52 protein-coding genes (1 of these 52 running past the window's edge) are annotated in these 57,671 nt (G+C 48.3%); 26 read left to right on the top strand and 26 right to left on the bottom strand.

What is annotated here, in order from left to right; genetic code table 11:
- Nucleotides 1-592: 592 nt before the first annotated feature.
- The 3 genes from NH568_RS06330 to NH568_RS06340 form a co-directional block, all read right to left on the bottom strand.
- Complete coding sequence (locus tag NH568_RS06330; RefSeq protein WP_253045773.1) at nt 593-2,224, bottom strand: methyl-accepting chemotaxis protein; 1,632 nt, start codon at nt 2,222-2,224, stop codon at nt 593-595.
- A 126-nt stretch (nt 2,225-2,350) separates the two neighbouring features.
- Nucleotides 2,351-3,061, bottom strand: a complete 711-nt coding sequence (locus tag NH568_RS06335; RefSeq protein WP_253045776.1) for a pseudouridine synthase — start codon at nt 3,059-3,061, stop codon at nt 2,351-2,353.
- A gap of 81 nt (nt 3,062-3,142) precedes the next feature.
- Entirely contained in the window at nt 3,143-3,475 is a 333-nt protein-coding gene (locus tag NH568_RS06340) for a 5-carboxymethyl-2-hydroxymuconate Delta-isomerase (protein WP_253045779.1), read from the bottom strand.
- A 139-nt stretch (nt 3,476-3,614) separates the two neighbouring features.
- On the opposite strand from NH568_RS06340, the gene NH568_RS06345 reads away from it, so the two are divergent.
- From NH568_RS06345 to NH568_RS06365, 5 genes are all read left to right on the top strand, one after another.
- Nucleotides 3,615-4,412, top strand: coding sequence for a hypothetical protein (locus NH568_RS06345; protein ID WP_253045781.1), 798 nt, complete (start codon nt 3,615-3,617; stop codon nt 4,410-4,412).
- Nucleotides 4,393-5,016 carry a LysE family transporter gene (locus NH568_RS06350; protein WP_253045783.1) on the top strand — a complete coding sequence of 208 codons (624 nt, stop codon included), beginning with the start codon at nt 4,393-4,395 and terminating at the stop codon, nt 5,014-5,016. Before NH568_RS06345 ends, NH568_RS06350 begins: the two co-directional genes overlap by 20 nt.
- Before the next feature lie 14 nt (nt 5,017-5,030).
- Nucleotides 5,031-5,531, top strand: a complete 501-nt coding sequence (locus NH568_RS06355) for a gamma-glutamylcyclotransferase family protein (protein WP_253045785.1) — start codon at nt 5,031-5,033, stop codon at nt 5,529-5,531.
- A gap of 66 nt (nt 5,532-5,597) precedes the next feature.
- Nucleotides 5,598-7,127 carry a serine hydrolase gene (locus tag NH568_RS06360; protein WP_253046171.1) on the top strand — a complete coding sequence of 510 codons (1,530 nt, stop codon included), beginning with the start codon at nt 5,598-5,600 and terminating at the stop codon, nt 7,125-7,127.
- 87 nt (nt 7,128-7,214) lie between these two features.
- Entirely contained in the window at nt 7,215-8,132 is a 918-nt protein-coding gene (locus NH568_RS06365; protein ID WP_253045788.1) for a histone deacetylase family protein, read from the top strand.
- An 11-nt stretch (nt 8,133-8,143) separates the two neighbouring features.
- Here the strand turns inward: NH568_RS06365 and NH568_RS06370 are convergent, their stop codons facing one another.
- On the bottom strand, nt 8,144-8,437 hold the full coding sequence (locus NH568_RS06370) for a DUF4144 domain-containing protein (protein WP_253045791.1): 294 nt from the start codon (nt 8,435-8,437) through the stop codon (nt 8,144-8,146).
- 76 nt (nt 8,438-8,513) lie between these two features.
- Between NH568_RS06370 and NH568_RS06375 the strand changes: the two genes are divergently transcribed.
- The gene (locus NH568_RS06375) at nt 8,514-11,066 is read left to right on the top strand and encodes an EAL domain-containing protein (RefSeq protein WP_253045794.1); all 2,553 of its coding nucleotides are present in this window, start codon (nt 8,514-8,516) and stop codon (nt 11,064-11,066) included.
- Nucleotides 11,067-11,081: 15 nt separating this feature from the next.
- On the opposite strand, the gene NH568_RS06380 is transcribed toward NH568_RS06375, so the two are convergent.
- The 12 genes from NH568_RS06380 to rsmD all read right to left on the bottom strand — a co-directional run bounded on the left by NH568_RS06380 (nt 11,082) and on the right by rsmD (nt 23,828).
- Nucleotides 11,082-11,909: a DUF2797 domain-containing protein gene (locus NH568_RS06380; RefSeq protein WP_253045798.1), complete on the bottom strand. Its 828-nt coding sequence runs from the start codon at nt 11,907-11,909 to the stop codon at nt 11,082-11,084.
- 114 nt (nt 11,910-12,023) lie between these two features.
- Nucleotides 12,024-13,307 (bottom strand): phosphoribosylamine--glycine ligase, encoded by a 1,284-nt coding sequence (gene purD, locus NH568_RS06385; RefSeq protein ID WP_253045801.1) that lies wholly within the window; start codon nt 13,305-13,307, stop codon nt 12,024-12,026.
- A gap of 15 nt (nt 13,308-13,322) precedes the next feature.
- A complete protein-coding gene (locus NH568_RS06390; RefSeq protein ID WP_253045805.1) occupies nt 13,323-14,147 on the bottom strand; it encodes a methyltransferase in 825 nt (274 codons plus the stop codon).
- A 103-nt stretch (nt 14,148-14,250) separates the two neighbouring features.
- Nucleotides 14,251-15,837 carry a bifunctional phosphoribosylaminoimidazolecarboxamide formyltransferase/IMP cyclohydrolase gene (gene purH / locus NH568_RS06395; RefSeq protein WP_253045810.1) on the bottom strand — a complete coding sequence of 529 codons (1,587 nt, stop codon included), beginning with the start codon at nt 15,835-15,837 and terminating at the stop codon, nt 14,251-14,253.
- 239 nt (nt 15,838-16,076) lie between these two features.
- Complete coding sequence (gene fis, locus NH568_RS06400; protein ID WP_010374122.1) at nt 16,077-16,367, bottom strand: DNA-binding transcriptional regulator Fis; 291 nt, start codon at nt 16,365-16,367, stop codon at nt 16,077-16,079.
- A gap of 15 nt (nt 16,368-16,382) precedes the next feature.
- Entirely contained in the window at nt 16,383-17,354 is a 972-nt protein-coding gene (gene dusB, locus NH568_RS06405) for a tRNA dihydrouridine synthase DusB (RefSeq protein ID WP_138544549.1), read from the bottom strand.
- Nucleotides 17,355-17,596: 242 nt separating this feature from the next.
- The gene (prmA, locus tag NH568_RS06410; protein ID WP_253045813.1) at nt 17,597-18,469 is read right to left on the bottom strand and encodes a 50S ribosomal protein L11 methyltransferase; all 873 of its coding nucleotides are present in this window, start codon (nt 18,467-18,469) and stop codon (nt 17,597-17,599) included.
- Nucleotides 18,470-18,559: 90 nt separating this feature from the next.
- Nucleotides 18,560-20,404, bottom strand: coding sequence for an RNA polymerase sigma factor RpoD (gene rpoD / locus NH568_RS06415; RefSeq protein WP_253045815.1), 1,845 nt, complete (start codon nt 20,402-20,404; stop codon nt 18,560-18,562).
- A gap of 106 nt (nt 20,405-20,510) precedes the next feature.
- Entirely contained in the window at nt 20,511-22,265 is a 1,755-nt protein-coding gene (gene dnaG, locus NH568_RS06420; protein ID WP_253045819.1) for a DNA primase, read from the bottom strand.
- A gap of 73 nt (nt 22,266-22,338) precedes the next feature.
- Entirely contained in the window at nt 22,339-22,785 is a 447-nt protein-coding gene (locus NH568_RS06425) for a GatB/YqeY domain-containing protein (protein WP_046004287.1), read from the bottom strand.
- Between the two features lie 18 nt (nt 22,786-22,803).
- Complete coding sequence (rpsU, locus tag NH568_RS06430; protein ID WP_010362466.1) at nt 22,804-23,019, bottom strand: 30S ribosomal protein S21; 216 nt, start codon at nt 23,017-23,019, stop codon at nt 22,804-22,806.
- A gap of 230 nt (nt 23,020-23,249) precedes the next feature.
- Nucleotides 23,250-23,828: a 16S rRNA (guanine(966)-N(2))-methyltransferase RsmD gene (gene rsmD, locus NH568_RS06435; protein WP_253045823.1), complete on the bottom strand. Its 579-nt coding sequence runs from the start codon at nt 23,826-23,828 to the stop codon at nt 23,250-23,252.
- A gap of 285 nt (nt 23,829-24,113) precedes the next feature.
- On the opposite strand from rsmD, the gene ftsY reads away from it, so the two are divergent.
- The 7 genes from ftsY (at nt 24,114) to NH568_RS06470 (ending at nt 31,767) form a co-directional block, all read left to right on the top strand.
- Nucleotides 24,114-26,249, top strand: coding sequence for a signal recognition particle-docking protein FtsY (gene ftsY / locus NH568_RS06440; RefSeq protein WP_253045827.1), 2,136 nt, complete (start codon nt 24,114-24,116; stop codon nt 26,247-26,249).
- 75 nt (nt 26,250-26,324) lie between these two features.
- Nucleotides 26,325-27,017, top strand: coding sequence for a cell division ATP-binding protein FtsE (ftsE, locus tag NH568_RS06445; RefSeq protein WP_253045831.1), 693 nt, complete (start codon nt 26,325-26,327; stop codon nt 27,015-27,017).
- Nucleotides 27,014-28,000 carry a permease-like cell division protein FtsX gene (gene ftsX, locus NH568_RS06450; RefSeq protein WP_253045834.1) on the top strand — a complete coding sequence of 329 codons (987 nt, stop codon included), beginning with the start codon at nt 27,014-27,016 and terminating at the stop codon, nt 27,998-28,000. The genes ftsE and ftsX overlap by 4 nt, the downstream gene beginning before the upstream one ends.
- Before the next feature lie 316 nt (nt 28,001-28,316).
- Nucleotides 28,317-29,180 (top strand): RNA polymerase sigma factor RpoH, encoded by an 864-nt coding sequence (rpoH, locus tag NH568_RS06455; RefSeq protein ID WP_054014420.1) that lies wholly within the window; start codon nt 28,317-28,319, stop codon nt 29,178-29,180.
- Between the two features lie 135 nt (nt 29,181-29,315).
- Nucleotides 29,316-30,053, top strand: coding sequence for a 1-acylglycerol-3-phosphate O-acyltransferase (locus NH568_RS06460; RefSeq protein WP_253045838.1), 738 nt, complete (start codon nt 29,316-29,318; stop codon nt 30,051-30,053).
- On the top strand, nt 30,028-30,363 hold the full coding sequence (gene rraB, locus NH568_RS06465) for a ribonuclease E inhibitor RraB (RefSeq protein WP_253045841.1): 336 nt from the start codon (nt 30,028-30,030) through the stop codon (nt 30,361-30,363). Before NH568_RS06460 ends, rraB begins: the two co-directional genes overlap by 26 nt.
- Before the next feature lie 165 nt (nt 30,364-30,528).
- Nucleotides 30,529-31,767, top strand: coding sequence for an HD-GYP domain-containing protein (locus NH568_RS06470; protein ID WP_253045844.1), 1,239 nt, complete (start codon nt 30,529-30,531; stop codon nt 31,765-31,767).
- Here NH568_RS06470 and NH568_RS06475 read toward each other — a convergent pair.
- Nucleotides 31,727-32,038, bottom strand: a complete 312-nt coding sequence (locus NH568_RS06475) for a hypothetical protein (protein WP_253045848.1) — start codon at nt 32,036-32,038, stop codon at nt 31,727-31,729. The genes NH568_RS06470 and NH568_RS06475 overlap by 41 nt on opposite strands.
- 295 nt (nt 32,039-32,333) lie before the next feature.
- Between NH568_RS06475 and NH568_RS06480 the strand changes: the two genes are divergently transcribed.
- Nucleotides 32,334-33,590 carry an outer membrane protein transport protein gene (locus NH568_RS06480; RefSeq protein WP_253045864.1) on the top strand — a complete coding sequence of 419 codons (1,257 nt, stop codon included), beginning with the start codon at nt 32,334-32,336 and terminating at the stop codon, nt 33,588-33,590.
- Between the two features lie 46 nt (nt 33,591-33,636).
- Here the strand turns inward: NH568_RS06480 and mutS are convergent, their stop codons facing one another.
- Nucleotides 33,637-36,222: a DNA mismatch repair protein MutS gene (gene mutS / locus NH568_RS06485; RefSeq protein ID WP_253045882.1), complete on the bottom strand. Its 2,586-nt coding sequence runs from the start codon at nt 36,220-36,222 to the stop codon at nt 33,637-33,639.
- Nucleotides 36,223-36,246: 24 nt separating this feature from the next.
- Between mutS and NH568_RS06490 the strand changes: the two genes are divergently transcribed.
- Nucleotides 36,247-36,738 (top strand): nicotinamide-nucleotide amidohydrolase family protein, encoded by a 492-nt coding sequence (locus NH568_RS06490; RefSeq protein ID WP_253045895.1) that lies wholly within the window; start codon nt 36,247-36,249, stop codon nt 36,736-36,738.
- A 65-nt stretch (nt 36,739-36,803) separates the two neighbouring features.
- Nucleotides 36,804-37,856, top strand: coding sequence for a recombinase RecA (gene recA / locus NH568_RS06495; RefSeq protein WP_138551513.1), 1,053 nt, complete (start codon nt 36,804-36,806; stop codon nt 37,854-37,856).
- Between the two features lie 1,303 nt (nt 37,857-39,159).
- Here recA and NH568_RS06500 read toward each other — a convergent pair.
- Both NH568_RS06500 and NH568_RS06505 read right to left on the bottom strand, forming a co-directional pair.
- Nucleotides 39,160-41,109 (bottom strand): hypothetical protein, encoded by a 1,950-nt coding sequence (locus NH568_RS06500; protein WP_253045897.1) that lies wholly within the window; start codon nt 41,107-41,109, stop codon nt 39,160-39,162.
- Between the two features lie 243 nt (nt 41,110-41,352).
- Nucleotides 41,353-42,009, bottom strand: coding sequence for a cyclic nucleotide-binding domain-containing protein (locus NH568_RS06505; RefSeq protein WP_054014430.1), 657 nt, complete (start codon nt 42,007-42,009; stop codon nt 41,353-41,355).
- A 316-nt stretch (nt 42,010-42,325) separates the two neighbouring features.
- On the opposite strand from NH568_RS06505, the gene NH568_RS06510 reads away from it, so the two are divergent.
- A complete protein-coding gene (locus tag NH568_RS06510; RefSeq protein WP_253045899.1) occupies nt 42,326-42,556 on the top strand; it encodes a YgjV family protein in 231 nt (76 codons plus the stop codon).
- Nucleotides 42,557-42,605: 49 nt separating this feature from the next.
- Here NH568_RS06510 and NH568_RS06515 read toward each other — a convergent pair whose 3' ends face one another.
- On the bottom strand, nt 42,606-44,249 hold the full coding sequence (locus NH568_RS06515; RefSeq protein ID WP_253045902.1) for an amidohydrolase: 1,644 nt from the start codon (nt 44,247-44,249) through the stop codon (nt 42,606-42,608).
- 135 nt (nt 44,250-44,384) lie between these two features.
- On the opposite strand from NH568_RS06515, the gene NH568_RS06520 reads away from it, so the two are divergent.
- Nucleotides 44,385-44,885 (top strand): DUF1543 domain-containing protein, encoded by a 501-nt coding sequence (locus tag NH568_RS06520; protein ID WP_253045904.1) that lies wholly within the window; start codon nt 44,385-44,387, stop codon nt 44,883-44,885.
- An 18-nt stretch (nt 44,886-44,903) separates the two neighbouring features.
- On the opposite strand, the gene NH568_RS06525 is transcribed toward NH568_RS06520, so the two are convergent.
- On the bottom strand, nt 44,904-45,107 hold the full coding sequence (locus NH568_RS06525) for a hypothetical protein (protein ID WP_253045907.1): 204 nt from the start codon (nt 45,105-45,107) through the stop codon (nt 44,904-44,906).
- Between the two features lie 180 nt (nt 45,108-45,287).
- Between NH568_RS06525 and proB the strand changes: the two genes are divergently transcribed.
- The 4 genes from proB (at nt 45,288) to gltX (ending at nt 49,512) form a co-directional block, all read left to right on the top strand.
- Nucleotides 45,288-46,412, top strand: coding sequence for a glutamate 5-kinase (proB, locus tag NH568_RS06530; RefSeq protein WP_253045909.1), 1,125 nt, complete (start codon nt 45,288-45,290; stop codon nt 46,410-46,412).
- A 123-nt stretch (nt 46,413-46,535) separates the two neighbouring features.
- A complete protein-coding gene (locus NH568_RS24180; protein ID WP_253045912.1) occupies nt 46,536-47,489 on the top strand; it encodes a GGDEF domain-containing protein in 954 nt (317 codons plus the stop codon).
- A gap of 69 nt (nt 47,490-47,558) precedes the next feature.
- On the top strand, nt 47,559-47,924 hold the full coding sequence (locus NH568_RS06540; protein WP_138551505.1) for a glutaredoxin domain-containing protein: 366 nt from the start codon (nt 47,559-47,561) through the stop codon (nt 47,922-47,924).
- A 100-nt stretch (nt 47,925-48,024) separates the two neighbouring features.
- Entirely contained in the window at nt 48,025-49,512 is a 1,488-nt protein-coding gene (gltX, locus tag NH568_RS06545; protein WP_253045914.1) for a glutamate--tRNA ligase, read from the top strand.
- 92 nt (nt 49,513-49,604) lie between these two features.
- Here the strand turns inward: gltX and NH568_RS06550 are convergent, their stop codons facing one another.
- From NH568_RS06550 to NH568_RS06560, 3 genes are all read right to left on the bottom strand, one after another.
- On the bottom strand, nt 49,605-50,048 hold the full coding sequence (locus tag NH568_RS06550) for a MarR family transcriptional regulator (RefSeq protein ID WP_253045916.1): 444 nt from the start codon (nt 50,046-50,048) through the stop codon (nt 49,605-49,607).
- A gap of 1 nt (nt 50,049) precedes the next feature.
- Complete coding sequence (locus NH568_RS06555) at nt 50,050-50,532, bottom strand: glutathione peroxidase (RefSeq protein WP_253045919.1); 483 nt, start codon at nt 50,530-50,532, stop codon at nt 50,050-50,052.
- Between the two features lie 84 nt (nt 50,533-50,616).
- A complete protein-coding gene (locus tag NH568_RS06560) occupies nt 50,617-51,492 on the bottom strand; it encodes a LysR family transcriptional regulator (RefSeq protein WP_253045921.1) in 876 nt (291 codons plus the stop codon).
- Nucleotides 51,493-51,644: 152 nt separating this feature from the next.
- Here NH568_RS06560 and NH568_RS06565 point away from each other — a divergent pair, with 152 nt between their 5' ends.
- The 3 genes from NH568_RS06565 to NH568_RS06575 all read left to right on the top strand — a co-directional run bounded on the left by NH568_RS06565 (nt 51,645) and on the right by NH568_RS06575 (nt 54,385).
- A complete protein-coding gene (locus NH568_RS06565) occupies nt 51,645-52,799 on the top strand; it encodes an iron-containing alcohol dehydrogenase (protein WP_253045924.1) in 1,155 nt (384 codons plus the stop codon).
- Nucleotides 52,800-52,912: 113 nt separating this feature from the next.
- A complete protein-coding gene (locus NH568_RS06570) occupies nt 52,913-53,557 on the top strand; it encodes a cytochrome b/b6 domain-containing protein (RefSeq protein ID WP_253045926.1) in 645 nt (214 codons plus the stop codon).
- A gap of 135 nt (nt 53,558-53,692) precedes the next feature.
- A complete protein-coding gene (locus tag NH568_RS06575) occupies nt 53,693-54,385 on the top strand; it encodes a DUF3581 family protein (protein WP_253045928.1) in 693 nt (230 codons plus the stop codon).
- A gap of 238 nt (nt 54,386-54,623) precedes the next feature.
- Here NH568_RS06575 and NH568_RS06580 read toward each other — a convergent pair whose 3' ends face one another.
- Nucleotides 54,624-55,802, bottom strand: a complete 1,179-nt coding sequence (locus NH568_RS06580) for a DcaP family trimeric outer membrane transporter (protein ID WP_253045930.1) — start codon at nt 55,800-55,802, stop codon at nt 54,624-54,626.
- A gap of 324 nt (nt 55,803-56,126) precedes the next feature.
- On the opposite strand from NH568_RS06580, the gene acs reads away from it, so the two are divergent.
- Nucleotides 56,127-57,671, top strand: the 5' portion of a protein-coding gene (acs, locus tag NH568_RS06585) for an acetate--CoA ligase (RefSeq protein ID WP_253045932.1). It continues 393 nt past the right edge of the window; the window shows 1,545 of its 1,938 coding nt (coding positions 1-1,545); the start codon lies at nt 56,127-56,129; the stop codon falls past the right edge of the window.

A 57,671-nucleotide genomic window follows, 5' to 3' on the forward strand; every position in this document is an offset into this window, starting at 1 on the left:
AAAAAACCAGAGAGATGATCGCAATACAAGAGAGGATGAACACATAGGTGGCATCCTGCATAATAAAAATGACTACTACCATCACAACGTATGGTAGTAGTAGGTCTTTAATCGATAAATCCTTTGTCATGTCGAAGTACGTGTAGTTTCAGATTTGAGAGTATATTGTTGGGCATCGGGTCTAACAGGGTGTAACACACTGGAACCGGCAGCGACTTTTTGGCAATCAGTAAATGAAAGAGTTTTCATATTGATGTTCCTTATGTCATTGTTGTTTGCCTAACCAAAACGACTACAATAACTGGCTAGTCAGCTTATTGAGTATAGGCACAGCTTCCGCCTTTGCTCATTCATCGGGAAATTACGTGTTGGCTTGGCAAACGTAATTCAGATGAACAGGGTGTGCTTTAAGACCTATCATATATGATTTATTTCATATAGCACAACATAAGGTCTATTAAGCTCTGGTTAATAAATTTACCACCTAGTCCAGAAAAGTGAAATGAAATTTTTCATATAAGTTTAATTATTTGTTAATTGAATTGTTTGTTTCACTTTTTCTTCTTGAAAATCTGAACATTAACTAGCCTAACTACACTTTGAATTTTGCCATTTCTTTTTCCAGCTGGTGCGTCAATGCCGTAATACTGTCGGTTGCCTGGTGTGCGTGATGAGACACCTGGGCTGTCTGGCTGGCAGTGTCAGATATGGTGACGACTCGGTGAGCTGTGTCTTCTCCAGCTGCAAGTTGCTCTTTGGCTGCCTGTGCAATCTGAAAGCTCATCTGGGATATTGCGCTGAGCGATTCGGCAACGCGTTTCAGTGCCTCACTTGCTTCGCCAGACATAGTGACGGTTTTTTCACTGGTGGCAATACTGAGCGTGACCGACGCCTTTGCTTCTTGTGTCGCTGACTGAAGGTTGCCGATCATGGTATGAATTTCTTCTGTACTGCTTTGTGTCCTTTGAGCCAGTTGTCTCACTTCGTCAGCAACGACTGCGAAGCCGCGACCTTGCTCACCTGCACGCGCCGCTTCAATGGCCGCATTGAGTGCCAGTAAGTTGGTTTGCTCGGCAATGCTTTGGATCACACTCAGTACATTCGCAATGTTTTTCACTTCTTCATCGAGCACCTGGATGTTATTACCAGCACTATCAATCTGTTGTTCCAGCAGTGCAATGGCCTCTGATGCTTTGGTGGTCAGTTTATCAGCACTTTGCCCCTGACTTTCTGCCTGTTGCACAGAATCAGCTGCTTGTTCAGCATGCTCAACAACAGTTTGTGCTGAAGCAGTAAGCTCAGTAATAGCTGACGCGACCATTTGGGTCTCTTCACTCAGGCTGCGGGTCAGGGACTCTAATTCGGTAGAGCGTTTTTCGCCGTTGTGGCTTTGCTCATTCAGGGAATCACTGACCGATTTAAGTCCGCCGACCACGCCTTTCAGACCTTCCTGCATGTATTCCATCCCGGCCAGAATACTGTCAGGTTTGGCGTTATCGCTGTGGATCTCTGAAGTCAGGTTACCACGAGAAACTTCCTGAACAATGTCGAGTACATCGTCCAGTTCGGCACCCAATTTATTAGACAGTGACAGACCAAACCGGGTTAAAGCAAAAGTGAGTGCAACGGCTATCAAAAGCGACAATGAGGCAAGCCAGCTGGCGGTATCCCAGTATCGCTCATCGACTTCCTGATAGCTGATCCCGGTGCCAACATACCAACCAAACAAAGGCGTTTTTTGCACTACTGAGGTCATGGCAGCAATGGTGCCGTTGCGCTCAGATGTCCAATTATAGGTAATGATACGATTGGTTTGTGATCCAACCAGACGTTCCACCATGCGACCAATACTGTTGCCTTTGGCATCTTTGAAATCGTTAAAGCTGGTGTCGTGTAAATGTGGATCGTGTGGGGCGGCGATAAAATTAAGCTTATTATCTACCACATAGACATATTCAGAATCGTGGTATTTATTTTCCCGCAGGATTTGCGATGCCAGCGTTTTGGCTTGCTCTTCTGACAATGCGCCGCTGCGTACAAACCCTTCGAACTGTTGCACAATGTTTGCGGTGCTTTTCATCAGCTGGTTGATGCGCGCAATATTATCCATTTCGCTCGCATGCCTGAGGGATTGCAGCCCTACGATTGCCACTAAGATGAGCGCAACAAAGATTGAGGCTGCAAATAAAATGATTTTTGTTCTTAACGTAAGTGATGAAAACACGTGATGCCCCTGTAGCAGAACCTGAGTTTATGATTTAACACGAATTCCGTATTGTGGAAAGCTGAAAAACGTCAAAGTTCGCTGGTTTTTAGATGATTTTTCCTCATTGTGGGGCATGACAGCGGTTTACTTTGCATTAATTATGTTAATCTCGATATCGCTGAGTAAGCGGTATTCTCCGGGGGCAAGTTGTGCATCCAGTTCGATACCAGCAACATTTTCCCGGTGCAGCTCAACAACCTTGTTACCCACCGCCGCCAGCATGCGTTTTACCTGATGATATTTCCCCTCGCAGATGGATAAACGTAGCGCATACTTATCCAGCTGCTCCGCTATGGCGGGCTGGGTGAGGTTTTTTTCGTTGTGCAGTGCGACGCCCTGGCGCAATTGTTCGAGTGCATCTTCTGTGAGTTGCTCTTGTGTCTCAACCAGGTAAGTTTTGTACTTTTGCTTTTTGGGTGAGGTGATTTGATGTGACCAGTCGCCGTCATTGGTGATTAAAACGAGCCCTGTGGTATCCAGGTCCAGTCTGCCTGCAACATGAAAATCTTTTAAGTTGGGCTCGTCTAAAAGCTCAAAAACGGTGGGGTGCAGGTCGTCCTGATTAGCACATACGTAACCGGTCGGTTTGTTCAGCATATAGTAACGTTTACCCAGGTAAACCAGCTTTTCACCCTCCCACTCGACTGTATCACTTTGCTGGATTGTATGGTCGGCTTTGCTGACTTTTTCGCCGTTGACAACGGCCAGACCTTTTTTGATCCCAATTTTGACTTTACTGCGTGGCAGCTCACAGGTGTGACTGACAAACTTATCTAAACGGCAGGGGAATTTCATAGTAGTTGCTCTGTTAATTGGATACGACCCGCCAGTTGCTGCGGGAGAGCTGAGATCAGCTCTGGAACGCTCTATTATATGCTAGTTCTTGCGATAGATCTCGGGTTCCAAATCATAGGGATGCACGCTGAGATTGAGTGGTTCCTCACCGCATACACTGTACAGCGCATGCAAAATTGTTTCGCTCAGCAGTTGTTTCTGTGCCAGGCTTCGCCCCGCAATGATATGCGCCTGAACATGAATAAAGCCCTGATGTGCCCCACCCAACTGGTAATTGGCGTAGGCAATGGCCCGGGTTTTGATAGTTGCAGGGTCAAACAGCTGCGTGCGCTCTGCGCCCTGATGGACAGCCTGAACGAGTTGAGCAATCGGTATATTCAGGTTCTCTGAATGTTCAATGATGAGATGAGGCATGGTATCACATGATAATTATCGCTAATATGGCGATATGATATGAATCTTTTCTTGCACTGCCAAGTGATTAGTCAGGCAATCAGGCATTCCTGACAGGCGCCTTGGGTATGGCAGGCAGTTATACGGATAACAGGATAATATGCTGGCGATATTTAAATCTAAACCGCTATTGGATGAGGCTCAGGCTCAGCAGTTAATCGCATTGTTTGGCTGGGCGGTGGAACACTTTGATGTGGATTTCTTTCTCAAACACACACGCATTGTTGAGCCTACTGTGCAGGATTTCCCGGATCAGGTTAGCAGCGTTGAGCAAATGGCCCAGACCGTTTTTGCTCGGGTGTGTGATTATGCCGGGTTGCAGCATTGGCCAATTGCACTGTTGCCACCTCAGCAAATGCCGATGCAGCAGAGTTTTCCCAGTTTCACCCTAAGTGGGGGATTACGCGGCGATCAGGTATCTGTGTTACAGCAGCCGGCATTGCCTATTGCGTTGTCGTATAACCCCAATCAGATTAATCAGCCACAGGATATGGTTGCGAGTTTAGCGGGATCTCTGGCAATGATATTAATTCACCAGGTGGGTAAGTTACCACCGGGTGGTCAGGAACACTTGCCTGTTGCCGCTGATGTTCTGGCGGTGTTCATGGGTTTTGGTGTGATGTTAAGCAACAGCGCTTATCATTTCAGGGGCGGGTGTGGTTCTTGTTACAACGCCTATGCGAATCGTCAGGCTGCGCTCAGTGAAGCTGAAACCATATTTGTGCACGCGCTCGTGTGCTACTTTAAACCAGAATATAATGGGGCTAGACACCTGAAGCCGCATTTAAGAAGTCTGTATAAGAAGGCCCGGAAACAGTTAAAGGGGATCATAAAATCGTCCCCAGATCCGGTTTTACTGGCATTAGAGGAGCGCAGTCGTGTCGCCCTATCTGGATGAGTTTGTTCTGATTGCGCTGGCCCATTTTTTTGCGGTGGCCAGTCCCGGGCCGGATTTTGCAATAGTGTTGAAACAGAGCATTAGTTTTGGTCGGCGTAATGCGTTGATGACCAGTGCGGGTGTTGGCCTGGGGATTCTGGTGCATGTCACCTATTGCTTGCTGGGCGTTGCGCTGTTGCTCTCTCAGTCTCCCGAGTTATTTAATGCCTTCAAATATGTGGCAGGCGCTTATCTGGCATATATGGGAGTTCAGGCATTACGAGCAACTGCTGCACCGGCTTCGCAGCAAAGTCATGCAGCGAAGCCGGTGCAGGAAAGCGCGTTTTCGGCGCTTCGTCGCGGATTTTTGGTTAACGCCTTGAATCCCAAAGCCACCTTATTCTTTCTCTCCTTGTTTACCCTGGTGATAGATCCTGACACGCCGCAGTCCGTACAACTTTTCTACGGATTATATATGGCTGTCGCGACCTGGTTATGGTTTTCATCGCTGTCGCTGGTGTTGAGTAAAGCCAAAGTTCGTGGTTTTTTTCAGCGTGCCGGACACTGGTTTGATCGCGCAATAGGGGTGGTTTTACTTTTGCTGGCACTTAGATTGGTTATTTAACGCCGGGAGTTCATATGGCAGCAAGAGAAATACTGAATTTTGCTTTTGGTTCAAATTTAACACCTGCGCGCCTGCACGCGCGCTTGCCTCAAGCCAGGTTACTCGGTACAGCCTGGTTACCTGATTATACCCTGGGTTTTCGTCATCGGGGTCAGGACGGCTCTGCAAAGTGCTCCATTGAACCAGATCACAGCGGTGACGCTTGTGTCCATGGTGTGCTGTATGCGTTGACCGAACAAGAAGTGACGCTGCTTGACCGCATAGAAGGAGAGGGGTATGCGCGCCAGTGTGTTGATGTGGTCCGTCAATGTGGCACTCAGACCACCGCGCACTGCTACCTTACTCAACAATTTCACAACGACCTGTTGCCGTTTTCCTGGTATCTGGAACATGTGCTTCGGGGTGTTCAATATCATCAGTTTCCCGCATCATATCAGCAGCTGTTATCCAGACAGCCTTGTATCCTGGATTTGGACTATCACAGGGCCCGGCGGGAGTTGTCTATTTATCAATAAGGAAGAAAAATAAAAATGAAGTACCAATTTGGCAAAGGTCTTATCGCCGCAGCGCTGTTGACTGTTATGCATACCCCGGTATTGGCCGGACAGGTCACACCTAAAGTCAATGTCGCAGAAGTGGAACGAGCGGTCGTCGAAGCGATGGAGACATTTAATATTCCGGGTATCGCACTGGCAGTAGTAGAGCGCTCAGAAGTGGTACTGGCTAAGGGATTTGGGGTGCGCCATGTTGCACATCGGGATAAGGTAGACGCGGATACCTTGTTCGGCATTGCCTCGAACAGTAAGGCTTTTACTGCTGCGGCTTTGGCTATGCTGGTGGATGAGGGCAAGCTGAACTGGGATGACAGAGTTATTAATCATATCCCGGAATTTCGTCTGGCTGACCCCTATGCAACGCGTGAGATGACCATCCGCGATTTACTGAGTCATCGCAGCGGGTTGGGGAAAGGATCCGGCGATTTGATGATTTGGCCGGACACAGACAAATCCATGTCAGATCTGCTTAATGGTATTGCGCATTTACCGACAAGTAGCAGTTTTCGCAGTGAATATGCCTACAATAACCTGATGTTTGTCGTAGCGGGTGAGGTTGTGCATCGGGTAAGCGGCCAGGATTGGCGTACATTTGTTGAACAGCGACTGTTTAAGCCTTTGGGCATGAATACCTCTAAAGCCGGATTTTCACGGATACCGGCACAAAACACCAACTGGGCCACGGGCAGCATTTACTGGGATAACCAACTTACGCCATTCTTCATCGATTATCTGGAAGATTTCCGTGGTGCAGGCGCCATTGCCTCCAGCGCAAATGACATGAGCCGCTGGCTACTGACCCAATTATCACAAGGACAAACACCTGAAGGTAAACGCTTGTTCAGTAGTGAACAGCAAACCCAGATGTGGTTGCCTCATATTATGCGTAAGCCCAGTAAAGAGGGTAAAAAATACTACCAGCAACAATTCAGAGGCTATGGCCTGGGCTGGGCCATTGAAGATTATTTTGGCCATAAGAAAGTGGGTCATGGCGGCGGGATCCTGGGCATGGTTTCCCAGGTAGCGATGATACCGGGCAAAGAGCTGGGTGTGGTGGTGTTATCAAATCAGCAGGTTTACCCGGCCCTGACCGCCATCATCAATGAGGTATTTGAAGACGCACTCGGCTTGCCAGACAGAGACTGGGTGAAAGAAACCGCAGAGCGTTATTACGCAAAGCGCGAGGAAGCTTATAGTGAGGCGGGTGCAGTAAAAGTTGACAACCCTCAACCGGCACTGGCCAATCAGGTGTATACAGGCACCCTGAGCAGTCCCTGGTATGGTGATGTCATTGTTGAAGAGCTGGATGGTCAGTTGTATATCGATTTTACCCACACTGCGATGCTCAAAGGAAAGTTGGTCCATCATACGGGGAATACCTTTGTTGTTAGGTGGCAACAACCTATGCTGGAGGCAGATGCCTATATTCACTTTACCTTGTCCCCATCGCAACAGGTTGAGGCGGCAAGTATGTCCTGGGTAAACCCGGATATCACTGATTTCAGTTTTGATTTCCATAATTTGCGGCTTACAGCTAAATCGTTACCAGAACAGTAAGTAGGCAGGTTACACCAAAGTATCAGGGTCCGCCCCAGTCGGCTCTGATACACTTAGTCTATTATTTCACGAAGGACCGGCTTTGCTATGCGTACGGCGTTGATCACTCACCCACTTTGCCGCAAACATAAAATGATTGTGGACCATCCGGAATGTCCGGAGCGTCTGGATGCCATCTCTGATCGTATTCTGGCCTCCGGGTTGGATGTCGCCATTGAATATAAAACAGCACCCAGGGCGACATTAGAAGATATTGCACGAGTGCATGACCAGAAACATATCACTCGGGTATATGAGGCATTACCAGAGTCAGGTCTTGCAGAGCTCGATGGCGATACCTGGTTATGTCCGGATTCAATGAAAGCCATCGAGCGGGCTGTGGGCGCGGGGATCCTGGCCGTCGATGAGGTCTTAGCGGGTAAGCTGGATGCGGCTTTTTGTGCTGTTCGACCACCTGGCCATCATGCCAACCAACATAGTTCTTCGGGGTTCTGTGTATTCAATAATCTGGCCATTGCGGTGGCTTATGCAAAGCAACAAGGAGTAGAGCGCATTGCGGTGCTGGACATCGATGTGCACCATGGCAATGGCACGCAGGATATTGTCCGCGATGATCCTCAGGTGCTGTTCTGCTCTTTGTTTCAATACCCCTTCTATCCGAATACAGCGATTGAAAATACTGACTCAGTGTTAAATTCGCCGCTGCCAGCTGGCAGCGATGGGCGTGACTTTCGGGCTCTGGTTGAGCAACAATGGCTGCCCAGACTCAAGACGTTTTCCCCTCAGCTGATTTTCATCAGTGCCGGGTTTGATGGCCACCTTGAGGACGATATGGGGGGCCTGAGCTTTGTCGAGCAGGACTATATTTGGTTTACCGAACAAGTGATTGCCTTTGCCAAAGCTCAGTCATGTCTGGGGATCATTTCCTACCTTGAAGGTGGCTATGATCTGTCATCGCTGGGACGCAGTGTCGAGTGCCATATTCGGGCACTGGCAGAAGCCTGAGATTTATCCTGTTAACGAATATTCTCTAACAGTTTAAAGGCATCTTCGACGCTGCATTCACTGAGTTTAGAGACGCAACACTGGCCTTCCTGTACTAAGGTTTGTTGCACTAATCGGGTGAGTGCATCGGCCGACAGAGGCGCTATCGCCTCCCCGAAACGAGTCATATACTGGCCATCACGATAGATACAGATCCCCTCGTCAGGGCCCGAATAATGGCACATTTCCGTCAATTCACTCTCATTGCTGACATAAGCTAGACTTTGGTCTAACCATAATAGGAACGGGTAAGACTTTATTGTCATTATTTGTTCTTGGTCAAGGTTGTTTAAATTATCTCCATTATACTCGATTAGATTGGCTGAAAGCGAGGCTGTGCTTATGATGGGCGATACACGTCAACTGCAAATTAAAGATGTTTACTCAAATAACCTGCTGTGTTGTGACTACACCACGTGTCTGTATGATGCGCTGAGCCTGATGCGAGAGCGGCGGGTCAGTTCGATATTCATTACGCAGGACGATAAAATCGTCGGGATTTGGACGGAGTCAGACTGTGTCAGTCTGGACTTCGAACACCGTGGTCTGGCACAGATCGCCATAGGCAATATAATGAACTCTCCGGTTCATGATATCCTGATCAGTCAAACGCTAAGTGAAGCGACCATCAAGTTCCATCAACTGGGTATTCGCCATTTACTGGTGAAGGATGCACACAACCGGCCGTTGGGCGTGGTTTCTCTGTCTGACATTGTACGCAATCAGGGACTAGACCACTATCTGCACTTTCGCCCCATAGAAGATCATTTTGAGTCACAGATCAGCACCTTGGATGCACAAGCGTGTATTTCTGAAGCCATTCATACGATGCGCCGAGACAAGACCACGGCCGTTTTAGTCTATCATCAGACCCTGGCAGAATATGGCATTATCACGCAACGGGATGTGGCCTATGTGATCCTCAATCAGGACTGGCGAATGCCCTGCTGGGAGCTGGCCAGTTACCCCATGGAGTCTATGACACCCAAAGATAGCTTGTTTGATGCTTATCGTTTGATGACAGCACGTTCTATTCGTCATCTGGTGATCCGTGAGCCAGAGTCTAACCAGGTGATGGGCTTACTGGCACTGAAAAATGTGCTCACAGAAATAGAAACGGCTTACTGCAGTGAATTGGAAAAAGTGCTGGCTCAGCGTGACTTGGCACTGCAAAAGTCGGAGAAAAACCTCTATCTGGCCAATCGCATTATCGATGCATCGCTCGATGGTATTATGATCACCCGGGCCAATGGTGAGATCATCCAGATAAATCCGGCGTTTAGCGCGTTAACCGGGTATCAGGATTACGAAGTGCTGGGTAAAAACCCCAGTATTCTCAGCTCCGGAGTACATGGTCAGGATTACTATGAACGGATGTGGAAGGAGTTGCGAAATAAGGGCGTCTGGCAGGGAGAGATCTGCAATAAACGTAAAAGTGGTGAAGTCTACGTTGAGTGGCTGACTATTATTGAGATCAATGAACCCTACAGTGATGATGTCCTTTATGCGGCCATTTTCAGTGACATTACTGAACGTAAAAATGCTGAGGAAAAAATTGCCCGGCTGGCTTATTTTGACGAATTAACCGGATTACCTAACCGGCGCTTATTTTACGATAGACTGTCGATGGCTCTGGCCTCAGCACAGCGCGATAAACATAAACTCAGCGTCATGTTCATCGATCTGGATCGCTTTAAAGAAGTCAATGACACGCTAGGCCACAGCGCCGGAGATAAGCTGCTCAGCCAGGTGAGTGAACGGATCAAAGCCATCCTGAAACAAGGGGATACACTTGCCCGTCTCGGTGGCGATGAGTTCGTGGTGTTACTCACGGAAGTAGAGCACATGGAAGATGTCGTTAATTTTGCTGATCAGATCCTAAGTGAGCTCAGTGTGCCCTTTGCACTTGGAGAACTTAACGTCACTGCTACGGCCTCTTTAGGTGCGGCAATCTATCCCGAAGACGGCCAGGACAGCGAGAGTCTGCTCAAACATGCGGACGTAGCAATGTATCGCTCCAAAGAGCTGGGGCGCAATTCATTCCAGTTATACAAAGCGTCAATGAATGCGCGTTCGCTGGAACGTTTGTCGATGTTAAGCCGTTTTCAAAGTGCGCTGGAAGGGGGGGAGTTTGAACTGCATTATCAACCACTGCGCTGTCTGACCAGTGGTCGGATCATGAGTGTGGAGTGTCTGCTGCGCTGGCAGGATCCAAATCTAGGCACTATCTCGCCTGCGCAGTTTATTCCACTGGCCGAAGAGCTGGGCTTAATTGTCAAGCTGGACCAATGGGTGATTAACGAAGCTTGCCGGCAAATGGCGTTATGGTTGAACGAAGGGCTGGATATACGCCGCATTGCTATTAATATTTCCGCCAGCCATCTCAGTCAGGGCGACTTGGTGATGACCATGGCCAAAGCGCTGGAGCAGCATAACCTGGATGGTCGCTATGTGGAGTTAGAACTGACCGAAACCAGTTTTGTGAGTAATCTGCACGATGCCAAGGTCATGCTGAAAAAGCTCAAAACTCTGGGAGTATCGATTGCATTGGATGATTTTGGCACCGGTTATTCGGCGCTGAGCTATTTGACCAAACTGCCGATCGACATACTGAAAATTGATGCAAGTTTTATTGCCAAAATTCCCGATGAATATGGGAATAGCGAAATTGTGACGGCGATTGTCGCGATGGCAAAAGCACTGAACTTACATGTGGTGGCGGAAGGGGTTGAAAAATCGGTGCAGCAGAAGTTTTTGCAGAAGCTGGGGTGCCATACCATGCAGGGATATCACTACTGCCGCCCGTTACCGCAGTCAGACTGGCTGAACTTCTATCGCTCAGAGCGGGGCATAAGCGAGCTTGCGCCCCCGCAACGCCTAGTAAACGGCCGTTAAACAGCCGCGTATAATTTAGTCCAGGCTTACCGAGACTTCGTATGATGTGAACTTACGAATATTGATGACGCCTGTGTCAAAGATTAGGTACTGACCTTTAATACCTTGTAAGGTGCCGCTGACAACTGGCTCCTTATCAAAGTTAAAGGAACTGATTTTACTTGGATAACTGGTAACCGGGAAGTTCAGGTCTACCACTTCTTCATCCAGCCGCTCAATGGCCGTGGCACCAAACAGTTCGGCCAGCTCGTCCAGCTTGGCCTGGATCTGTGGAATAAGCTCTGCTGCGGATGCCTTGAGGTCCAGCTCAGGATTAATACCCTTGAGCATATTGCGCCAGTTGGTTTTATCGGCAATGAATTCGGCCAATGCCACTTCGACCAAGCCGGATTGTAATCGGGTCTGGACTTTGAAGATGGGCACAGCCTGTGTGGCACCCTGATCTATCCAGCGGGTTGGGATCTGGGTATGACGAGTGATACCAACTTTAAGACCGGACGTATTTGCCAGATAGACGTAGTGGGGGATCATACAGTGGGTTTCACCCCACTCAGGTTCACGGCAGGTGCCCTGATCGTAATGACAGGTTTCAGGCTTCATGATGCACATGTCGCAGCTGGCCAGTTTTTTCATGCACACGAAACAGTGACCCTGAGAGTAACTCTTCTTGGTTTTTTTGCCACAGTTACAGCAGAAAATATTGCCACTGAAGGTGAGCGTCAGACGCTTGCCAATCAGGTCGTTCAATGGCAACAGGTCGTCGCCTACGGGTAGCTGATAGTTTATGGTTGGTGCTGATGCACAATTCAATTGTGCCTGCATCTTACGTAGAGTACCTTGCATCTTTACGCCCCTAAAGATGGTTGAAATAGGCGATCCTAGCAAAGCGCGACACAGAGGTGAAGGAAGGGAGAGAAATAAAAACCGGGTCAGTGACCCGGTTTGGTATGATTAAACTTATTGCTCGCGAGCGATGGCGCGATAGGCGATATCGGTACGGTATTCAACACCGTCCCAGTTAATCTCCTGTACCAGCGCATATGCGCGCTTTTGGGCTTCTGTTACTGTGTGACCTAAAGCAGTGGCACACAATACACGCCCGCCCGCGGTAACCACAGCGCCACCATCCTGTTTGGTACCTGCATGGAAGACTTTCTCACCTTCCGGGTAAGTAACACGCAGCCCAGAGATGGCATCGCCTTTCGGATAGCTGCCAGGATAGCCCTTAGCTGCCAGCACCACACCCACAGCGGCGCGAGGATCAAACTGAATGTCAGTCTGATCCAACTCTTGGCGGTTGGCCGCTTCAATCAGTGTAACCAGATCAGATTGCAAACGTAGCATGATAGGTTGCGTTTCAGGATCACCAAAGCGACAGTTGTACTCAATCACTTTCGGCGTACCGTCTGCGGCAATCATCAGGCCGGCATACAAAAAGCCGGTGTAAGGGTGGCCTTCAGCTGCCATACCTTCCACGGTCGGGGTGATCACTTCATCCATAATGCGCTGGTGGATATTTGCGGTCACAACCGGGGCAGGAGAGTAGGCACCCATACCACCTGTGTTCGGGCCTTCATCGCCATTGTAAGCACGCTTGTGGTCCTGACTGGTGGCGAATGGCAAAACGTTCTTACCATCGACCATCACGATGAACGAGGCTTCCTCACCTTCAAGGAACTCCTCAATCACCACGCGGCTACCTGCTTCACCAAAGGCATTACCCGCCAGCATATCGCGAATAGCGTCTTCCGCTTCCGCTTCGGTCATTGCCACGATCACGCCTTTACCGGCAGCCAGGCCATCTGCTTTGACAACAATGGGGGCGCCTTGTGCTTTGACATAGGCCAGAGCAGGCTCGATCTCTTCAAAGGTCTGATAGGCCGCTGTCGGGATCTGATGGCGTGCTAAAAAGTCCTTCGTAAATGACTTAGAGCCTTCCAGCTGAGCCGCGCCCTGAGTCGGACCGAAAATAGCCAGGCCAGCTTCACGGAAGCGGTCTACTACGCCGATCACCAGTGGCGCTTCAGGGCCAACAATGGTCAGCTCGACCTTATTCTCTTGGGCAAAAGCCAGCAATGCATCGATGTCTTCCACACCAATGGCGACATTTTGTAGTTTTGGCTCAAGCGCCGTGCCTGCGTTGCCAGGGGCAACAAAGACTGTTTTTACAGATGGGTTTTGTGCAGCCTTGAACGCCAAAGCGTGTTCACGGCCACCGCTGCCAATGACGAGTATATTCATGGCAATTGATTCCTATTAAAGCTTTTTGAATTTCAGGGTCATTCGATCGCTTTCCCCGATGGCCTTGTACTGCTCGGCCTTTTCATCACCCAAAGCTAAACGTGGTGGTAAAGTCCACACGCCTTTCGGGTGGTTGGCACTGTCCAACGGGTTGGCGTTGATTTCGCTGCTTGCAACTAATTCGAATCCAGCTTGTTTAGCAAGGTCGACGACATAGCTTTGCTTCATATAACCAGAACGTTTCTGATCTTTATCATCACGGTGTTCAGGTAAGCGGTGTTCTACCACACCCAGAATGCCACCTGGCTTCAGTGCTTTGTTAAATGACTGAAATGCCGACAGCACACCTTCGTCGCCCTGACGCATATACCAGTTGTGCACGTTACGGAAAGTCAGGACCATATCGGCGCTGCCCGCAGGCGCAATATTGGTATGCGTACCTGGTGCAAACTCGGTAATTTTGACTTCACTGAAGCGTGCATCTTCTGCCACTTTTTGTTTAAAGCCATCCAGTGAGCGCTTGAAGTAGCCTTCACTGTTTGCCGGGAAATGTGCCGCATAGAGCGTCCCCTGACCTTTAACAACGGGTGCCAGAATTTCGCTATACCAGCCACCGCCAGGGGCGATTTCAACCACGGTCATGTTTGGCTGAAGGCCAAAAAACGCCAGTGTTTGCTCCGGATTACGATACTGATCTCGAGCACGGTTATCCGCTTTGCGTTCTGCGTTTGCAACGGCAGAGGTGATCTCGCTGGATACGCCGCTGTCAGTCGTGCTGTTACAGCCGCTCAGGGCGGTCAGAATACCTGCTGCGATGATAGATTTAATGGCAAATTTCATAGTCAGTTCCTTCACTGTCATTATTGTGATTGTCTGTGAATCACAATACTGGAAATTAGCGCAAACAAAAAGCGCGAAACGGTGAAGGTTTCGCGCTCATCGATTAGTGACGGAAGTGACGCATGCCGGTGAAGACCATCGCCATGCCCGCTTCGTCGGCTGCGGCAATGACTTCTTCATCGCGCATTGAGCCGCCAGGCTGGATCACCGCAGTGATCCCGGCTTCGGCTGCAGCATCGATGCCATCGCGGAACGGGAAGAAGGCGTCAGAGGCCATGACAGAGCCTTTGACTTCCAGATTTTCATCTGCGGCTTTGATACCTGCGATCTTCGCTGAGTACACACGGCTCATTTGGCCGGCACCCACACCTATGGTCATGCCGTCGCGTGCATAGACGATTGCATTCGACTTAACGAACTTGGCTACTTTCCAGCAGAACATCAGATCTTTCAGCTCTTGCTCGGTTGGTTGGCGCTTAGACACGACTTTCAGGTCGCTCGCCTGCACCATACCCTGATCGCGGTCCTGGATCAGTACACCACCATTCACGCGCTTGATGTCGACACCGGTTGTTGCAGTTTGCCATTCACCACATTCCAGCAAGCGGACGTTTTTCTTCGCCGCAACAATCTGTGCTGCCGCATCAGAGATTTTAGGCGCGATGATTACCTCAACGAACTGACGTGAAATGATGGCTTCTGCCGTGTCAGCATCCAGTTCACGGTTGAAAGCAATGATGCCACCAAACGCGGACGTTGGATCGGTTTTGAAAGCGCGGTCATAGGCGCTCAGAATGTCTTTATCTTCTGCCACGCCACACGGGTTGGCGTGTTTAACGATCACACAAGCTGGTTCTGAGAAGCTCTTAACACACTCAAGGGCGGCATCGGTATCCGCGATGTTGTTGTAAGACAGTGCTTTACCCTGAATCTGTTTCGCAGTTGCCACTGATGCTTCTTCAATGTCATTTTCAACGTAGAAAGCCGCATCCTGATGCGAGTTTTCACCGTAGCGCATATCCTGCTTTTTGGTGAACTGCATATTGATGGTGCGCGGAAACTTAGTGTCTTTAGCAGCCTCTTCGGTATAGTCCGGGACCATTTTACCGAAGTAGTTCGCGATCATACCGTCATACTGCGCTGTGTGCTCATAAGCTGCAATCGCCAGGTCAAAGCGCGTCTTGTACTCAGTTGAGCCATTATTCGCTTTCATCTCGTTGATAACACGGTCATAGTCAGCTGCATTCACAACAATGGTCACATCTTTGTGGTTCTTCGCAGCAGCACGCACCATAGTCGGTCCGCCGATGTCGATGTTCTCAATGGCATCTTCCAGTGAGCAGTCAGCTTTTGCAACGGTTTGTGCAAAGGGGTATAAGTTGACTACGACCATATCAATGGCTGAGATGTTATTTTCTGCCATCACGCCTTCGTCCTGGCCGCGACGAGCCAAGATACCACCGTGGATTTTCGGGTGTAGGGTTTTGACCCGGCCGTCCATGATTTCCGGGTGACCGGTGTGGTCAGATACTTCAGTAACAGGAATGCCGTTCTCGGCAATGAGTTTACAGGTGCCGCCAGTTGACAGGAGTTCAACGCCTTGCTCGCTCAGAGCTCGGGCAAATTCAACGATACCGGTTTTGTCAGACACGCTCAGCAGCGCGCGACGAATTGGACGATGTATATCCATGATGGTTCAGGTTTCCTCAATGATAAGTTAAGGGCTAGCTTAGAAGTGCTGTATTTTAGCCTAACTTGGCTCAGAAAACGATTGAAAATGCGTGAGTGAGATTGAGAAAAACAGAGTTGCTTTTCGCTGTGTGTCTTTAGTTGCAGGTAAGTGTTTTGTTTGCAGCAATAATCTGCCAGAGAGCAGGGGAAACAAAAAAAGCACCCACAGGTGCTTTTTTCAGTTCTGACAGGAACAGATTAGTTCATGCCGTACTTTTTCAGTTTCTTACGTAGCGTACCACGGTTGATACCCAGTAAGATGGCAGCACGAGTCTGGTTACCACGGGTGTAAGTCATTACTTCTTCAAGTAGTGGTGCTTCAAGCTCAGAAAGAACCAACTCATAAACGTCTTGTACGTCCTGACCGTTAAGCTGTTTCAGGTAGTGGTGTACAGCTTTTTTCACTGCATCGCGAAGTGGTTGCGGTTTCTCTTGTGACTGAACATGAGCGTTAGTGATAAATGGAGAAGTCACATTTTGTTCGAACATCTTTATGTCTCTTTCTTAGTTAGCTGCTAGTGTTTCAAAATAGTGTTCTAATGTCTCGACCTGCTCAGTGGCATCGTCCAGAGCATTGAATACTCGCCTAAATTGACCTTCTTGGTCATGGGCCTGCAAATACCAGGACACATGTTTGCGTGCGATGCGTACACCCATTGGCATACCGTAGAATTGATGAAGGTTCACTAAGTGCTCCATCAAAATACTGCGAACCTCGGATAACTCCGGGGCTGCAAGCGTTTCTCCAGTACGCAAGTAATGGTCTATCTCCCGGAAAATCCAGGGACGACCTTGGGCTGCTCGACCAATCATGATGGCATCTGCGCCCGTAAATTCCAGCACCTGTTTGGCTTTTTGTGGAGAATCTATATCTCCATTGGCCACAACAGGAATGCCAACCGCCGCCTTAATCGCTTTGATCGTGGCATACTCGGCTTCGCCTTTATACATACATGCACGAGTGCGTCCATGTACGGCTAAAGAAGCGATGCCATTACGCTCGGCAATGCGGGCAATCTCAATTCCATTGCGATTTTCCGGATCCCATCCTGTGCGAATTTTCAGGGTGACCGGGACATCGACTGCGTTGACCACAGCCTGAACTATCTCTTCCACCAGTTCCGGATATTGCAATAATGCTGAGCCTGCCAGCTTTTTATTCACTTTCTTAGCGGGGCAGCCCATATTGATATCTATGATCTGCGCGCCATTGCTGACATTGAACTGTGCGGCCTGTGCCATCAACTCGGGATCTGCCCCGGCAATTTGCACAGAACGGATACCCGACTCACCACTGTGATCCATGCGGTTCATCGACTTATCGGTTTTCCATACCTTAGGATTTGAAGACAACATTTCTGACACCGCCAGTCCAGCACCTAAGCGCCGACATAATTGTCTGAAAGGTCTGTCGGTGATCCCCGCCATTGGCGCGACCATTAAGTTGTTTTCAAGTTGGTAAGGACCAATACGCACTGCAGTTCAATCCGCCTCTTTTCAAGGGGCGCTAAGTTTACGGCTTTTTTTGCAAAAATCAAAGGCTATAAATTGAACATAAGTGCTTTTTTTTTGAGCTTGACGGGTTGACTTTTTATAACAAACTGACTGAAGGTCAGAATTGCTTTAAAATTAACCGCTTTTCATTTTGATGAGGTGAAGAGAGCACTGTAAAAAATGCGTAAAGCCTGTTAACTAAGGGCTTTACGCGTGATAAGGCACTAACCTTTTTTTCCGCTCACTCGGGTCCATTCACCTTGCTGAGCAATGGCGTCAAGTGCAAGGAAAGGGGCATAGACATCGGCAACCGATTGCGCCTGTTCTTCCAGAATGCCTGACATGGCAATTTCACCGTCTGGTTTGAGGAATCCGAGGATCACCTCATGGAGCTCTCTGAGCGGCTGTGCCAGGATATTTGCGACTACAATATCCGCAGAAAACTCGGGTTGGTTCTCAGGTAAATACACTTCCAGCTGATCGGCTACGCCATTGCGTGCAGCATTGTCTCGGCTGGCAACCAAAGCCTGTGGATCGATGTCGATGCCGATCACCCGTTCAGCGCCCAGTTTGATCGCTGCGATCCCCAGGATCCCTGAACCACAACCAAAGTCGACCACGGTTTTGCCACTGAGGTCCTGTTGCTCCAGCCATTTCAGACATAACGCGGTGGTGGCATGGGTACCTGTGCCGAAGGCGAGGCCTGGGTCAAGTAGCACATTGACAGCGTCCGGATCCGGTACATCGCGCCAGCTAGGACAGATCCACAAGCGCTCACCAAATTTAATGGGGTGGAAGTTATCCATCCACTCTCGTTCCCAGTCTTTGTCTTCGAGTTGTTCCAGCTTATATTTGAGCGGCTGATCACTGGCTGTTTTTAAATAATCAACCACAGCCTGCATATCGTGATTCGCTTCAAACAAACCAATGACTATGGTCTGTGGCCATAACAGGACTTCACCAGGCTTAGGCTCGTATATGGGGTTATCTTGTCCGTCAATATAGGTGACAGACGGGCAGCCGATTTCCATCAACAGATCGCTGTAATGGTCGGCACTGGTTTTATCGGCATCAATGCGGATCTGGATCCAAGCCATAGTTCTTACCTATTTCTAAATTGGGTCTATCGATCCCAGAGTAAACTAAAAAGGCCGCAAATGCGGCCTTTAATGATTCTGAATGAGCGTTTAGCCTTTTACATCCAGGAAGCTCTTAAGTAAGTCTGAGCGTGAAGGGTGGCGCAGCTTACGCAAAGCCTTCGCTTCAATCTGACGGATACGTTCACGTGTCACGTCAAATTGCTTACCTACTTCTTCCAGAGTATGGTCGGTGTTCATGTCGATACCGAAACGCATGCGTAGTACCTTGGCCTCACGTGCCGTCAGGCCAGCAAGTACTTCATTGGTGGCACCACGTAAGCTTTCCATTGTGGCTGAATCCACTGGCGATTCAATCGTCGTGTCTTCAATGAAATCACCCAGATGCGAATCTTCATCATCACCGATTGGTGTTTCCATGGAGATAGGCTCTTTGGCAATTTTCAGCACTTTACGGATCTTATCTTCTGGCATCATCATGCGCTCTGCCAGCTCTTCCGGGCTGGGTTCACGACCCATTTCCTGTAGCATCTGACGAGAGATACGATTCAACTTGTTGATCGTTTCAATCATGTGTACCGGAATACGGATAGTACGCGCCTGATCCGCAATTGAGCGGGTAATTGCCTGACGGATCCACCAGGTTGCATAAGTCGAGAACTTGTAACCACGGCGGTATTCGAATTTATCAACCGCTTTCATCAGACCTATGTTACCTTCCTGGATCAGATCCAAGAATTGCAGGCCACGATTGGTGTACTTTTTGGCAATGGAGATAACCAGACGTAAGTTGGCTTCAACCATCTCTTTTTTCGCACGACGGGCTTTCGCTTCACCAATGCTCATACGGCGGTTGATGTCTTTAATACGCTCAATGCTTAGGCCTGTGCTTTCTTCAATGGCCGTCAGTTTATTCACGCAGCGCTCGATCTCAGGCTTAACTTGTGCCAGCTTAGCTGAGTGTTTGTCACCTGCGGCAATTTCTGCATCGACCCAGGCCATATCGGTTTCATTGTTGGCGAAGTGCTTGATGAAGGTTTTCTTCGGCAGCTTTGCAATCTGAACAGCTTGCTTCATGATGATACGTTCTTGTACACGAACGCGATCCATCATGTCACGCATGTTATTTACCATGCGGTCAAACTGTTTTGGAACCAGCTTGAACTTACGGAACAGCTCGCCAATCTCGGCGATGGCCGCTTGAGAATCCGGGTGTGCACGACCTTTTACTTCAAAACACTTACGTGCATTGTTGTACAGGGTTCTTAATTCTTCGAAGTGCTCGCGCGCAATTTCAGGATCCGGGCCAGTATCAGCGTCTTCCGAATCGTCGTCGTCTTCATCGCCATCATCGTCTTCATCGTCGAGATCTTCTTCGCTCAGCTCTGAACCGATGTGCGTTGCTGAAATGGGGGCTTCATCGTCTTCCAACGAATCAAAGAAACCAGTTACGATGTCGCTCAGGCGCATCTCCTCGGCTTCGTATTTGTCCCATTGCTCCAGTAAGTAAGTAATGGCTTCAGGATACTCGGCAACCGAGATCTGAACCTGATTAATCCCTTCTTCAATGCGTTTAGCGATTAAAATTTCGCCTTCACGCGTCAGCAGTTCAACCGTGCCCATTTCACGCATATACATGCGTACTGGATCTGTAGTCCTGCCGATTTCTTTTTCTACCGTTGCCAATGCGGCAGCCGCTGCTTCGGCTGCATCCTCGTCGGTCGTGGTTTCCTGCATCATCAGTTCGTCGACATCCGGTGCAGACTCTGCTACCTGGATACCCATATCATTGATCATGCTAATGATATCTTCTACTTGATCCGAATCTATGATGTCTTGTGGAAGATGATCGTTAACTTCTGCAAAAGTTAAGTAACCTTGCTCTTTACCTTTCTGAATCAGAAGTTTGAGTTGTGACTGAGGAGATTGATCCATAGAGATTATTGCTTCCACTCTGATAAAGTTGTTACAACGGGCGTCAGCTAAAAACCACACTATTTTGGTTGACGCAGTGAATAGAACATTATAACAGCAAAAATTATTATTGACCAGTTCTTCGCGCACCTAACGCTTGGGTCAGAAGCGCGCATTCCAGTCGTTCATCGCTGTTTAAGCCTTCGGTTTTGTCTTTTATTAATAAGGTCTCAAGGCGCAAATTTAAACACTGGTCTTCAATAAACTGAAAAGTATTTTTAAATTCATCAACCAGCTTTTCTTCATCTATATTGTGCTGCCAGGTTGCCAGTTTGTTCAGCGCTGAGTATTCAGGCGTGTCCCGAAAAGCTTCAAGAATATGCGCGGTGGTATAATCGGGGCGCGATAAACAGGTCGCCTGCAAAGTCAGGAACAGGCGCATGCCGGGCAAGGGCAATTCTGCCAGTTCGGGTAAGTGCTCAACGACAGATGCCAGACTCGGGTGTTGCAATAACAGACCTATGGCCCGACGCATTGGTGTCACTTTAAACTTGCGCTCAATGGCATGTTGTTTTCGTGGCGTCGCCAGTTTGGCACTCAGTTGCTCACGGGTGCGACCGATCAGGCGTGCCAGCGTACTCAGCAACGACTCCTGGTAATACTCACTCGGTATTTTTTCAATTAATGGCAGCGCTTCACTGAGCAGTTTAGCTTTGCCGGCATCCGTGGTTAAATCGCATTGCTCCGATAGCCGGGCAAACAGCACTTTACTGTAGTCTTCGGCGTCTTTCAGTCGCTGCTCAAAAGCATCTTTGCCTTCTTTTTGTACTAAGGAATCCGGGTCTTCACCATCCGGAAGAAACACAAAACGCAGCGACTTACCGTCTTTCAGATTGGGCAGGGCATGCTCCAACGCACGCCAGGCGGCATCTTTACCGGCCCGGTCGCCATCGTAACAACAAATAACCTGATCGGTGTTACGGAACAAGGTCTGCATATGCTCTGCTGTAGTGGCAGTGCCCAGTGCGGCAACCGCATAATCGATGCCATACTCCGAGAGGGCTACGACGTCCATATAGCCTTCGACTATCAACACTTGTGCCAGCTGGCGATGGGCCTGCTTGGCTTCATAAAAGCCGTATAACTCAAAGCTTTTATGGAAGATTCGGGTTTCCGGCGAGTTGAGATATTTTGGTCCCTGATCTTGCCCCATGACTCGGCCACCGAAGGCGATCACCCGACCGCGTTTATCACGGATGGGGAACATCAGTCTATCGCGAAAAAAGTCAAACTGACGCCCCGGTGACTTTTCTGTCGCGAGTTTCAATTCAACCAGCTGCTGACGCTGAGCCGGGTTGCGTGCCAGCGTGCGGATCAGCTGATCCCACTCGGGCGGCGCAAAGCCCATCTGAAATTTATCGATGGTTTGCTGGGACAAACCACGTCCAGAAATATAGGCTTTAACCTCTGCGGATTTCTGATGCTGATTAAGTTGCTGCTGATAAAAGCGCGCAGTTTGCTGCATCAGATCGTAGTCGGACTTTTTCTCTTCGAAGCTACGTTGTGGTCCACCCAGGCCTTGCTCTCGGGGGATCTCCAGGCTGAATTGTCCCGCCAGTTCTTCGATGGCATCGACAAATTCCAGCTTATCGTATTCCATTAAAAAGGAGATAGCGTTGCCATTGGCACCGCAGCCAAAGCAGTGATAAAACTGCTTGTCACGAGAGACGGTGAAAGAGGGAGATTTCTCGTTATGAAAAGGGCAGCAGGCCTGATAATCTTTGCCGGCTTTTTTCAGACCGATGCGGTTATCGATTAATTCAACGATGTCAGTTCTGGCCAACAGGTCGTCAATAAATTGTCTTGGAATTTTTCCTGCCATTTTTACCCTATCGCTTAGACGAAGAAACCGAGCGCTAGGCTCGGTTTACTTATAATCATACTTGATGCGGGGCTTATGCGCTAAGCTTCTGTTTAATTAAACCTGAAACTTTGCCCATATCAGCGCGACCTTCAGCTTTTGCTTTAATCACGCCCATAACTTTGCCCATGTCCTGCATGCCAGCGGCGCCGGTATCGGCGATTGCAGAATCGATCAATGTTGCTATCTCTTCTTCGCTCAAAGGTTGAGGTAAGAAGGACTCCAGCACAGTGATCTCACCAGCTTCTACGTCGGCTAAGTCTTCGCGGCCAGCGTCTTTATACTGAGTATAAGAATCGCGGCGTTGTTTTACCAGCTTCACTAAAACGGAGGTAATACCTGCGTCGTCCAGTGTCGTTTGGTTATCGATTTCTCGTTGCTTAACTTCAGCAAGGGCAGCACGAATAGCAGTAAGACGAGGTTTGTCTTTGGCTTTCATGGCTGCTTTTTGCGCGTCTTTTAACGTAGCTAACAGGCTCATATGCAAGACTCGCAGTGATTAGTATAATTTAACGCGACGTGCGTTTTCGCGAGAAAGCTTTTTCATGTGACGCTTTACAGCAGCTGCTTTCTTGCGCTTACGCTCAGCTGTTGGCTTTTCATAGTGCTCGCGACGACGAACTTCTGAAAGGATACCTGCTTTTTCACATGAACGCTTGAAACGACGAAGTGCTACGTCAAACGGTTCGTTCTCTCTTACTTTAATTACTGGCATTAAAAATTCACCTACCTAATTAGTGAGCTTTGCTCTAACCGACCAAAAAACGGTCAATTGGTTCAAAAATGGTGCGGTATTGTAAGCCGAAGCATCACCGCATGTAAAGACCAAATTATAGTTAAAATTGCAGCAACTGTCATGCCTAAAGCCCGACACGGGGTTGAACACCAGCATTTGTACTAAACGGCCTATTATTTCAGCTGTTTAGCCTTGCTGTTGTCGAATAGTTAAGTGCGTTGGAAGAGTCGACAACAAACCTGACCCGCCAACTTTTCTTTTAAGATGGTCCAGTTTTCGGGGAATGTGGGTGTACTTTCGCGTTCAAACTCGACATAAACCAGAGCATCTTCACTCAGCCAGTGATTGGCTTCGAGTAAAGCACAGCTGGTTTGCACCATATCGCGCCTGAACGGCGGATCAACAAAAACCAGATCATAAGCCTGTGGCGCCTCTGTGGCTAGTCTGGCCAAGGTATCGCCATGTTCGACCTGAGCATTATCCAGCTTGAGGGTAACAATATTCTGTTGCAGCTGCTGGGCAACTTGTTTGTCGAATTCAAAAAAGGTAGCACTGTGCGCAAATCGCGATAAAGCCTCAAACCCCAGGCTACCAGAACCTGCAAAGCAATCTAATACTTTGGCATTTCTGACATCCTGCATCAGCCAATTGAACAGGGTTTCTTTTACTCTGTCGGTGGTTGGTCTGAGCCCTTCAACGTCTTTGACAGGTAATTTACGACCCCGAAATCGGCCACTGATCACACGAATATGTCCTGACACTGGCTTTTTTGATTGTTGCTTTCTCATTTTTTACCAACTGCGTGCAAAATATGACGCTCATTATACCGCATCGGGGCAGGAGTATAGCAAGATTTATTGCTGCCTGATGCCGTTATCAGACAGATATCATTAAGCTGTGATTTTTCATCCTATTGGAACATGGTACACTGTCGTCCCAACAATGACAGAGCTTGTTATCAGCCATGTACATGGCCTGTCAGGTCTTCCACCAGAGCGCTCATGCGCATGGATTATCTGCGCCAATAAGTTCTCACTAATTTGATTACACACTAAAACGGTATTTAGCGAGTTATGGGTAAAAAGAGCAAAATTCTATCCTGGTTAGGGTTCGGAAAATCAGACAAAAAACAGCAAGAAGCTGAACGAGAAGCCGCTCGCTTGGCCGAAGAGCAGGCTGCGCGAGAAGAAGCGGAGCGTTTGGCAAAAGAGCAGGCGGAACGTGAAGAAGCCGAGCGCTTAGCCAAAGAACAGGCGGAACGTGAAGAAGCTGCGCGTGTAGCCAAAGAGCAGGCAGAACGTGAAGAAGCAGCGCGTGTAGCCAAAGAACAGGCGGAACGTGAAGAAGCCGAGCGTTTAGCCAAAGAACAGGCGGAACGTGAAGAAGCCGAGCGCTTGGCGAAAGAACAGGAGGAACGTGAGGAAGCAGCGCGTTTAGCGAAAGAACAAGCGGAACGTGAAGAAGCTGCACGTTTAGCCAAAGAGCAGGCGGAACGAGAGGAAGCAGATCGTGTAGCCAAAGAGCAGGCGGAACGTGAAGAAGCTGCGCGTTTAGCCAAAGAGCAGGCGGAACGAGAGGAAGCAGATCGTGTAGCCAAAGAGCTGGCGGAAAGTGAAGAAGCTGCACGTTTAGCCAAAGAGCAGGCGGAACGTGAAGAAACCGCGCGTGTAGCCAAAGAGCAGGCGGAACGTGAAGAAGCCGCGCGTTTAGCCAAAGAGCAGGCGGAACGTGAAGAAGCCGCGCGTGTAGCCAAAGAGCAGGCGGAGCGTGAAGAAGCAGCGCGTTTAGCGAAAGAGCAGGCGGAGCGTGAAGAAGCAGCGCGTTTAGCGAAAGAGCAGGCGGAACGTGAAGAAGCCGCGCGTTTAGCCAAAGAACAGGCAGAACGTGAAGAAGCAGCGCGTGTAGCCAAAGAACAGGCGGAACGTGAAGAAGCAGCGCGTTTAGCCAAAGAACAGGCAGAACGTGAAGAAGCCGCGCGTGTAGCCAAAGAGCAGGCGGAACGTGAAGAAGCAGCGCGTTTAGCGAAAGAGCAGGCGGAACGTGAAGAAGCAGCGCGTTTAGCCAAAGAACAGGCAGAACGTGAAGAAGCAGCGCGTTTAGCGAAAGAACAAGCGGAACGTGAAGAAGCCGAGCGCTTAGCGAAAGAGCAGGCGGAACGTGAAGAAGCAGAGCGTTTAGCCAAAGAACAGGCAGAACGTGAAGAAGCAGAGCGTTTAGCCAAAGAGCAGGCGGAACGTGAAGAAGCCGAGCGTCAGGCTCAGGAACAAGAGAAGCCTAAAAAGAAAGGGTTCTTTGCACGTCTGAAGCAGGGCTTGTTAAAAACCAAGACCAACATAGGCTCCGGCTTTGCCAATATTTTCCGTGGCAAGAAGATCGACGATGAGTTGTTCGAAGATCTTGAAACACAGTTACTGACGGCGGACATAGGCGTTGATACCACCATGAAGCTGATCGACAACCTGACCGATGCGGCAGATCGTAAACAGCTGAAAGACGGTGATGCCCTTTATGACCTGATGAAACAGGAAATGGCAGACATTCTGAAAGATGCTGAAAAGCCACTTGAGATCCCGGCCAATAAAAAGCCATTTGTGATCCTGATGGTAGGGGTTAATGGTGTTGGTAAAACCACCACAATCGGTAAGATGGCTAAACAGTTCCAGGCTCAGGGTAAGTCTGTGATGCTGGCTGCGGGTGATACCTTCCGGGCAGCAGCTGTTGAGCAGTTGCAGGTATGGGGTGAGCGTAACGATATTCCCGTGATAGCTCAGCATACCGGTGCGGACAGTGCCTCGGTGGTATTTGACGCTTTCCAGGCGGCACAAGCACGTGATGTCGATGTATTAATTGCAGATACCGCAGGCCGCCTGCAAAATAAAGATAACCTGATGCAGGAGCTTGAAAAAATTGCACGGGTTATGAAGAAGCTGGATCCGGATGCGCCACACGAAGTGATGCTCACTATCGATGCCGGCACAGGCCAAAATGCGATTAGTCAGGTGAAACTATTTGATCAGGCTGTGGGTCTGACTGGCATTACCCTGACTAAGCTGGATGGCACGGCAAAGGGGGGGGTGATCTTTGCGGTTGCAGATCAATTTAAGGTACCTATCCGTTATATTGGTGTAGGCGAAAGTATTGACGATCTGAGAACATTTAAGAGCGATGACTTTATCGAAGCACTTTTTAGTCAGGATAATGAAAGCTAATAACCAAGTGCTGTTCTGATCCCGCTGGTCGGGATCAGGTAAATCGGAAGCAGTATAACGAAAGCAGGGCAGGCAATGATCAAGTTTGAGCAAGTCAGTAAAACTTACCCCGGAGGCCACCGGGCGCTGGAAAAGGTCAGTTTTGAACTCGCCAAAGGTGAGCTGGCATTTCTGACCGGTCACAGTGGTGCGGGCAAGAGTACCCTGCTTAAATTGATCAGCCTGATGGAACGCCCGTCTGCAGGGCGTGTCGCTATCAATGGCGTCGATCTGAATCAAATCAAAAATAGCCAGGTGCCTTATATTCGCCGCGACATTGGCATCATATTCCAGAACCATCGCTTGCTGGAGCGCTATAACGTATTTGATAATGTGGCACTGCCTTTAGTTATAGAAGGCACACATCACAAACATATGACCAAGCGCGTCCATGCCGCGCTGGATAAGGTTGGTCTGCTGGATAAAGTAAAGTGTCAGCCGAGCACTTTGTCCGGTGGTGAGCAGCAGCGAGTGGGTATTGCACGAGCGATTGTGAATTCACCCCCTTTATTACTGGCAGATGAGCCGACCGGTAACCTGGACCCTGAATTGTCGATGGAAATTCTCAGATTGTTTGAAGACTTCAACCGCCATGGTACGTCGGTTATGATTGCCACCCACGATCTGGGGTTGATCGCACGGATGAAATATCGCAGCCTGACCCTGGACCACGGCCGCTTGATTCAGGATCCTTTGTTAGGGTCTTCGCTGCCGGGAGACACGCTATGAGTTTATTGTTCAAAGGCCGCGGCTCGCAAAACGACAAGCAAAGCAAATCAGTGATCCTGAAGTGTTACTTCTTCATTATTACTATCCTGCGTCAGGGCGTGCACAGTTTAGGCGAAATGTGGCGCACACCCATGGCGTCGATGATGACCATTCTGGTGTTAGGTTTGAGTCTGACACTACCCACCACACTTTATGTGGTGGTCAAGAATGTTCAGAAAGTCAGTAGCGGTTTTCAGGAGGCAGCAGAGATTTCTTTGTTCGTCAAAGAAACCGTGAGTGAGCAGGCGACGCAAACTCTGGTTAAACGATTAGCGCTGTACACTGAAATCGAAACTGTCAGTTTCATAGGCAAAGATAAGGCGTTGGCAGAGTTCAAATCTATTTCCGGGTTCGGCCAGGCACTGGATTATCTCGAAGAAAACCCGTTGCCTAGTGTGGTCCTCGTGACACCGACGGTACGCCATCGCAGTGCGCAGGCGGCTAATGCTTTGCTAAATAAACTTGAGCAGGAAAGAGAAATTGAGTTTGGCAAACTGGATATTGAGTGGCTTGAACGCCTTAATGCCTTACTCAGCCTGCTTAAAGAAAGCGTGATTACCATTGGTCTGTTATTGCTTACCGCAGTTGTGTTGATCATCGGTAACACTATCCGTCTGTCTATTATGGATAAAAAAGAAGAGATCCAGGTGCTTAAACTCGTGGGCGCAACGAACACCTTTATTCATACCCCATTTTTGTGGACTGGGATCTGGTATGGCATTATTGGCGGCCTGATTGCGTTTATCTGCGTTATGCTGATGTTATGGTGGCTTGAGTCTGCGGTTGCTATGGTTGTTGGGGTATATCAGAGTAACTTCGTATTGCAGGGCTTATCGGGAAGCGAACTGATGTGTTTGCTGCTTCTGGCTGTTGCCCTCGGCTTTGTCGGTTCCTTTCTATCGGTACAGAAGTACATAAAGGACATTGAACCTGATAAGGTTTAGCACCCGGGCAGCACGCCCGCTGAAATAATTGAGTGCTAATTTGAGTTTGGGCTTAGCACTCTTGCAGACAATTTTAGCACCTTTACCCTCTAAATTAGCGCTCCAAAATATCGCTACTTAGACTTATCTGAATACAGGCTTAGCAACCTCACTTTTTTACAGTTGAAATAAATTATATAAATCAAAGGTTTAATTATTAATTAAAGTGTAATAATAAAAGGCTTGATCTTTGATGGTGAAAAGTAGTAGATTGCATTTAGCACTCTAAGGTAAAGAGTGCTAAAATTGGCAAAACGAATTATCACTGAGGTGAAAAATGAGTAAAGACATTTATGCGATGGCACTGACCGCTGGGCAACAAAGCGCGAGTATAGAAGGCTACCTACAATCGGTAAGTTCTATTCCGATGCTGGATGCTGAGCAGGAGAAAGCGCTGGCAACCCGCCTACACGAGGATGGGGATTTGCACGCAGCAAAGCAGCTCATTATCTCTCACTTACGATTTGTTGCGCATATTGCCAAAAGCTACTCTGGTTATGGCCTGCCACAGGCAGACTTAATCCAGGAAGGCAACATCGGTCTGATGAAAGCGGTGAAGCGCTTCAATCCGACAGTGGGTGTGCGTCTGGTGTCGTTTGCAGTACACTGGATCAAGGCTGAAATCCACGAATACGTGCTTAAAAACTGGCGCATTGTTAAAGTTGCGACGACCAAAGCGCAACGTAAACTATTCTTCAACCTGCGCAAAAACAAAAAGCGTCTGGGTTGGTTTAACCAGGAAGAGATCACCACAGTTGCTAATGAACTGGGTGTGAGCGAAAAAGAAGTACGTGAAATGGAATCGCGGATGAGTGGTCAGGACATGGGCTTTGACCTGACGTCAGACGATGACGACAATGCACCGAGCAGCAGCTTCTCACCGGTTCAGTATTTAACGGATGCCAGCAGTGATGTGGCAGAAGTGATTGAAGAAGAGCAATGGCAGGAGCAATCACAAAACCGCCTGATTGCAGCCATGAAGACGCTGGATGAGCGTTCTCAGGACATCGTTGCCGCGCGCTGGTTATCAGAAGATAAGGCCACGTTACAAGACTTGGCGGATAAATACCAGGTGTCAGCGGAGCGAGTGCGTCAGCTGGAAAAATCTGCAATGAAGAAGTTGCAGGCAGCAATGAGCTAATTATATAAGCCGTATAAAGAAATTGTAGAATGCCGCTCAATAGAGCGGCATTTTTTATGACTGTAATAAAATTGAGCTTACAAGTGTACGCCTATTTGATTATAATGCGCCGACTTGATAATAGGAGTCTCTATTTTGTTAGCTGTAGTTCGAATTCTGGCAATGGCGCTGTTCATTATCCTCAGTTGTCTGGCAGGCCTGACATTAAGCCTTATCCGTCCATTCCATGCCAATAATGTGCATGTGATTGCCTCCTGGTTTGGCAAGATGTCCCGTGTGATCGGGGTTAAACTGGAAATCTCGATTGATCCCGGTGCAAAAGATCTTGGCCCGGCCATGTACATTGCCAATCATCAAAACAACTATGACTTGTTCACTTTGCCTGCTGTTGTACCGCACAACACGGTAAGTATGGGTAAGAAAAGCCTGAAATGGGTGCCATTTTTCGGGCAACTATATTGGTTGTCCGGCAACATTTTAATCGACCGAGCCAATCGCACTAAAGCGGTGAATACATTGGGCAAGTCTATCGCGAAAATCAAACAACGGGGAATGTCTCTGTGGATGTTTCCGGAGGGCACGCGTAGCTATGGCAGGGGCTTATTACCCTTTAAAACCGGGGCGTTTCATACTGCGATGAGTGCAGATGTGCCGGTCGTACCTGTGTGTATGAACAACACAGCAGGTCAGATCAAACTCAATCGCTGGGATAATGGCACTGTCTATATTGATATTCTGGCGCCAATTCCGTTAGATAAAGACACACCAGCGCGAGAGCATGCTAAGCAGATCCATGCTAAAATGGCGGAACATATTGCACAGTTAGACGAAAAAGTGAGAGCAGCACGTGGAAAATTGGCAAGAGATCAGTGAAGACATCGTTGAGTCGTTGTTAGAGGATGGATCGAACCCCGATATATTGTATGAAGTAGAGCATCATTTTGTCAGTGAAGACTTTGAGAAACTTGAACAAGCAGCGCTTGCTGCCTTTAAACTAGGTTATGATGTAGAAGATCCAGCGGAGCTTGAACTGGAAGATGGCAGCAAAATCTGGGGTTTTGATGTAGTGGTTGAAGCTGAACTAGATGCTGAAGTGATTATGGAAGATGTCACCAAGCTGGTTGAAATTGCTACACACTGTGGCGTTGAATATGATGGTTGGGGCACCTACTTCCAGGAGTAATTCAGCATCTCAACAATAGGTCAGAGTGCTGTTTAGCCTCTGACTGCACATTAATTAATATACACTCATTCTTTTTTCTTAAACTCACACCATTTACTAGACAATTTAGTCTGGCCTATGCATATTAGTGCAATTTACACTGCCGCCAGGCATCATGCGAGCGATATGCGAGTCACCCTCCCTATTGAAGAGTTAAAACCCGGCATGTTTGTGGACAGCGTTCACAAGCAAAAGTCAGGCGCTGAAGTTAAAATCAAATCTCGAGGCATGGTTCGGGATGAAGCTATCATTGCCCGTCTGGCCGCGAACGGGGTGGTTGAGCTGAATATCGACTTTGCTCAAAGTGATATTCCGGTACCTGAAAAATACCAGGCCCCTGAAATAAAGCCAGACAAACCAGAAGCGAAGCCAAAAGAAAAACCTGCCAAGGAAATAAAGGCACAGCCCACTAAAGACAAAGAAATCAGTCTTGAAGATGAGTTTGCCAACGCAGCGAGGCAGTTTGAACAGCACAATAAGCAACTGCAAATGCTGTATGGTAATTTAACTGCAGGCATGCAGGTCGATATGACACTGATCAATGATATCAGTCAGGAAATCGTCGGATCTGTGCTGAGAAACACCAATGCTATGGCAATCCTTACCCGGATCAAAGACAAAGAGGGGTTTAACTGGCGCCATATGATCAACTGTGCCATCCTGGTCACCGTCTTTGCAAAGTATCTGGGCCTTGGTAAGAAGGTAATTGAACAAATGGCCATTGGTGCAATGCTACATGACGTCGGACATACCAAGATACCTCAGGGGATCATCGATAAGAATGGCCCGCTAAACAAGCTGGAAATGAAAACCATGCAACGCCATGTTGCGCAGTCTCTCGGGCTTACCCGTGACGCACCTGGGATCACTCCACTGATGCTCGATATGATTGTCAGCCACCATGAGCGCCTGGATGGTAGTGGTTATCCTCGCCGCCTGCAAGGTATGCAGATCAGCAAAGCTGCGCGTATAATGGCCATTGTGGATGTGTATGAGGGGATGACCGCAGAGCGCCCTCACAGAGATGGCGACGAGCCCCTGGTAGCATTGCGGTATTTGCTGGCTAACAAGGCTCAGTTTGATCCTGTGCTGGTGCAACATTTTATCAAGTGTATAGGTGTACATCCGGTAGGCACGATTGTTAAGCTCAGTAATGAGCGCCTGGCGCTCGTATTGGAAGGTAATCGAGGTGCACCGACCGCACCCAAAGTACGAGTCTTTTACAATACCAAGCATATGCACCATATCACAGCCAAAGATATTGATTTAAACGAGCAAGATAAAATCAAGATCGCATCTACCGTTCGACCTTTAGATTATCAAATCAATTTATCCCGTCTGTTAAAAGATCATCTGCTCGTTTAAGCTTACGCTTTTGCCATTGCGCAGATAACAAGGCTCCGGCAAGGCAGCTGGCCATCATCAGGATCCACACCAGAGTTCCTTTTTCAGTATGCAGTGCCAGACAGCTAAACATTAAGGCAAGCAGGGCACTGAGTATTGCTGCTAACCAGTAATGGTTGAGCGGGTTGTCGCATTGCCCAGCCCGTTGACAAGCACAATAGTTTGCTTTGCACAGACTGTAGATGCTAAGTCCACAGAATGTCAGTGCACCGATCATCAATACTGCCAGCATAGACCTAACCTCCCTACAAATACCCTGAACCTTCAGAGCTGTGAATGTGGCTAAGAGTATATGCGAAACATCTACCTCTTTTCAATAATAATGAGAATTAATATCATTTGAGGCTGTGATAATGGGGTTAGAGTAATTGCTCTTGTTCTGATCTGATGTGTTAATAAAATGCTTTAAATGTTCCAATTTTGCTCAATTGGGTGGTTAAAAGCATTTAAGTAGCGGATTTTTCTTCGTCTTTTATGTACTGTGTGGGCAATTTTTTATTCTTGTTGAATAACATTTGAGGTTGAGAATGAATACAGTACTACGCGCATTGGTTGCGACAGGTTTGATGGCGGCGTCTTCGCAGTCACTGGCAGCGGCATTTCAGCTGGCTGAGCAAAATGTTTCCGGATTGGGCCGTGCCTATGCTGGCGAAGCCAGTGCCGCTGATGATGCGTCGGTTGTGGCACGTAACCCTGCGTTAATGGGCCAGTTCGAGGGCGTTCAGGTGAGTGCTGCAGCTATGTATGTTGAGCCGGATGTTAGCTTAGAAGGTACATCTACTAACAATGGGTTACCTGCAAACCTGTTGGACGATAACAGCATTGCGCCAAGTGCCGTGGTACCTGCCGTATTTATGACAGCACGTTTGAACGAGCAGTGGTCTGTCGGTGCGGGGATCTACTCTCAATTTGGTCTGGCAACTGAGTTCGATAAAGACTATGTTGCCGGCCAGCTGGCAGGTGAGACTGAAATAGTTACGATCAATACGGGTGTCTCTGTGGCCTATGAAATTGACGCACAATGGACACTGGCACTGGGCCTGAATCATGTTTATGCCGACGCAAAAGTGATCCGTCATTTGGGTGCAAACCCGTTACAGGCTTCGGCCAGTACTGAAGTGGTTAATCTGGAGGGTGACGACAGTGGTTATGGCTGGAACCTGGGTCTGAGTTATCAAATTGATGCAGACAACCGGTTAGGTTTTCATTATCGTAGTGAAACAGATATTACCTTTGACGGTCATTTCAGTAACCAGATCCCGGCGGTACTTGGTGGAACCAATGGCGCTGCGCTGGCTGGTACACTGGAGCTGACACTTCCTGCGATAGCAGAAATTTCTGGTACACATAAACTGACTGAGCCTATGACGTTGCACTACAGCGTGCTGTGGACGGGTTGGAACAGCTTCCAGGAGCTTGAAGCGCAAGTGGCCGGTAAGCCCGTGTTTAATAAACAGGAGCTTTTTGATAACTCATTACGTTTCTCTGTTGGGGGCGATTATCAGTGGAGTGAGTCTCTGAAATTGCGTGCAGGTCTGGCTTATGACAGCTCACCGGCCAATGAGTCGCATATGTCTATCTCCATCCCGGATACGGACCGAACCTGGTACTCTTTTGGCGCAGAATATCATCTGAATGACGCTGCCAGTCTGGACTTTGGTTTGAGTATCCTGCGTGGTAAAACTCAGACCTTTGTTGAGAAAGATAGCCTTGGTAGCGAGTGGGGCTTTAAGTCCAAAGGTCATGCTACGGTTGTGGGCATTCAGTATAATCACAGCTTCTGAACATATGCGTAATAAAAAAGCGGCTAGAGAGCCGCTTTTTTATTGCTTACAGGAGTGCTTTCAATTGATAAAGCAGGTCGTGAGCTGCTCGGGGCGATAGCTCGTCCGGGTCAATCTCTGCAAGCATTTGTTCGACTTCAGACGGTTCACTGACCAAAGGCAAACTTTGCTGTATTTGGGATGCCGGGGTTGTCTGCGGGCTTTCGACCACACTTTGGTGCTGCTCCAGCAAGGCCAGTTTGCGCTTAGCCATGGCCAGCACAGCTTTGGGTACTCCTGCCAGTCCGGCTACCTGCAAACCAAAGCTTTTACTCGCGGCGCCTTCCATGACTGTGTGTTTAAACGCGATGGTGTCGTTGTGTTCAACGGCGTCAAGGTGCACATTGACCAGGCCAGATTGCTGCTCAGCCAGTTCCGTCAGCTCGAAATAATGGGTGGCAAACAGTGTCTTAGCTGCTATCTTACCGGCCAGATAGTCGGCGGTCGCATAAGCCAAAGAGAGACCGTCGTAGGTACTGGTACCCCGGCCAATTTCGTCCATTAAGACCAGAGACTGTGCCGTTGCGTTGTTCAGTATGGTGGCCGTTTCGGTCATTTCAACCATAAAGGTTGAGCGTCCGGAAGCCAGATCGTCACTGGCGCCGATTCGGGTGAAAATGCGGTCAACTTTGCCTATTTGAGCTGCACTGGCAGGGACATAACTCCCAATGTGTGCCATCAGAACTATCAGCGCTGTCTGACGCATGTAGGTCGATTTACCGCCCATATTGGGACCTGTGATGATCAGCATCTTGCGATCCGCATTGAGGTGGACCGGATTGGCAATAAAGGGTTCTTTACTGACCTGCTCCACGACCGGGTGACGACCGGCTTCGATGTGGATCTCATCGCCATTACTCAGTTCAGGTTTACAGTAATCCAGCGTTTGCGCCCGCTCTGCCAGGGTATTGAGTACATCCAAATCGGCCAGCGCCGCCGCCATGGTTTGTAGCTGCTCGATATAGGGCGCAATCAAAGTAAACAGCTCTTCATACAGCTGCTTTTCGAGCGCCAGTGCCTTGCTCTGACTGCCCAGCACCTTGTCTTCGTGCTCTTTGAGCTCGGGAATGATATAACGCTCGTTGTTTTTCAGTGTCTGACGACGAATATATTCAGGCGGCGCCAGGTGTGAGTTGGCCTTGCTGATCTCAATATAAAACCCATGGACTTTGTTGTAGCCAATTTTCAGTGTGCTGATCCCAGTGCGCTCACGCTCACGCTCTTCGAGCTGATCCAGTACATCAGTGGCCCCTTCACTGAGAGCACGCCATTCATCCAGCTCACTGTTGTAACCGGGTGCAATTACACCGCCATCGCGGATCAGTACGGGTGGGTTGTCTATGATGGCACGCTCTAACAATTCCTGAAGTTTTGGCAAAGTCGGAGAATGTGTGCGGATCTGCTGCAGTCTTGGATCGCGACTTTCTCCAAGTAGTTGATGTAGCGGCGGCAGGGCCTGCAATGCATTACGTAACCGGGTGAGGTCTCTTGGGCGCGCATTGCACAGCGCCAGGCGAGCAACCACACGTTCGATATCACCAATCTGACGCAGACCGTCGTACACCTCGATATTAAGCTGGGATTCGATCAGGCTGGCAATGGCATTGAGCCGGGCATTGAGCTCATCACGGTTACGCACCGGTGTGTGAATGCGTCGTTTTAGCAATCGCGAGCCCATAGGGGTCGCTGTTTTATCCAGTACTTGTGCCAGAGTATTCTCTATACTGCCAGACAAGTTGACAGTCAGTTCAAGGTTTTTACGCGTGGCGGCATCCAGAATCACTGCATGCTCGTTTTTCTCCAGCGTAATGGCCCGAATATGGGGCAGTGCAGTGCGCTGAGTGTCTTTGACGTACTGCATCACACATCCAGCTGCAACTAACCCCGTTTTGGCTTCTGCAACACCAAAGCCGATGAGGTCCTGTGTACCGAATTGCTGGCAAAGCAGATGGGTGGCGGTGTCGAGATCAAATTCCCAGTCCGGGCGCCGTCTGGCTCCTTTCACCTGCTCAAGCACCAACAGGTTACTAAATGACTCGGGGTAAAGTAACTCTGCGGGTTGTAACCTCTGTAACGTAGAGCTCAGCGCTTCGTCGGTGGTCAGCTCAACTATGTTAAATCGTCCGGAGTTGATGTCTAGGTAAGCCACGCCATAGTGTTGTTTATCTTGCCACAGAGCCGCAAGCAGGTTGTCCTGACGTTCTTGCAGTAAGGCTTCATCGGTCACTGTACCTGGGGTGACGATACGTACGACTTTGCGCTCAACAGGGCCTTTGCTGGTCGCGGGGTCGCCGACCTGCTCGCAGATCGCCACAGACTCGCCCATCTGGACCAATCGAGCCAGGTAATTTTCAACTGCATGATAAGGCACCCCAGCCATTGGAATGGGCGCACCGCCCGCTTTACCTCGATGAGTCTGGGAAATATCCAGCAGTTGGGCGGCGCGGATGGCATCGTCAAAGAACAGCTCATAGAAATCACCCATACGATAAAACAGCAGAATATCCGGGTGTTGTGCTTTGATCCTAAGATACTGCTGCATCATAGGGGTTTGTTGTTTTATAGTATGTTCGGAATAAAGATCTAACGACATTACTTATACCTAAAGGAAATGAGTATGGAGCTTCATACTGAGATAGCCGGGCTGGCGGCACAATTGGGCACTATTCTAACGAATAACGCGATGACAATCACTACTGCAGAATCATGTACTGGTGGTGGCATTAGCTATGCGTTAACAGATACACCAGGGTCATCAGCTTATATAGAGCGTTGCTTTGTTACTTACAGCAACGATGCAAAATCAGAGTTATTAGGCGTTGCACAGAAGACCCTGGCAGAGTTTGGCGCAGTCAGTGAGCAGACGGTTTATGAGATGGTGCAGGGCGCGGCCGCTGCGGCACAAGCAGATGTAGCGATTGCGGTATCCGGTATTGCTGGACCTGGAGGAGGGTCATCGGACAAACCTGTGGGTACTGTATGGTTTGGCTTCTATTTACAGGGAAAAGTACTGTGTGAACGGGGGAGTTTTAGCGGTAGTAGAGCGGAAGTTAGAGAGCAAGCTATTGAATTTTCAATAAGAAAAATAATTTCTCTGCTAAATGCTTAAAATATGCTTGATACTGTAATTCTATACAGTATACTTGTCGTCAATACGCTAGATTGGAGAAGCAAATGAACGATAACAAACAAAAAGCGCTCGACGCTGCATTGTCTCAGATCGAGAGACAATTTGGTAAAGGCTCTATCATGAAACTAGGCGACAGCCAGGCGCTGGACATTGAAGCCGTTTCAACAGGCTCACTGGGACTGGACATTGCTTTGGGTATCGGCGGCTTGCCAACTGGTCGTATTGTAGAAATTTATGGTCCTGAATCATCAGGTAAAACAACGCTGACACTACAGGCCATTGCAGAAGCACAAAAGCAAGGTAAAACGTGTGCGTTCGTGGATGCTGAGCACGCGCTGGATCCTGTCTATGCAGAAAAACTGGGTGTCAATGTAAACGATCTACTTGTATCTCAGCCTGATACGGGTGAACAAGCTCTTGAGATCTGTGACATGCTGGTACGCTCAGGTGCGGTAGACGTAGTTGTAGTGGACTCTGTTGCAGCACTGACGCCAAAAGCTGAAATTGAAGGCGAGATGGGTGATACCCACGTAGGTTTACAAGCACGTCTGATGTCTCAGGCTTTGCGTAAACTGACGGCCAATATCAAGCGCTCAAACACCCTATGCATCTTTATCAACCAAATTCGTATGAAGATTGGTGTGATGTTTGGTAACCCGGAGACTACAACCGGTGGTAACGCGCTTAAGTTCTACGCTTCTGTGCGTTTGGATATTCGTCGTATCGGCTCTGTGAAAGAGGGCGATGAGGTTATCGGTAACGAAACCCGAGTTAAGGTTGTTAAGAACAAAGTAGCTCCGCCATTTAAGCAAGCTGAATTTATCATCATGTATGGTGAAGGTACCTCTAAGCAGGGTGAGCTGATTGATTTAGGCGTGAAGCATAAGCTGGTTGATAAAGCGGGTGCCTGGTTTAGCTATAATGGTAATAAGATTGGCCAGGGTAAAGCGAACTCGATTAAGTTCCTGAAAGAAAACACGGCAATTGCTGATGAAATCGAAGGCAAGTTACGTGAAATGTTACTTCTACAGGCAACCATTAAGCCGGAAGAAGGTGAAGATCAAGGTCTGGCTGACACGCAAGATCTGGAGCTATAAAGACTACTAGCGTAGCGGAGCACTCAGCAGTTCATATGGGTGCTCCTTTTGCCATTGTTTAGTGTACTGCCGGTCGTTACGACCCCTCCTTTCGATGTGTCTGAATGCCTGCATAGTGCTATTGAAAGGATATTCCTTCTCATTTCTGATCAAGCTATTCGCTATTCTTTTTATATTGACGGACAGCAGCCTGAGTCACCCCATCAAATATTCAAAGCCGCCTTATTATCATAGAACGCCTTTCAACAAGGTTGATTTATCCTTTACCCGCGTTGGCAAGCTGTCACGGTTGTACAGACATAACAGATCGCATTGTGATACGTATACAGTATGACTGATACTGCATTCTGCTAAGGCTATAGGCATACAGTTGTCCTTGCGTGTAGTCTCGTCTCGGTTGCTGTATCAACTTGCAAATCGCCATTGTGACCGGCAATGCAAGCCAGTGCAGAGCCTTGAGTATTGGACCTAAGATGTTCACCTTGTCATTCCAGCAAGCAGGGGTTGTATACAGGTTGGTGAGAATTATCCGATTTGAAATAGGTATGGAAGAGCACTCTTGGAGTTTGTTGATCGAACTGACAGAACAATAATGAGTTGATTAATACCAATTTGCTTAATTAAGAGTTCTATTTTGAGGCGAGAAAATAAGGTCGATAACACCGCTCACGCGTCCTGCTATCGCTGAGGCACCTATGTCCATATCGGCGAGGCGAAAATGTGCGAACTTATACCTTAGGTAAAGGTTCTAAATGAGAAATTTTTAATGCCGTAAGTGCCATACTTGCTCCTTCAAATTGAACAGGTATTAAGTGAAATTGGTATAAGATTGCATGGAACCTGTACTCTAATTCTTTGTTCCGCTTGGCATCGTAATTCAAAGGTTTAGCATGATTAGTCCTCCAACTCATTTAACGTGGGAAAAATACCAATGAGCTCGGAATATATCTAATGATGATAAAATTTTGTCTGAGTATCGTTGCGATTTTCTCACATCCGTTTCAGCGACCGCAATCGTACGAGTTGTAGCAATTTGAATAGTTGAGAGTTCTATTCGGAGAAAAGAAAATATTGCTGGTAGCACTGTGCATGCGTCCATGCCGTTGAGACAATTAGCCCGATAAAGACGGGGATAAGAACGGCGAACTCACCCTAAGGCATAGGTTATAAATAAGAAATTTTTAACGCCGTTAGCGTCATACTTGCTGGTTCATATTGAACAAGCTTTACGTGAAATTGATATTATTTCAAAGACAATAAAAAAGCCGCGTAAACGCGGCTTTAATTCAGTTTACTCTAGTAATTAGCTACCGCCAGTACCTGTTAGGTTCTGAACAGTACAAGTAACTGGAATATCAAGCGTTGCAGCAGTTGTGTTAGCTTCAATGGCTTGAGTGAACCAAGTGTTGTTGTTCGGGTTCTTATAACGAACGGTGTAAGCTGCCGAATCACCACTTTCCAGGCTTACTTCAAACTGACCTGAAGGGTAGAAGGTCTTAACGAAGCGACCACCACGGAACAGCTGAGCGATAGTTGGTGTAGAGATTGGTGTTGGTTGCTCGTCTGCATCGTTGCTTGCACACACAAACTGAGGTGTTAGTGGCTTAACAATGTTAGTAGCAGGCGCTGTAGTCAGCTGCAGGGTACCGCCATCTAGGTCACACAGGTCAGTGAATTGTACGCCTGATGCTGCACCATCATCATCCAGGTTAAGCGTTGTTGTACCATCAGCAAGCGTGACACCATCCAGAATGTTCTCACCGTCTTTCATCATTTTCAGTTTAACTGGGAATGAAGGTGGGTTTCTGAAAGTACCTTTTGCAAGGTCAGTACGGTTATATGCGCCAATCAGTAGACGGTAGCTGTTAGCTTCAACCAGTACATCTGCATATACCTGGCTGTCATTGCCGTTTGAATCCTTGATGTCGAAGCTTAGGCGACGGTTATCACACTTATCAGCACCGATGATGTAAGTGAAGAAATCCAGGTTCCAGTAAGACAGGTGATTAACCGATACTGCTACGTTGTGTGTTGTTGCTTCTGCGTTTTCATCTGCTTTAACTACACCATAGCTTTCGAAAGACCACTTACCAGCATCTTCGTCGTAGCTCCACACAGGGAAGATATCGTTCACTGCGATTTGACGTGGTGCTGCAGCTTGAGTACATACACCGTTTTTAAACATGCCGTCAGCTGCTTCTGCTGCCGCTTTAACTGCAGCTGCATCAGACGCGTCGCCGTCAAAAGTCATCGGACAGGTGTTTGACGTGTTCTTGTCAATCTTCATTGCAACTTTGATGTCACCATCAGCGAAGTTGTCAACTTTAGTACCATTTTCGTCAACTAGCTCGATTGCTACAAAACCACCCGTTGAGAATGAACCCTCACGACTAGTTGCTTCGTCTTCAGCGACTGTCAGACCAAGGCCGCCAGGGAAAGCATCAAGAGAAGACTCTTGTGTAGCGGCAGTATCTTCTTCAGAAGTTGAACGTGTTGCTTCGTTACCGAAGTAAGCAACAGTCAGAGTTGGTACTGACTGGAGTTCATTGTTGTCTTTGTCAAGGAATTTTGTACCGTTGTTCAAAGTAACCGCTACACCACCAGCTGCTTTGTTGGTGTTTTTAGCCGCATCAAGATCTTTGGTCAGAGTGATGCTGTCTGCGCCTTCAAGTGCCAGACCGCCTGCCGCTGTGTATGACGTTGTTACGCCTTCACCAGCAACGTCAGCCAGTGTACTTGTGGTCGCAATGATAGGTGCCGCGTTATCTGCTTGCTCAAGAGAGCGAGCGGTAAGACGAACCTGATCAGCAACATCAGTGTCTGTGCTTGACAGTTCAACAGTACCTGAATTCGAAAGGAAGCCGTCTGCTGTGATCACAAAATCAAAGGACAGGCCGTCAGCAGGGATTTCATTAACGGTAAATGCAAATGAACTGCCTGTTGCTGCTTTATCTTCGTCTGTTAGTGCGGTGCCCGCAGTGTTCAGAATGCTCGCAGCGTTGCTGCCAGTGAAGTTGATAGTAGCGCTAACTTCATCGCTCAGAGGCTGCCCTGCAGAATCTGTTACTACGATTGAGAATGAGCCAGCCTGCTTTTCAACAACAATGTCGCCAGGTAAAACTGCAACTGTTTTGTCTTCCGGTGGCGGCTTGATGTCAACGTTGTTGTCATTGTCGCTAAAGCAGCCTGCTAAACTAACTGATAAACCCAATGCTAGGGCAAGTTTAGTTAGTTTGAATTGTTTGTTTCCCATGATTTTTACCTTTTCCTTTAAATCCAAGTAAACTGAGAGTAGTCACTAATGCTTTGCAGATGTAAGAGAGCCTTGCCCCGCATGCAAATTAGTGTTTAGAGGATAAGCCGACATTAATTTTTCGTCAAGTGAACTGCTCGAACTTTATCCAAAATTTCACATAAAATAATAACCTACTGATGTACTTTTAGGTTATTAAGCTATATGTGTTAATAATCCATTTTTCTGAAGAATAATGAACGATTAAATTTGTGCAAATGCGTCTATAAATGCTTGCAATTTAGTCAAATCCACGGGCTTCAAGCCGTCTGATGTTCTTACTATTAACCCTTTTTCAACAAGCTCAGTGACCACTCGGCGATATGCGCGCTCAGTTGTGGCGAACCGTTCAGCTTCAGCACTGACCGTTGAATAGGCACGTAACAGTGCTGGATGATTGTTTTCGGCTCTGAGCAGACAATCTTTAGCAATATTGTAACTCAATGGCAGTAACAATTTATCCAGGTTTATTTTTTGGTTCTCAGTGAATTTTGCAGCAATGGTTTGTGCGGTATACAGGCTCAATTCAGGCTGAGAAAGCAACAGTTGTCGCCAATGTTTGAGTTCAATCAAATTATATTGGACATCATTAAGACACGTCACAGTGTATATACAGGGTTGATTATTTAGCGCTTCAATTTCACCTATCAAAGTATTATTGCAGTCCAGCTGGCCAAGCAACAGACGCCGGCCATTACCGACATCGTAACTGAAGGACACCGTACCACTTCTCACCAGAATCAGCTTTGTGAGTGGCTCATCCTGATGGATTAGCACTTCTTTTTTTGTGTGCTGAAAACTGTTACCTGCAAAACTGAGCAGCTGTTCCACCAAAGTGGTTGAAAAATGATATTGAAACATCTGGATGGCTCTTCGGACAATTGTCCTATTTATTAATTTGTTATGAAGATAGCATGACACTTATCGGTTTCACGCTAACTCACCCGATTGAGAGGCTAAGTGCTTTTCACCCCCGTTCCCGTGTTAGAGCTTATTTCAGGTCCTAATTTCTGTGGGGTTTAGTGAGTTAGCCTTTTTATTCGTGTAGCCCGTGTTGATGGCAACCGCGTTTGTTATTAACGCAGGCCGACGCCAGCTAAGCTGATATCATTATCCAGCATTCTGAGCCTTGGCGTCTACACTGAATAATGCTAACTCACTTGCGAGGAGAGAACAAATGACTTGGGAACTTTTAGGTTATGTTGCGTCTGCTTTTTTAGTCATTTCTCTGATGATGTCCAATGTGGTTAAATTACGTTGGTTCAACCTCGCAGGGTGTATATGTTTCACCATATATGGGGTGATGATCACGGCCTGGCCTGTTGCCTTAACCAATGGTTTGTTGGCACTGGTGAACATTTATCATCTGGCTAAGCTGCACAAGGCAGATAACAGTCCTCAGTCATAAAGCACGAGCGCGGTTACACGACCGCGCTGTGTATTTATTTTATCATCAACTAATCTTTCGAATACCGTAACTGACCTGCAATCCAGGTTTGCATGACCTGAATATCTCTTATTTCCTGCTCCGGCACCTTAAAATAATCTTTGTCCAGTAAGATAAAATCAGCCCATTTCCCCTGCTCCAGACTACCTAATTTGAATTCCTGAAAAGCAGCGTAAGCTGCATCGAGAGTGAATGCCTGCAAGGCTTGCTTACGGGTTAGTCGTTCGTGATTGCGCCAGCCTTGTTGTGGGTATTGCTGGGCATTCATACGGGTAACGGCTGCATGCAGACCATGGAAAGGGTTCGCCAGTTCAACGGGAAAGTCTGATCCTGCTGCGACTTTGCTACCTTGTTGCAAGAAAGTTTGCCACGCATAGGCACCTTGTAATTGCTCGTCGGTGAGCCTCTGCTCAGCCATGTGCATATCCGATGTTGCATGGATGGGTTGCATTGACGGAATAATGTCGAGTGCTTTAAAGCGGGGAATATCGTCCGGTTCAATGATCTGGGCATGCTCTATCCGATTCCTTAAGAGCTTCCCACCGGTTGTTTTAAAGACTTTCTCATAGCTATCCAACACCAGACGGTTGGCTCGGTCACCTATTGCATGAGTATGTGCACTGAAACCATGCCTGACTGCCTGTGAAATAAGTTTTTCCAGGTGCTGAGGTTGCTCAAGCATCAGTCCCCGATATCCCTGACGGTCTTTATAGTCTTTGAGCAGCGCAGCCCCACGGCTGCCTAACGCTCCATCTGCATAGATTTTGACACTGCGGATAGACAGCATATCGCGTTTATCTTTGTAGACACCGGCTTGCAGCATACTATCCAGCTGCGGATCTGCTGCGCTGAGCATGGCATAGATACGCAGTGGTAAGGTTTGGGATTCTGCGCGGCTTCGGTACAGCTTCCAGGTTTGTTTGCCTATGCCCGCATCGTGCGCACTGGTAATCCCCAGGCTGAGCAGATGTGCGCCGGCTTTATTCAGAGACTGACTTAAGTGTGCAGATGAGGTGGGGGGGATGTATTTTCTTATCAGGCTTTCAGCTTTATCGATAAACACACCAGTAGGGTTGCCAGAAGTGTGGCGAATAATCTCTCCGCCGGCGGGAGATTGGCTCTGGGCGTCAATCCCGGCCAGCGCCATGGCTTGACTATTCACCCAGATTGCGTGTCCATCAACACGAGTAAGCACAACAGGTCTGTCTTTGACAAATCTGTCCAGATCCTCAGCCGTTGGAAATGTACTGGGGGTCCAGCGAGTTTGATCCCAGCCTCGTCCCAGGATCCAGCCTTTGGGGTTTTCTTTGCTGAAAGCGGCTAATAATTTGCCGACTTCTTCGACTGAACCAGCTTCACGAATATCAAGTCGGGAGAGGTTATTTCCCAGTCCTATAACATGGCCATGCGCATCAATCAGACCGGGCAGTAAAGCCATTCCCTGTCCATTAAATTTACTGGCTTTGGGGTACTGGTTAGCCAGTTCTTTGTCGCCGGTTCTGACGACTTTACCATCTTTGATAATCAGGGTGGAAAAGGTGTTAATTTCTCCGCTTCGGGTTGGTGTGTAGCCGTTGACATTGTGTATCAGTGTGAACTGAGCCATGCTGATCCCACTGAACAAGAACAGTGCCAGGTAAATTAACCGGATCATGACAGGGTTTTCCTTGTGTTATTTTATTCGTTTATCCACCAATACCGTATTTTCTCTTAAAAAGACATCGAACTGAGACCAAAAAGTGACTGTGTTACTATAAAATGATGGCAAATACAGTTATTGGGGTCAGACATGCAGTTATTTATGGTGTACCTGGGCGGGCGGTTGAGTGGCTGTCATATTGAAATGCACGACATACGTTTTGTTGTTGGTGAGCGTATCGAAGAAACCTTTAGCGCCCTGAAGCAACAATGGGTTGGGGACAAGGACAAAGTACATATGGACAGCTATGTGGCCCTTCAGCATATCGACGGGTATCAGGTGGATTTGGTTAGCGAACCGCCTGCACAACAGCCTAACCTTTATTTCGTTAATCTGGGTGGATATCAGCGCGACACTCTGGCAGAGCAGCATGCATTTGGGTTGTTTGTTGCACCTTCAGCACAGGCTGCAAAGGCACGCGCTTTAGACACTTTGCTGCCTCAGGTGGAATTGCGCCATAAAGATGATTTGTATGAGGTAGACGACTGTATGATGTTAGATCTCATTGATGGCCAGCACTATGTTCGTCTGACGCCCAGTGGCCAGTCACAATCGCTTGCCCCACAATGGTTTGGTTATCACAAACTGTGACTGCCAAAGCCCCGTTATTCAGTCCTCTTTATCTGCTTTGATAGCGATTTTTATGGCGATAATGACGATGGCAAACATCAGAAAAGGCAGGGCCGCTAAGGCATATTCTGCGATGTGGCTATCCTGGTAGTTGGGCTGCAAAATAAAGTGCCCACCAATACACAGCGCGATACTTATAAAGAGTAAAGGTAGCATTTTCAGTTCTTTATTTGGTTTGCTCATGGTGTCAGCCCCATTCAATACTTAATGTCACTGGCTTTTTAAACGAGTTGGCCTTACAACGCAAGCGATAGTGGGCTTTTCTTTGATCCAGCGCTTTTTAAGGTCACCGATTTTTTTGCGTCCACCTTCGTGTTATAACAGGGCTCAATGCCTGTCATTTGTACAGTGAAGGAATGAGGAATGAAAAAAAGTAAGGTAGTAGTGATCAAGCTGGGTACCAGTGTATTAACAGCTGGTACAGATAAGCTGAATAAGCCGCGTATGGTCGATATCGTCACCCAGTGTATGACACTAAAACAGCAGGGGTATTTACCCGTACTGGTGTCCAGCGGTGCAGTCGCAGCCGGAAGAGATGCTGTCGCACACAGTGTGGGTGTTTCGATTGCAGAGAAACAGATGCTGGCCGCCATTGGTCAGGGTCAGCTTATCCATCTTTGGCAGTCGTTGTTTTCCTTGTATGATCAGCCTGTGGCTCAGCTGTTGCTAACCCGCGCAGATGTTGAAGACCGGGAGCGGTACCTCAATGCTCGGGATACTATCACTCAGTTGTTGAAACATCAGGTGATCCCCATTGTGAACGAAAATGATGCCGTTGCCACATCTGAAATTAAAGTCGGTGATAATGACAACTTGTCAGCGCTCGTGGCTATTCTGGCCAACGCTGATAAGCTTATGCTGTTGACGGATCAGCCGGGTTTGTTCACCGCCGATCCTCGTAGCAATCCTACTGCCACGCTGATCTCGGAAGTCGAGTTTATCGACCAGTCTTTAATGGCATTAGCAGGAGGCGCGGGTAGCAAGCTGGGCACAGGTGGTATGTATACAAAACTCGAAGCTGCGCGTACAGCACAACGCGCCGGTATCGAGACCATTATTGCTAAAGGTGCTGAGCCGCAGGTAATCGAACAGGTCATGGCAGGCACAGCAGAAAGTACTACCTTTGTTCGCTTTGATGCGCCCCTGGAGGGACGTAAAAAATGGCTGCTTTCAGGTCCTAAATCAACGGGGTATATACAATGTGATCCCGGCGCGGTGGCGGCTATTTCGCACCAGGGGGCAAGCTTGTTGGCCAAAGGGGTAGTCGCTAGCGGAGGAGAGTTTTCTCGCGGTGACGTGATAGAAATACGAGACCTGGATAGTCAGCTGGTTGCAAAAGGGTTAGTGGCATTTGATCATCAGGAAATGGATCAAATTAAACGCTTACACAGCAGTGAGATCCCCTTGACACTGGGCTACCCAGCGTCCAACGTTGTTGTGCACCGCGATGATTTGGTGTTATTGGATATGTATGCCGGTTCAGTTTAAGACTTCACCCTCCGCCTGCGTCAATTGCACAGGATTCATTGCGCAGGCATGTTTGCAAGGGATTATTGAAAGCTGGTAAATAAACGCTAATCTTTAGAGTGAATCTGATCACCGGGCAACCACGTGACTACATCCACTTGCGGACACGAATACACCATCAGCTTATTGCAGCTTAAAGAAGAGCAGGCGTTGTATCAGCAGTTTTGTGACATTCTGGCATCTTTGCTGCCAGATTCGGCGCTAAGCTTTTTTATTCGGCCCAGTTTGTCGCGCAAAGAGTCCCTGAAGCTGGTTTATCAACAGCATGTGGAACAGGCGCTGGCATTAGAAGATATGCTGGAAAAAGCGCAGTTGTGCAGAGGCAAGCCCGCGTTGATCAGCAAATCCTACACCTGCATGCCTTTGCGACTTGACGACCAGGTTATTGGCTTACTTTGGGTCTACGAGGCGCTCACCCCAGCCAACTGTAACCTGACTGCACATTTGATGAATGTATTCTTTCATCAGTGGCATACATTAGCATTAGCCAGAATTGATCCTTTGTCTCAGTTACTCAACAGGCAAACGTTCGACGAAAGAGTGCTTCAGATAGCATCTGGGCAGGGCTTTTTACAGCCAAGGGAAGCACATAATGCGCGAAATTGGTACCTGGCGCTGTTTGATATCGACCACTTTAAGCGTGTGAATGACTCCTTTGGTCATGTCATTGGTGATGAAGTGATCTTGCTGACTGCACAATACCTCAAAGACAATTTTCGCGCAGAAGACTATGTCTTTCGTTACGGTGGAGAGGAGTTTGCCATTCTGTTTCAGGCACATTCAGATACAGAGGCGCAGTCATTGTTGGACAGGGTGCGCGATGTCGTAGGCATGGCTACGTTTCCCCAGGTAAAGACCGTCACGCTGAGTGGAGGCTACACTGAAGTCACGGACGTGATGCAAGTCTCTGAGTTAGTTAACCAGGCAGACAGGGCGCTCTATCATGCCAAACAGCATGGCCGGAATAAAGTCGTCTTTTTCGGTGCTCTGGGACTTGAATCTGAACAGGTAGCAAGCTCAGATATCGAACTTTTTTAAGCCAATATGTACCAATTATCTGGGAAGTTTGTGGTATTCTACGCGCCATGAGAATCCTGGAGTCTAACTATGAAATTAATCCGTATGCTGCTCGGCAGTCTGATCTTACTGTTTGATTTTATCTTTACCCCGCGTAGTAAAAAACGTCCGGCAGATGCGCAGGCGAAGTTGGATGCGCAAACTGCTAAGCTGAAGTTGTATCAGTTCAAGGGCTGCCCGTTTTGCGTCAAGGTACGCCGCGCCGCTAAGCGCGAAGGGCTGAAGCTGGAAACCCGTGATGCCATGAACAATCAGGTATACCGTCAGGAGCTGCAAGAGCAGGGTGGTAAAATTAAGGTGCCTTGCCTTCGAATTGAAGAACAAAACCAGGTGACCTGGTTATATGAATCGAACGATATTGTTGCTTACTTACAAAAGCTTGAGCAGGCAGCCTGAGCGCGACATCCGTAAACTGCACATCAGCGGTTTGCCCGTACAAGGGGCTATGCTAGCATTAGCCCCATGACCTCATTAGACATAATTTAAGAGAAAAAACATGACTATCCGCACGCGTGTTGCCCCGTCACCGACGGGCGATCCCCATTTAGGCACGGCCTATATTGCGTTATTCAACTACTGCTTTGCGAAACAGCAAAACGGTGAATTCGTACTGCGTATCGAAGATACCGATCAGCAACGAAGCACACCTGAATCTGAGCAGGCTATTATGGACAGCCTGCGCTGGTTGGGCCTTGAGTGGGATCATGGACCGGATGTGGGCGGCGAGTTTGGCCCTTACCGTCAGTCTGAACGCAGCGATTTATATAAAAAATATGCTCATCAGCTGGTGGAAGAAGGCAAGGCGTTTTACTGCTTCGCAACGGCGCAAGAGCTGGACGAAATGCGTGAACAGCAAATGGCGGAAGGCTTGCGTCCTAAGTATGACGGTCGTGGGCTAAAATTGAGTCAGGAAGAAATTCAGGCAAATCTGGATGCAGGTAAACCATACGTGATCCGTATGATGATCCCCGAAGAAGGCAGTTTTAAGTTTAACGACTACTTACGCGGTGAGATTGAGATCCCGTGGGAAAACGTTGATATGCAAGTGCTGCTAAAAGCGGACGGGTTTCCGACGTATTTCCTGGCCAATGTGGTTGACGATCACCACATGCAGATCAGCCATATCTTCCGTGGTGAAGAGTGGATCAACTCGGCGCCTAAGTTGCTGAAGCTGTACGAAGACTTTGGCTGGCAAGCACCGGTACTGGGTCACTTACCGTTATTGCGTAACCCTGATAAATCAAAACTGTCAAAACGCAAAAACCCCACTTCGATTAACTACTACAAAGAAATGGGTTACCTGCCTGAAGCAGTGCTGAACTACCTGGGCCGTATGGGTTGGTCTATGCCGGATGAGCGCGAGAAGTTTACTCTGGCCGAGATGATTGAACACTTCGACATGAAGCGTGTGTCTCTGGGTGGACCGGTATTTGATATCGATAAGCTGAGCTGGTTGAATGGTCTGTGGATCCGTGAAGATCTAAGTGATGAGCAACTAATTGAACGCTTCGTTGACTGGAAACTTAATGGTCAGATGCTGGCGCGTGTGTTGCCTGAAGCCAAGACTCGCATTAACACTTTGTCAGATCTGGTAGGCCTTGCCGGTCACTTTGTGGGTGGAATTCCTGAGTATGATCCTGCGCTACTGACAGCTGGTAAGGCGGAGGAAGAAACGGTACGTCAGGCACTGCAATTTTTCATCTGGGAGCTGGATAAGCTGCGTCAGTGGAACAAGAGTGAAGTCTTTGCGGTGGCTAAATCGGTGGCGACCTTCCATGAGCTGAAGATCAAAGACTTCCTGGAACCAATCTTCGTTGCCATTACTGGCAAAACCTCATCGACTTCAGTGGTTGATGCCATGGAAATTCTTGGTTCAGACTTGTCGCGTGCGCGTTTACGTGTGGCACTGAACCACCTGGGTGTGTCTAAGAAACAAGCTAAGAAGCTTGAGAAAGCATACCGCGAATACCCTAGCATCGGGTAATGAGGTCCTGCCTCATATTAACCCCATAATGTCGGGGCTTAATGATGTGCATGGAAAAAAAGGCTGAACTCAGGTTCAGCCTTTTTTATTGCCTAATTATCACTGAGCTGGCTACTTAAAAAGGTATCCAGCAGTGCCTTAAGCTGTTGCAGATCTGCCACTGGCATATTGGTCTGTGTCAGCATCTGCTGGGGAATACAGCTACAGGCGGCCTCCAGTGCTTTACCTGCATCGGTCAGATAGATATGGCACTGGCGTTCATCACGCTCAGAGCGCACCCGTGTCACCAACTCCTGTTGTGCCAGTCGTTTGAGCAATGGGGTGAGCGTGTTGCTGTTCAGCTGTGCTCGCTTGCCTATCTCTCCTACTAATAACCCGTCCTGTTGCCATAGGATCATCAGGACTATGTACTGCGGATAGGTGAGGCCATGGGCTTTCAACAAGGGTTGATAGAGCCGTGTGACCTGACGTGATGCGGCATACAAGCTAAAACATAGTTGGTTGTCCAGACGCAATTGCGTCGGCTGTTCTTTCATCTTATGCACTTAATGCTTTTTCAATATCTTTGCTTATTTTCTCAGGTTTTGTGGTCGGCGCATAGCGTACCAGTGGCTGACCGTCTTTACCCAGCAAAAACTTGGTGAAGTTCCACTTGATTTTGTTACCGAACAAACCGGGCAGGGCGTCTTTCAGGTAGCCATACAATGGATGGGCATTGTCTCCATTGACTTCAATTTTCTCCATCATCTGAAAATCAACCCCGTAGTTTATCAGACAGCCTTGTTGTATCTCAGTAGCACTGCCAGGCTCCTGTTGACCAAACTGGTTACAGGGAAAGCCTATAATGACCAGGCCTTGGTTTGCATATTGGTCATGCAGTGCCTGAAGTCCTTCGTACTGAGGCGTAAGCCCGCACTGACTGGCGGTATTCACAACCAGCACGACCTTGCCCTGCAGGCTGCTAAATTCAAAAGGCTGTCCTTGCAATGTATTAGCACTGAACTCGTATAGTTTGGTCATTTTAAATCTCTTGTGATTATGTCGTGTGCGATTTAATTTAGTATAACACCGCGAAGAGATCAAGTTTTATCCGGCCGGATTTCCTTAGTCAATCGATGTATTAAAGCGATCTAACAGAAAATCAATGAGTAAGCGCACTCGATACGGCATCAAATCTTTACGAGGGTAAACCAGCCAGGAGGCATTGTCCGTGACCTGGAACTCATCCAGCAGGGTGAGCAGCGCGCCCGAAGCAAGATGCGGTTCAACAATATCGCGCGCCAGGTGTGAAATGCCAAGACCATGCAGGCAGGCCTGCAATAAAGCGTGAGGGTGATTGGTCCGCCAGTTCCCGCTGACTTTGACTTCTTCAATGTTGTCGTCGATGGCAAAACGCCAGCGGTTATTAGCTGCCAGCAGGCAGTTGTGCTGACTCAGCTGATGGGGGTGTGTGGGGGCCGGGTGTTTGGTGAGATAGTCGGGGCTGGCAACCAGGGTCATGGGTCTGGGGGTCAGTTTTCGGGCTATCAGGCTGGAGTCGCGCATTCGGCCAAAGCGAATGGCCAGGTCAAAGCCATCCTCAACCAAATCGACATTACGGTTATTAAAATCAATTTCTACGGTGACTTCCGGGTATTGCAGGCAAAACTCAGCGATCACCGGGGCGACGCTGTTGGCCACAAAATCTCCGGCACCGGTAATACGTATGTGCCCTTTGGGGATCTGCTGACCACCGAGCAGCTGATCGTTGGCCTCGCTAAGCTCCTGCTGGATCAGCTTAAGCTTGGCGGCATAGTGCTTGCCCGCATCGGTAAGGTTAATACTGCGTGTTGTGCGTTGCAGTAATAAGGTGCCCAGCCGTTGTTCCAGCTGCTGGATCTGACGACTGACATGAGAGGTTGATACATCCAGCGCCTGTGCGGCTCGACTAAAGCTGCCATGTTCAACAACGGCGAGAAAAATATCCAAACCCTGCCACATTTTTATCTCTCCAGTGCAAGTAATTCAAATATAATATTTACATTGTTGCTGTATGGCAAAATTAATTTGCCTGCTAACTAATGATCATCACAGACGGGCAAGCTAGACTGAGGGTCGTTTCATATCGAGTCACAAATTAACAGGAACAGAGCATGTTGAATTTCAGTTTTCACAATCCAACGCAGATCCTATTCGGAGAAGGTCAGATAGGGGCGATGTCTGACAGCATTCCTGCGGATGCCAAAGTGTTAGTCATTTATGGCGGCGGCAGTATTAAAAGTAACGGGATTTACCAACAGGTGAGCGATGCATTGGCCAATCATAGCTGGGGAGAGTTTAGCGGTATTGAACCTAACCCCAGCTATCAGACCTGTATGCAGGCGGTAGAGTTGATCCGTCAGGAAGGCTATACCTATTTGCTGGCTGTGGGCGGTGGCTCGGTCATTGATGGTAGCAAGTTCATTGCTGCGGCGGCTGAGTTTGATGGTGAGCCATGGGATATTCTTGCCAAAGGCGCTGAAATAAAGTCTGCACTGGACTTGGGTGTTGTATTAACCCTGCCTGCAACTGGCTCGGAGTCGAACAGCTTCAGTGTGGTATCCAACAAAGAAACTAATGACAAACTGCCATTTGCTTCGCCTAAGGTGCAGCCCAAGTTTGCGGTATTGGATCCTCAGGTCATGGCCTCATTGCCTGAGCGCCAGCTTATCAATGGCGTGGTCGACCCGTTTGTCCACGTCATGGAGCAATACCTGACTTACCCCATTGATGCAAAAGTGCAGGACCGGTTTGCCGAGGGCCTGTTGCTGACGTTGATGGAAGAAGGGCCTAAGTTGTTCTCTGAGCAAGTGGATTATAAAGTCCGTGCCAATGTTATGTGGTCAGCAACCATGGCACTTAATGGCCTGATTGGTTCTGGTGTGCCACAGGACTGGGGTACGCATATGATTGGTCATGAACTGACCGCGGTTTACGGCTTAGATCATGCTCAGACACTGGCGGTTGTGTTACCACGCATGATGCATGAACAGCGCGATGCAAAGCGCGGCAAACTGCTACAATACGCCGAGCGTGTTATGGGGTTAGAAATCGGCGATGAAGATCAGGCCATTGAGCAGGCCATTGAGAAAACCGAAGCCTTTTTCCAGTCTCTGGGCATGAAAACCCGCCTGAGTGAGTACGGTGTTGGTGCAGAAGCTCCGGACAAAATCGTGGCACAGCTTGAACGTCACGGCATGGTTGCCCTGGGTGAACATCAACAGGTTGATCTGACTAAATCACGCGCCATCTTGCAAGCGTGTCTGTAAGGTTAATCTCACAGTTTGGGGCGGTGAGCGCAAATCATCGCCCTGTCTTCACGTATTTTACCTGCCTGTGATACTCTGCGAAGGTTAAAAGCAAAATCACTCGGGGTAATAAAATGGCAACTAAAGTTTGGGATGGATTCATACGTGGCTTTCATTGGTTACTTGTCATCGGTATCGCTGTGCTGTATTTCAGCGGTGAGGAAGGCTGGCTGGAGATCCACTTTGTAACCGGATATGTGTTACTGGCGCTCATGGCAACACGTTTGATCTGGGGGATCATCGGCAGTCAGACGGCAAAACTCAGTAGCTTATTCCATTCACCTAAAGCGATTTTGGCTTCGTTAAAATCGTCAGCGTCCTATGTCGGTCATAACCCGGCCGGCAGCCTGATGGTACTTGCCTTTTTTGTCTTAATCAGTGTGCAGCTCATTTCTGGTTTGTTTACGACGGATGATATTCTGGTAGAAGGACCGCTGGTGGCGCATGTCCCTTACAGCTGGGCCGAGCTTGCCGGGGATATTCATCATACCAATATCGATATTTTATTGATTGCCATTGCTGTTCACATTAGTGCGATTGTGATTTACCGATTGAGAGGCAAGAACCTGGTTAAGCCATTGCTGACGGGCAAAACAGCAGAGTCTGTATCATCTGCGCCTACTATGCGCAGTGGTCTTATCGCCTATGTGATTTTTGTCGTGCTGAGCGCTGTGTTGTTGTTCACATGGGGCTATGAGCCACTGATGGCGTTATTTTAATTTAGTTAAGTTACTGCAAAGGCTAAACTTTTAATAACTTAAAGCGTCCTTTTCAGGAAAGTTAAACAGATATGACCTCTCAGAGTCATAATTCTGCTAACATAGCGCGGTTTTAAAGCAATACAGAAGTGAATTATGCTAACTCCTTATTACCAGCAAGAAATGGATAGCGTGGCGATTAGCCGCGAGCAGGCCAGCCAGTTTGCTAAACTGGTGGCGGATGACTTTAACCCTTTGCACGATGTCGATGCTAAGAAATTCTGTGTACCGGGTGACTTGCTGTTCTCGTTAGTGCTTGAACGCTACGGTGTAAGTGAGAATATGCACTTTGACTTTGTAGGCATGGTGGATGAAACCAGTCGCCTGCAATTTCCACCACTGAGCGATGCCTTTGATATCACCTCAGAGGATAAGGTCATGCTGTCTGTAAAGCGAGATGGTGGGCGCAAGCAATGCGAAAGTTTGACCACTAGCCTGATCAGAAACTACGTCGAGTTCTCTGGCACCACCTTTCCTCATGTGATTATTCCACTGATGGCAAAGCAGGATGTGATGATTAATCCGGCACGCCCTATGGTGATCTATGAGTCTATGTCCATCCACCTGGACAGACTCGATATTGAAGAAGTGGCACTTCAGCCTGCAGAGCCTGAGTTTACCTATGACGGCAAGCGCGGAAAAATCGTGCTGCGATTCAACCTGTTCCATGGCGATGAGCAAGTTGGCCAGGGCGAGAAACATATGGTGGTTGCAGGCGTGCGTGAATATTGTCAGGAAGCCGTAGATAAGCTGATTGAGTATTACAACGAGCGTAAAGCGACCTTATAATCTCGCTCGACAAGGCACAAACAAAATAAAAAGCCCGCTGCTGCGGGCTTTTTGCTATGGGAGCTTATACCAATTTCACTTCATACATGTTCAATTTGAGGGAGCAAATATGACGCTAACGGCGTTAAAAATTTCTTATTTAGAACCTTTACCTAAGGTATAAGTTCGCAAATTTTCGCCTGGTTATCGACCCTATTTTCTCGCCTCAAAATTGCACACTTAATTAAGCAAATTGGTATTAAAAAACATATTTCACGGAGAATTGCAGTCGGTCCAGGTCCCCTTTGGCACCGCTTTCGGTTTCGCGGGTTGCGACCTTATATTCTGCGCCAAAAGTCAGTTTCTTCACTGGCGAGTAAAGAATGTTTGCGCTATAGCTGGTGGTGGACTCTGTAGGATCTACGGTGACGCCTAAGAGATCTTTGTCATTGTCTGCAGAGAAGAACGAATAAAGGAACGTAGAGCGCCATTGTGGGTTCCAGTAATGCTGGTATGCAACAAAGCCTGACGTCGAGTCAATCGCGTGTAACGCTTGGCCATCATAGACTGCACCATGTGCCGCATTGAGACCCACATAACGACCTAACCCCTGACCCTGAGTCAGCATAAATTTAAGGTTATTCTTACCAAAGTTGACCCGACCAGACGCGCTGATGCCGAAAGAGGTTTCGCTTTCATCAGCCGTCGCAACTTTATAGGTCAGCTCACGGCCTAACGCGGCGACGACCAGGTGACCCCAGTCCGCTTTATAGGTATAACGGGCGGTAAAGTCGGGCATACTGGCATCATCGGTAACAACACGGGCACCGCCTTCTGAGGTGATGGTGCTTTCCGGATTTTCTGCCGAGAAGGACCAGTTACCAATTGTGTACTTAGCCATGGCCTGGCGCACGAACACAGTACCATCAGCCGGACCGACAAAGTCCAGCGTTTCAGGTAGTGCACCGACGTTCTGGAAGTTGGACCAGGCCTGACCAAACAGCCAGCCTTTATAGGTCACATAGGCTTGACGGATCCGAGGAGAGTATGAGTTCGTTACCCGTTCGTTACCGCCTGTAGAAGCGATAAAGTCCAGCTCGATTTTGGTTTGAATACTGCTGCCGTCATCCAGCTTAGTATCCGTTGCAAAGTTAAATCGAGACTGGCGAGCATGCATGTCAAATACCGCATCTTTGGGCTCGCCACCACTGACCGGCGTTGTGCCAGGGACGTAGAAATCTCGACCAATGTGCTGAGAGGGCAAGCTGCCATCGGAAAAATCGCTCCAGATGGCATCAAGTTTTATATAACCACCATATTTTACTTCGGTACTACCCAGTTCTGCTGCGTTAACATTGGAAATGAGCAGGCCACTTAGTAATGCACTTTGCACAGCAAGGGCGCTGAGCGTTAAATGATTTTTTTTTGCTGTTGTCATAGTTGAATTCCTGTTTGCATTGCTCCGGGTTGCGCAGACATACCCCGGCGGAGATCAGCGAATGTGCCTCTTACCCTTCAATGTTGTTGATGGCGGCTTTTTACTCAATTAACCTTTGGTCTATACGACTAAGGTGGGATGGGGATGGAGGAGGCATATGCATTGCGGTACTTGTTACTGGTAGCACACCTTAAGAAGGAGCACTCTTATCTACTATGTTTGCAATATGGGTGCAAGTACAACTAAGGTCTAATACTTAATATAAAAAGAGTGGGCGATCCTTGGTGCATCGCCGTCTGGCCAAAAATCAACATGGAGATGACTATGTCACAGAGCATTTATCCAGTTCCTGAAGCTATCAGGAGCGCAGCGCTGGTAGATAACGATCAATACACAAAACTATACCAACAATCCATTGACGATCCTCAGGCATTCTGGGCTGAACACGGAAAGCGCCTTGACTGGTTTACCCCCTACAGCAAAGTAAAGAACACCTCTTTTGACAAAGGTCATATCAGCATCAAATGGTATGAAGACGGGGTACTCAATGCGTCTTATAACTGTATCGACCGCCACCTCAAAGATAACGCAGACAAAGTCGCGTTGATCTGGGAAGGTGACGACCCAACACAAAGTGAGCACATTACTTTTCAGCAGTTGCACGATGAGGTAGCGCAGCTTGCCAATGGTCTGAAAAAGCTGGGTGTAGAAAAAGGTGACCGCGTAGCCATTTACATGCCAATGACCCCTCAGGCGATTTATGCCATGCAGGCCTGTGCCCGTATCGGTGCGGTTCACTCAGTTGTGTTTGGGGGCTTCTCGCCGTCAGCTATTGCGGACCGGATCAAAGACTCAGGCGCCAAAGTGGTTATCACGTCTGATGAAGGGCGTCGCGGCGGAAACTGTGTGCCTCTGAAAGCCAATGTTGATGAGGCAGTCAGTCAGGATGGCGTTAGTATTGAACATGTGATTGTGCATCAGCTCACTGGTGGTGAAGTAGAATGGCAAGCGCACGATGTCTGGTGGCATGAGCTGGTGGCAGATGTCGCCAGCGAGTGCGAGCCAGAGCCAATGAATGCCGAAGATCCTTTGTTCATCCTTTACACGTCTGGCTCAACCGGTCAACCAAAAGGGGTAGTACATACCACAGGCGGTTATCTGGTATATTCATCCATGACGCACGAGTATGTATTTGATGTCAAAGCCGACGATGTTTACTGGTGTACTGCCGATGTGGGTTGGATCACCGGACACAGCTACATGGCCTATGGGCCGCTGGTAAATGGCTGTACTCAGGTGATTTTTGAAGGGGTGCCGACTTACCCAAGCTCCGGGCGCATCGGTGAAGTGGTTGATAAACACAATGTCACCATCTTATATACCGCGCCAACGGCGATCCGTGCTCTGATGGCCAAAGGCGATGAGCCAATTTCCAGCTCGAAACGCACCAGCTTGCGGATCATGGGCTCGGTGGGTGAGCCGATCAACCCGGAAGCCTGGAGCTGGTATTACGAAAAGATAGGTAACAGTCAGTGCCCGATTGTAGACACCTGGTGGCAGACTGAAACTGGCGGCATCATGATCACACCATTACCGGGAGCAACGGACATGAAACCGGGCTCGGCGACGCGACCTTTCTTTGGTATTGCACCAGCCCTGTTTGACGCTGAGGGTAATACGCTTGAGGGCGCAACAGAAGGTAACCTGGTGATCCTGGATAGCTGGCCTTCTCAGGCGCGGACTGTGTACGGCGATCACGAGCGCTTTGAGCAAACTTATTTCTCAGCCTATCCGGGGGTATACTTTACCGGTGATGGATGTCGTCGCGATGAAGATGGCTATTACTGGATCACGGGCCGTGTAGATGAT

It is taken from the genome of Pseudoalteromonas sp. XMcav2-N (assembly GCF_024124545.1).
GTDB lineage: Bacteria > Pseudomonadota > Gammaproteobacteria > Enterobacterales > Alteromonadaceae > Pseudoalteromonas.

Bases quoted from the DNA above. Each gene is read 5' to 3' on its own strand.
- NH568_RS06560 (WP_253045921.1), bottom strand. From the start codon at position 51,492: ATGTGGCAGGGTTTGGATATTTTTCTCGCCGTTGTTGAACATGGCAGC.
- NH568_RS06425 (WP_046004287.1), bottom strand. From the start codon at position 22,785: ATGAGCCTGTTAGCTACGTTAAAAGACGCGCAAAAAGCAGCCATGAAA.
- rpoH (WP_054014420.1), top strand. From the start codon at position 28,317: ATGAGTAAAGACATTTATGCGATGGCACTGACCGCTGGGCAACAAAGC.
- NH568_RS06375 (WP_253045794.1), top strand. From the start codon at position 8,514: ATGATGGGCGATACACGTCAACTGCAAATTAAAGATGTTTACTCAAAT.
- NH568_RS06360 (WP_253046171.1), top strand. From the start codon at position 5,598: ATGCATACCCCGGTATTGGCCGGACAGGTCACACCTAAAGTCAATGTC.
- rsmD (WP_253045823.1), bottom strand. From the start codon at position 23,828: ATGAGAAAGCAACAATCAAAAAAGCCAGTGTCAGGACATATTCGTGTG.
- prmA (WP_253045813.1), bottom strand. From the start codon at position 18,469: ATGGCTTGGATCCAGATCCGCATTGATGCCGATAAAACCAGTGCCGAC.
- NH568_RS06335 (WP_253045776.1), bottom strand. From the start codon at position 3,061: ATGAAATTCCCCTGCCGTTTAGATAAGTTTGTCAGTCACACCTGTGAG.
- NH568_RS06470 (WP_253045844.1), top strand. From the start codon at position 30,529: ATGCGAGTCACCCTCCCTATTGAAGAGTTAAAACCCGGCATGTTTGTG.
- NH568_RS06550 (WP_253045916.1), bottom strand. From the start codon at position 50,048: ATGAAAGAACAGCCGACGCAATTGCGTCTGGACAACCAACTATGTTTT.
- NH568_RS06565 (WP_253045924.1), top strand. From the start codon at position 51,645: ATGTTGAATTTCAGTTTTCACAATCCAACGCAGATCCTATTCGGAGAA.
- purD (WP_253045801.1), bottom strand. From the start codon at position 13,307: ATGAATATACTCGTCATTGGCAGCGGTGGCCGTGAACACGCTTTGGCG.
- NH568_RS06370 (WP_253045791.1), bottom strand. From the start codon at position 8,437: ATGACAATAAAGTCTTACCCGTTCCTATTATGGTTAGACCAAAGTCTA.
- NH568_RS06480 (WP_253045864.1), top strand. From the start codon at position 32,334: ATGAATACAGTACTACGCGCATTGGTTGCGACAGGTTTGATGGCGGCG.
- ftsY (WP_253045827.1), top strand. From the start codon at position 24,114: ATGGGTAAAAAGAGCAAAATTCTATCCTGGTTAGGGTTCGGAAAATCA.
- mutS (WP_253045882.1), bottom strand. From the start codon at position 36,222: ATGTCGTTAGATCTTTATTCCGAACATACTATAAAACAACAAACCCCT.
- NH568_RS06575 (WP_253045928.1), top strand. From the start codon at position 53,693: ATGCTAACTCCTTATTACCAGCAAGAAATGGATAGCGTGGCGATTAGC.
- gltX (WP_253045914.1), top strand. From the start codon at position 48,025: ATGACTATCCGCACGCGTGTTGCCCCGTCACCGACGGGCGATCCCCAT.
- NH568_RS06475 (WP_253045848.1), bottom strand. From the start codon at position 32,038: ATGCTGGCAGTATTGATGATCGGTGCACTGACATTCTGTGGACTTAGC.
- NH568_RS06580 (WP_253045930.1), bottom strand. From the start codon at position 55,802: ATGACAACAGCAAAAAAAAATCATTTAACGCTCAGCGCCCTTGCTGTG.
- NH568_RS06515 (WP_253045902.1), bottom strand. From the start codon at position 44,249: ATGATCCGGTTAATTTACCTGGCACTGTTCTTGTTCAGTGGGATCAGC.
- fis (WP_010374122.1), bottom strand. From the start codon at position 16,367: ATGTTCGAACAAAATGTGACTTCTCCATTTATCACTAACGCTCATGTT.
- purH (WP_253045810.1), bottom strand. From the start codon at position 15,837: ATGGATATACATCGTCCAATTCGTCGCGCGCTGCTGAGCGTGTCTGAC.
- NH568_RS06525 (WP_253045907.1), bottom strand. From the start codon at position 45,107: ATGAGCAAACCAAATAAAGAACTGAAAATGCTACCTTTACTCTTTATA.
- rpsU (WP_010362466.1), bottom strand. From the start codon at position 23,019: ATGCCAGTAATTAAAGTAAGAGAGAACGAACCGTTTGACGTAGCACTT.
- NH568_RS06490 (WP_253045895.1), top strand. From the start codon at position 36,247: ATGGAGCTTCATACTGAGATAGCCGGGCTGGCGGCACAATTGGGCACT.
- NH568_RS06365 (WP_253045788.1), top strand. From the start codon at position 7,215: ATGCGTACGGCGTTGATCACTCACCCACTTTGCCGCAAACATAAAATG.
- NH568_RS06345 (WP_253045781.1), top strand. From the start codon at position 3,615: ATGCTGGCGATATTTAAATCTAAACCGCTATTGGATGAGGCTCAGGCT.
- rpoD (WP_253045815.1), bottom strand. From the start codon at position 20,404: ATGGATCAATCTCCTCAGTCACAACTCAAACTTCTGATTCAGAAAGGT.
- proB (WP_253045909.1), top strand. From the start codon at position 45,288: ATGAAAAAAAGTAAGGTAGTAGTGATCAAGCTGGGTACCAGTGTATTA.
- NH568_RS06380 (WP_253045798.1), bottom strand. From the start codon at position 11,909: ATGCAAGGTACTCTACGTAAGATGCAGGCACAATTGAATTGTGCATCA.
- NH568_RS06355 (WP_253045785.1), top strand. From the start codon at position 5,031: ATGGCAGCAAGAGAAATACTGAATTTTGCTTTTGGTTCAAATTTAACA.
- NH568_RS06570 (WP_253045926.1), top strand. From the start codon at position 52,913: ATGGCAACTAAAGTTTGGGATGGATTCATACGTGGCTTTCATTGGTTA.
- NH568_RS06520 (WP_253045904.1), top strand. From the start codon at position 44,385: ATGCAGTTATTTATGGTGTACCTGGGCGGGCGGTTGAGTGGCTGTCAT.
- NH568_RS06540 (WP_138551505.1), top strand. From the start codon at position 47,559: ATGAAATTAATCCGTATGCTGCTCGGCAGTCTGATCTTACTGTTTGAT.
- ftsX (WP_253045834.1), top strand. From the start codon at position 27,014: ATGAGTTTATTGTTCAAAGGCCGCGGCTCGCAAAACGACAAGCAAAGC.
- NH568_RS06340 (WP_253045779.1), bottom strand. From the start codon at position 3,475: ATGCCTCATCTCATCATTGAACATTCAGAGAACCTGAATATACCGATT.
- NH568_RS06390 (WP_253045805.1), bottom strand. From the start codon at position 14,147: ATGAAATTTGCCATTAAATCTATCATCGCAGCAGGTATTCTGACCGCC.
- dnaG (WP_253045819.1), bottom strand. From the start codon at position 22,265: ATGGCAGGAAAAATTCCAAGACAATTTATTGACGACCTGTTGGCCAGA.
- NH568_RS06505 (WP_054014430.1), bottom strand. From the start codon at position 42,009: ATGTTTCAATATCATTTTTCAACCACTTTGGTGGAACAGCTGCTCAGT.
- NH568_RS06500 (WP_253045897.1), bottom strand. From the start codon at position 41,109: ATGGGAAACAAACAATTCAAACTAACTAAACTTGCCCTAGCATTGGGT.
- NH568_RS06510 (WP_253045899.1), top strand. From the start codon at position 42,326: ATGACTTGGGAACTTTTAGGTTATGTTGCGTCTGCTTTTTTAGTCATT.
- NH568_RS06555 (WP_253045919.1), bottom strand. From the start codon at position 50,532: ATGACCAAACTATACGAGTTCAGTGCTAATACATTGCAAGGACAGCCT.
- ftsE (WP_253045831.1), top strand. From the start codon at position 26,325: ATGATCAAGTTTGAGCAAGTCAGTAAAACTTACCCCGGAGGCCACCGG.
- recA (WP_138551513.1), top strand. From the start codon at position 36,804: ATGAACGATAACAAACAAAAAGCGCTCGACGCTGCATTGTCTCAGATC.